Origin of the sequence: Specibacter sp. AOP5-B1-6, from assembly GCF_052376555.1 — a bacterium.
GTDB lineage: Bacteria > Actinomycetota > Actinomycetes > Actinomycetales > Micrococcaceae > Specibacter.
In genome coordinates, this window is record NZ_JBQSVT010000008.1 from 1 (window position 1) to 56,808 (window position 56,808).

Consider the following 56,808-nt stretch of genomic DNA (forward strand, 5'->3'; position numbering starts at 1 on the left):
TGCGTGCCGCCCTCGAGGTCAAGTCCAAGTTTCGGAGCCCAGGTGGCAGCCCCGGCCATGACGCCGCCACCTACTGCCAGGGTGCATGCAATGATGATCGCCGCAAGCCACAGAAGAGTTCTGCGGGCTGTGGACGTCGGACCGGTTCGTGCCATCAAGGGATCCTTCTATTGATCACGGGTGTTGTGAACATGGCAATGCTGCCGCGCCCGACACTTCTCAGGCACAGCAGCCGCCAACCCGGATAAGGCTAGTTGTCTTTGTTGTTTTCGTTCTTCAGGCGCTCCAGGGATTCCTCCACGGATTCCCCGTCGTCGCTCTTCTTTTCCAGACCCAGGGTCAGGGAAGAAGCATCATCGGGAACAATGGCGTCCTCGCCCTTGGGCTCGATGATCTTGGCGACCGTCTGGCGGTGCACCGTAGCGGTGGTGCCGGGGGAGATTTCAAGGAGAATCTTGTTCTCCTCTTCGTCGATGGAGAGAACCTTGCCAAAGAGGCCAAAGTTCGTCATCATCTCAACCCCGGGAGCCAACTTGGAACGCTGCTCCTGCGCGGCTGCCTTGGTTTTCTTTTGCTTGCGGACCATCATGATGATGAGCAGCGCAAACATCGCAAACAAAAGGAGGTTCATGGGGCTCAACAAACCAGCCTGGGGGGCGGTTTCGGCGGCCAAAGTACTGCTGAGGGACACAGCTAGGGTTCCATTCGGTTAAGTAAGTGGTGGCGGCCTAGCACGAAGTGAACGTGCCGGACGTCATATCAGTCTAGAGGGTAAAGCTGAATGCGGCATGGGAAACCGCCCGAAGAAGGCCACCAATGCATGCATTTAGGCAAAATTGCCGTGAAAAAGACCCGAACCGGCCGCTTTCACAAATCTTTGCCGCCCAGAGCTGAATCCGCCGCGGGGCCTGCAGCTGCCAGTCCGGACAGCTCCGCTATGCGTCCCGTTCTTCCTCATCGAAGGGCAGCATCGCTGCAGCCACCGCATTTCCGGGCATCTTCAGGCCCAGGTGCTCCCAAGCCGCCGGCAGCGCGATGCGACCCCGCGGGGTCCGGCCCAGCAGCCCTTCGCGCACCAGGAACGGTTCGGCCACTGTCTCAACGGTTTCAGGTTCCTCGCCGACGGCGATGGCGAGTGTCGAAAGGCCCACGGGGCCGCCATTGAACTTCTTGACCAGGGCTTCAAGGACGGATCTGTCCAGGCGGTCAAGTCCCTTGGCATCAACCTCGTACATGTCGAGTGCCGAAGAGGCTGTGCGGGCGTCGATGGTTTCCACGCCGTGCACCAGCGCCCAGTCGCGCACGCGGCGCAGCAGTCGGTTGGCAATGCGGGGGGTCCCCCTGGACCGGCCGGCTATTTCAGCAAATCCGGCGCTTGTCAGCTTCAGGTCCATCATGCCCGCGGAGCGGCGCAGGACAAGTTCCAGCTCGCCCACTGAATAAAATTCCAGGTGGCCGGTAAAGCCAAAGCGGTCGCGCAGCGGACCGGGCAGCAGTCCCGCACGGGTCGTGGCCCCTACAAGGGTGAAGGCCGGCAGTTCAAGCGGGATGGCTGTTGCTCCGGCGCCCTTGCCCACAATGATGTCGACCCGGAAATCCTCCATCGCCATGTACAGCATTTCCTCGGCGGGCCTGGACATGCGGTGGATTTCATCCAGAAACAGCACCTCGCCCTCCGAGAGGGAGGACAAAATGGCGGCCAGGTCGCCGGCGTGCTGAATGGCGGGGCCGGAGCTGATGCGCAGGGGGGCGTTCATTTCCGCCGCCACGATCATCGCCAGGGTGGTCTTGCCCAGCCCGGGAGGCCCCGACATGAGCACGTGGTCCGCGCTGCGGCCCCGGATTTTTGACGCTGCCAGAACCAGCGCCAGCTGCTTGCGGACGCGTTCCTGGCCGACAAAGTCGTCGAGGTTCTTGGGCCGCAGAGCGGCTTCGAGTTCGCGCTCCTCCGGTTCCGCCACTGGCGCCGCCAATTCGCTGGCGGCGCTGTGCCCGGCCGGCGCCGCCCCCTGGCCGATGTTTATTTGTCCGGGCAGTCCGGGGCTTGAGTCTTCCGTGCCAGCCATCGTCTACCGCACACCGTTCTTTTGCCTCGTGTTGTCCTGGCCGAGCCAGCGCAGCGTGGCCCGCAGCACGGCCGCCACGTTGGCGCCTTCCGCGAGCTCAGGTTCGGCCGCCATGGCGGCGTCGATGGCCTTCAGCGCATCCTTTTCGTTCCAGCCCAGGCTTGTCATGGCTGCCACCACCTGGTCCTTCCATTCAAGGGCGGCTGCCGCGGGGGCGGACGCCACGGCGGCACCTGTGGGCTTGAGCTTGCCCTTGAGTTCAAGGACGATCCGGCCGGCCACCTTGGGGCCCACGCCGGGGACCTTGGTGAAGACCTTGCCGTCGCCGGTGTCCACACCGATCCTGATGCTTTCGGGCTCCAGAACTGACAGTATGGCCAGCGCCAGCCGGGGTCCGATGCCGCTGACACTGAGCAGGATGTCGAACACTTCGCGCTCCTGCTCGTCGGCAAAGCCGTAGAGCGTCATGGAATCTTCCCGCACAATCATGGCAGTGGTGAGCCGGACCTCCTCCCCCAGCCGCAGCCCGCCCAGGGTTTTCGGGGTGGCATGCACCAGCATCCCCACCCCGTTGACGTCGATGACGGCCTGGGCCAGGGAAAGCGAGGCCACGGGGCCACGGACAAAACTAATCATGGGAACTGCTCCTGACAAAAACCGGACTGGCTGGGCACTGCACAACACCAAGTATATAGAACATACGTACTAACAGCTAGCTCCAGGTGGCACCCGGCTTCTCCTTGTTTTTCTTGACCCTCGCCTTGCTCTCGGCATCGCGCCACAGCTGCTGGGCCGCCGTCGAACTCTCCGCCCCTGCGGAAAAGGCACCGCCGCTGCGCCAGGCATGTGCGATGGCAAGGGCCAGCGCGTCAGCGGCATCGGCCGGGCGGGGCGGTTCGGCCAGCCGCAGGAGCCTGGTGACCATGGCCGTGACATGGGCCTTGTCGGCGCGCCCATTGCCCGTGACGGCCGCCTTGACCTCGGACGGGGTGTGCAAGGCGACCGGAATTCCGCGCCGGGCGGCGGCAACCATGACCACACCCGACACCTGGGCCACACCCATCACGGTGCTGAGGTTCGTTTGGGCAAACACGCGCTCAATGGCCAGCACATCGGGCTTAAACGCGTCCAGCCACTGGTCAATCGCTTCCGCGATGACCAGCAGCCGGGCGTCAAGGCTCAATTCATGCGAGCTGCCCACCACGCCGACCCCCACGAGCGTGGCCGTGCGGTTGGCGGCGACGTCAACGACGCCGAGCCCGCACCGGGTCAGGCCCGGGTCAACACCTAAAACACGCAGTTCCTAGTCCTCTTCAAGCGCGGCGAGGACCTCGGCGCTCATGTCGGCGTTGGAGTAAATGTTCTGGACGTCGTCAAGATCTTCCAGGGCGTCGTAGAGCTTCATGAACTTGCGGGCGTGCTCCACATCGAGTTCCACCTGCATGGACGGAACGAAGCCCGCCTCGTCGGACTCGTACTCGATGCCGGCCTCGGTCAGTGCCGCGCGGATGGCGGGCAGGTCCTGGGGGTCGGAAATGACCTCGAAGCTTTCACCGTGGTCCTTAACCTCTTCGGCGCCTGCGTCCAGGACAGCCATGAGCAGTTCGTCCTCGGTGAGCTCATTCTTGGGCAGGCCGACGATGCCCTTGCGGGTGAACATGTAGGCAACGGAGCCGGGATCGCCCATGTTGCCGCCGTTGCGGCCCACGGCGAGGCGGACCTCGGAGGCGGCACGGTTCTTGTTGTCGGTGAGGCACTCGATCAGGATTGCTGATCCCTGCGGGCCGTAGCCTTCATACATGATGGTCTGGTAGTCAACGGCGTCGCCGAGCAGGCCCGCGCCGCGCTTGATGGCGCGGTCGATGTTGTCCGCCGGAACAGACGTCTTTTTAGCCTTCGTGACGGCAAGTTCCAGGGCGGGGTTGCCTTGGAGGTCGGCGCCGCCGCCGCGGGCAGCTACTTCAATGGTCTTGATCAGCTTGGCGAACGACTTTGCGCGGCGACTGTCAAGAATCGCCTTCTTGTGCTTGGTTGTTGCCCATTTGGAGTGGCCTGACATGGTTACGCGTCTCCTTTAATCATGCGGATAAACAGTTCGTGGATGCGGCGCTCCCCTGTCACTTCCGGGTGGAAGGAGGTGGCCAGCAAATGCCGCGAACGAACGGCGACTGCACGAACTTTTAAATCAATCCTATCGTTTTGCACGGGCCGCGGCAGGTTGACCGTGGCCAGCACCTGCACGCCGGGGCCGACACGCTCAACCCACGGCGCCCGGATAAACACCGCATGCAGGGGCGTTTCAGCTTCACCCTGCCGGGCCAGGCCGCTGAATTGCAGCTCCGTTTCAAAGGAATCGACCTGCCGACCAAAGGCGTTGCGGCGCACCGTGATGTCCAGCCCGCCCAATGTCTGCTGCGGATTCCCGGCCTGGTCCCGGGCGGGGTCGGCAATCTCGTCGGCCAGCATGATCATGCCCGCACAGCTGCCATAAACAGGCATCCCCGCCGCAATGCGCTCCATCAGCGGCTCGCGCATGCCAAAGATCCGGCTGAGCTTGTCGATGGTGGTTGACTCTCCGCCCGGGATGACAAGACCGTCGACGGCGGCCAGCTCGGCCGGGCGCCGCACCGGGACCGCAACGGCTCCGCACTCGGTCAGGGCCCGGGCGTGTTCCCTGACGTCGCCCTGCAGGGCCAAAATGCCAATGGTGGGCCCGGATGCGGTGGCGGATGTGGAGTTGAAAGTCACGGTTACATCATAGGTGGGCGCAAACTCACACAGAAAACTTCCTTTACGCGCCGTGCCGGGTGGGAGGCGGCGGGTCCGCAAGCAAGTACCATTGTCGGCAGGACTGACGTACTAAAGATGAGGTAATGCAGTATGTGCGGAATCGCCGGATACTACGGTTATGGGGAAGATGAATCCCTGTTGCAGCAGATGAATGCGTGCATGGTGCACCGGGGCCCCGATGGTGAGGGCGTGTACGCGCACGGCAACGTGGGGCTGGCACACCGCCGCCTCTCCATCATTGATGTGGCCCACGGCCAGGAGCCCATGTACAGCGCCGACGGCCAGACGGTGCTGGTCTACAACGGCGAGGTGTACAACTACCTTGACCTGCGGGCCGAGCTGGAGGCCCTGGGCCGGACCTTCACCACCGCCTCGGACACCGAAGTTGTGCTCCAGTCCTACGAGCAGTGGGGCGATGCGGCCTTTGACAAGTTCAACGGCATGTTTGGCTTTGCCATCCATGACCGCAAGAACAACCGCCTGGTGCTGGCCCGCGACCACTTCGGCATCAAGCCGCTGTACTATGCCACGGCAGGCACCACCGCCGCCCCCACACTGCTCTTTGGTTCAGAAATCAAGCCCCTGCTGGCCACCAACAAGCTTGAGCGCGGCGTTGACGAGCGCATCCTCTACCGCTACCTGCAGTTCAGGATCCACGACGACGAACCGGCCACGTTCTTTGCCGGCGTGCAGAAGCTGATGCCGGGCGAAAAGCTGGTGCTGAACACCGTTGATTCAGAGGCCGGGCCGGCCGGGACCATCACGATCAGTTCCTACACCCGTTTCAAGGAAGAGCTCGCCGAGCTGGCCAAGGTTGAGACCCCGTACTCCCAGGCCGTCATTGACGAATACCGGGAGCGTTTCACCGAGGGCGTGCGCCTGCGCCTGCAGTCGGAAGTTCCCGTGGGCACCGCCTTGTCAGGCGGCCTTGACTCCTCCGCCGTCGTCGCAACGATCAACAAGCTGATGCAGGAAAATGCTGCCGCCACGGACTCCCTCGGCGCCAAGCAGCAGACTTTTTCGGCCGTCTTCCCCAACTCCATCAATGATGAGGAAGCCTACGCCGACGCCGTGCTCGACCGCTGCGAAGGCAATGTCACCAGCCACAAGATCCTGCCGCAGCCCGGCGAATTCGTGGAAGACCTGGAAGACTTTGTGCGCACCATGGAGGAGCCGGTCATCTCCTCGGGCCCCTACGCCCAATACCAGGTGATGCGCGAAGCCTCCAAGCACGTCTCGGTGCTGCTCGACGGCCAGGGTGCCGACGAGATGATGGCCGGCTACATCCCGTACTACTTTGCGTACCTGCGCCAGCTGAAGAAGAACGGTGAGAACGCCAAACTGGCCAAGGAGCTGCTCGCCAGCTCGGACATCTTGTTCCGGCTGGCCCGTTTCCGGATCCAGGGCAAGCTGACATTCAAGAAGGAAGTCGGCATTTCCGCCCTCCTGGACAAGAAGTTCACGGCCAAGTACAAGACCGAGAAGTTCGCCAACATCCCGGACAACCTGAAACTGCGCCTCATCGACGACTTGTTCCACAAGTCGCTGCCGGCCGTGCTGCGCTACGAAGACAAGAACACCATGCGCTTCTCCCTGGAGGGCCGTGTGCCGTTCCTGGACAAGGAAGTGGTGAAGTTCCTGTTCAGCCTTGACGATGAGTCAATCATCAAGGGCGGCTGGAACAAGCGCATCCTGCGCGACGCCACCCGCGATCTGCTGCCGGAAATGATCAGCAACCGCCGCAACAAGATCGGCTTCACCACCCCCGAAGCCGAATGGTTTGGGCACATGAAGGAAAAGATCTACGAGATCTTCCTGTCCAGCTCCTTCGGCTCCCGGCCCTACTGGAACCAGGACGCCGTCATCTACGCCTTTGAGGAACTCCTCAGCGGCAAGAGCTCCGGCTCAACCATGGTTTTTTGGCGCTTGATCAACACCGAGCTGTGGCTGCGCGAATTCTTCGACGAGCCGGAAATCAAGGCAGGCATCGAGGGCAAGAGCGACTACGTGCCCAACGCCGACAAGCAGCTCGACATCACGGTCCCGGGCAACGCCGGCACGTTCCGCCGCTACCCGCTGCGCACAGAGGTTTTCTACAAGGAAACCGACTTTGACCCCACTGCCATGACGTATGTGAAGCGCTACTTCGACGGGCTGCCCACGGCCGGCGGCGACCACGGCACGGCAACCGCCGACACGCCCTGGTACTTGTTTGTCTCCGAGAAGATCGTGGCCATGACGCAGGGCCGCTCCATCCCCGTCTGGGACATCAAGGTCAGCAACGCGGCACGCTTCTTCTCCAAGTTCGTCACCCGCAACCCCGGCGGCATTGGCCTGGCGAGCCCGTGGTCAATGCAGCTGGCCATCGACGAGGTGGGGCTGCCGCGCATCATGTACGCCTCCGCCCGCTCCGTCATCGGCAAGCTTCAGGGCAAGTCGGGCGTCTTCTACGACGTTGTCGGGCACAACATCAACGCGATCGACGGCGCCGCCGGCTACCAGGTGGGCACCTCAACCCACTCGGTGAAGTACGCGCCCATCGACCCCGACGGTGTGGCGGCCCGCCTGAGCGCGCTGGTCCGCAAGACTGTTCCGGCCGAGTTCGCCGCAACGTTCGCCGGCACCGCCATCATGGACGCCAACGACCTGGGAGTTGTGGCCCTGGGCCACGACACGGCACTGCCCCAGTCGGTTCTTGAGGACATCTTCCGTGACAACCCGCAGGGGCAGACCACGGAGACGACCCCGATGTCGCTGGTGTTCACGCAAAAGTAGCCCGGCTGCCGCCCCAGCCCACGGGGCAAACCAAGGACGACGGCGAAACTTTCGTTTCGCCGTCGTCCTTCAGTTAAAACATGAAAGAGTCAAAGCATGACCGACGACAATTCAAGCAATCCGTTTCTGGCACCCAGCGCACTCCCCCACCAGCTGCCTGACTTTGCGGCCATTCGGATTGGGGACTACCTGCCTGCCTTTGCGGAGGGGTTTGCCCAGCAGTTGGCGGAGATCGCGGCCATCACGGCAGATCCGGCGCCGGCGTCGTTTGCCAACACGGTGCTGGCGATGGAGCGCAGCGGTGCCACGCTGACCCGGGTGGCAAATGTGTTTTTCAATGTTGCCAGTGCCGACGGCACCCCAGCCATCCAGGAGATCGAGACTGAGGTCGGTCCGCGGCTGGCCGCGCACGAGGACACCGTGCTGCTCAATGCTGCTTTGTACGAGCGTTTTCTGACGGTGCCCGACGACGGCCTGGACGCGGAGTCGGCGCGGCTGCTGGCCGAGTACCGCAAGTCTTTCACCCGGGCGGGCGTGGGCCTGGCCGCGGCGGACCAGGGGCGGCTGCGTGAGCTGAACGGGCAGCTTTCCACCCTCGGGACGCAGTTTTCACAGCTGGTGATGCAGGCCGGCAATGACGCGGCACTGCACATTCTTGATGCTTCCGAGCTGGACGGACTCAGCGCCGACGACCTCGCCACCGCCGCGGCGGCGGCCCGTGCGGCCCGGCACGCGGACGGCTACCTGTTGACGCTGATCCTGCCCACGGCTCAGCCGGCGCTGGAGGTGCTGACCAACAGGGAGACCCGGCGCAGGCTGCACCTGGCCTCGGTTGAGCGCGGCGATGGCGGTTCAGCGGGCGCCGGGGCGGGTGCCGAGGCCGGTGCCGGGGCCGGTGCCGAGGTGCTGGGGCTGGCCGCCGCCATGGCGGCGCTGCGTGCCGAGAAGGCAGCGCTTCTTGGTTTTACGTCGGAGGCTGAACGCCAGATCGAGCCGCAGACCGCTCCGTCCCTGATGGCCGTGCATGCCATGCTCTCCCCCATCACCGCCGCAGCTGTCCGCAACGCAGGGGCGGAGGCGCAGAAACTTGCCGCCGCGGCCGGGCACGACATTGAGGCGTGGGACTGGGCGTTTTACTCCGAGCAGATCCGCCGGGACGAATACGGAGTTGACCTGGCCGCACTGCGCCCCTGGTTTGAACTGGAGTCCGTACTGCTGAACGGCGTGTTTTTCGCAGCCACACAGTTGTACGGCATCACCTTCGCCGAGCGCAGCGATTTGGCCGGCTACCACCCCGACGTGCGGACCTGGGAAGTGTTCAATGCCGACGGCTCCCCCCTGGGCCTCTTCCTTGGCGACTACTACACCCGGGACACCAAACGCGGCGGGGCCTGGATGAACTCCTTTGTCGAGCAGTCGGCGCTCACGGGGAACCGCGCCGTCGTGGTTAACAACCTCAACATCCCCAAACCGCCGGCCGGGGAACCCACGCTGCTGACGTTTGACGAGGTGGTGACCTGCTTCCACGAGTTTGGCCACGCCCTGCACGGACTGTTCTCCGACGTCGGGCATCCAACGTTTTCCGGCACCAATGTGCCCCGGGACTTTGTTGAGTACCCCTCGCAGGTGAATGAGATGTGGATCCTGTGGCCCGAGGTGCTGGCGAACTATGCCAGGCACCACCGCAGCGGCGAACCGCTGCCGGACGGCACTGCGGAGAGGTTGGCCGCCGCATCATTGTGGGGTCAGGGCTTCGCGACCACCGAATATCTGGGCGCCGCGCTGCTTGACCTCGCCTGGCACGAACTGGCTCCGGGCCCGGCGGTGGCGGACCCGCTGGCATTTGAGGCGGCGGCCCTGGCGGCTGCCGGCCTCGTGCTGCCGGCTGTGCCTCCGCGCTACCGCACGGGCTATTTCAACCACATCTTTGCCGGCGGCTATGCTGCAGGCTACTACTCGTACATTTGGAGTGAAGTGCTTGACGCCGACACCGTGGCTTGGTTCAAGGCCAACGGCGGGCTATCACGCGCCAACGGCGAGCACTTCCGCAACACCCTGCTCAGCCGCGGGTTCTCGGTCAATCCGCGGCAGGCCTTCCATGACTTTGCCGGCCGCGACGCCGACACGGCTCCCCTCCTCGCCCGGCGGGGGTTGGTCTAGGCACGTGGTGACGCTTTCAGATTGCCAAGGCACACAGCACGCATGGTTCAAGGCACTGGCCGAGGCAACGGGCGGCCGGTCCTTCTCCACGCACAAGATGAACTGGGTCTGGCTGCCCGAGACCCGGGAGATGCTGTGCATGTTCCCGACGGAGATCACCGCGGCGGGGCTGCAGCCTGCCCTGGGCGAGGCTGAACGGCTCGGGGCCAGCGCCGTCGGCATTTGGATGAATGCCGCCGTCCGGGAGGGCATCCTTCCGCAGTTCAGTTTCGAACGCGGCTGGCAGCCCTGGTGGATGACCCGGGCCCTCGATGTCGAGACCGTGTCGACGGCCAGCGACGCTCCGGACGGGCGGGTCTCGCTCACAACAGTTGTTGACAACCAGGTCTGGCTGGCAACGGCCCAGAGCGGGGACGAATGGGCCGGGCGCTCCTATGCCTACCTGTTGCCCGAGCAGGGCAAGAAACACCTGGCCGGCATTTTTGACATGGTTGTGGCCCCTGAGCAGCGCCGGTCCGGACTTGGCACCGCGCTGCTCAACAAGCTCGCGGAGGCTGCGTTCAATGCGGGCGCCGAACATCTGCTCCTAAACGCCACACCCGACGGCCAGCGGCTCTATCGCAAGTACGGCTTTGACCTCATCGGCAAGGGCCAAACCTGGTGGTACCACCCGGGGCAGTAGCCGCCCGTTCCCTCCACCCCAAACGCTCTCGCAGCCGGGTTTATCCGTAGCTTGCGCTGCTCAGCTGCCACGTTTCCTCCTGGGTGGCAGCAGCAAAGGGACCGCGGGGTCCGGCCGTCGGAACGCCGATGACATTGGACAGTGCGTGCAGGGCGCCTATGGCGTGAGGCATGCCAGCCAGCGTTTGCGCGATGTTCTGCAAACGCGCCATGCTTGCACCCTGCGGCGAACCTGCACGTGCCAGGCGCCACACATCGATGTAGTCGCCAGGCAGCAACCCGGCAAGGCCGCTGTGCCAGGCGTCAACATCGGGCCGTTCCGCCAGCAACTGGACGTCGGCACTGAGCCCGATTGAAAACTCCGGCCCGACGGCGTTCCTGAGATCGCGGATGCGGCCCGCAACATCGTCGCGCCGCATGGTGTCCTTGACTGCTGCCAGGTTGGCATTGGCTGCCAAGTGGGCCAGGGTTTCGGGGCTGACATCATATTGGGTCTGCACGGGTTTGTTGTAAAAGCAGATCGGCAGCGATGTTGCTTCTGCGACTGTCGTGAATAGTGCGCGAACTTCCGCATCAGAGAGTGGCAGGTAGGAGAATGGGGCCAGCAACAAGCCTGCGGCGCCCGCGCGTTCGGCATCTTCTGCCAGGTGGACCACTTCACGCGTGGAGGCGGCGCTCACCGCCGCGTACACCGGCATGACGGAGTCCCTCGCTCCCTCCGACGTACCCACCATGAGAGCCGATTCCACCGCGGTTTGCACCACTGCCTGCCGCTCACCACGATCGAATGTCACTCCTGCGCCGGACGTGGCCAGGACGGCAACGCCCGATACGCCCGCGAAAGCCGTGTTGCGCACAAGGTGGGCGAAGGAAATGAGGTCGGGTTCGCCGTCGTCCGTCATGGACGTGATGGGGTAGGCCACGAGACCGGTGAACGGCTGTGTCACGGTAACAATCCTTTCGGAAAGGTGCGAGTCCCGGCACCGGTGCAGGAGCGAATGCAAAAAACGTCCCACAACTGCAGGAGCGTCGGGGAAAGACGCCCCGCAACTGCAGGAGCGTCGGGATGGGGCGGTGCTGCCGGGAATTGCGTCCCTGCAGCACCGCCCCGCCGCCGGAGTGTTACCAGCCGCGCTCGGCCAGGCGGTGCGGTTCGGGGATGTCGGCGACGTTGATGCCAACCATGGCCTCGCCCAAGCCGCGGGAGACCTCGGCGATGACGGCCGGGTCGTCGAAGAAGGTGGTGGCCTTGACGACAGCTGCCGCGCGTTGTGCCGGGTTTCCGGACTTGAAGATGCCGGAACCGACAAACACGCCGTCGGCGCCGAGCTGCATCATCATGGCCGCGTCGGCCGGTGTGGCGATGCCGCCGGCGGTGAACAGCACCACGGGGAGCTTGCCCGTGTCGGCAATTTCCTTGACCAGTTCGTACGGTGCTGCCAGTTCCTTGGCGGCAACGTACAACTCGTCCTTGGGCAGGGCGGCCAGCTGGGCGATCTGGGCCCGGATCTTGCGCATGTGCCCGGTGGCGTTGGAGACGTCGCCCGTGCCGGCCTCACCCTTGGAACGGATCATGGCGGCACCCTCGTTGATGCGGCGCAGGGCCTCTCCGAGGTTGGTGGCACCACAGACGAAGGGGACCTTGAAGTTCCACTTGTCGATGTGGTGCTCGTAGTCGGCCGGGGTCAGGACCTCGGACTCGTCAACGTAGTCAACGCCCAGGGATTCCAGGACCTGGGCCTCGACGAAGTGGCCGATGCGGGCCTTCGCCATGACGGGGATCGACACGGCGGCGATGATGGCGTCGATCATGTCGGGGTCGCTGGCGCGGGAGACGCCGCCCTGGGCGCGAATGTCGGCCGGGACCCGTTCCAGGGCCATGACGGCGACTGCGCCGGCATCCTCGGCAATCTTGGCCTGTTCAACGTTGACGACGTCCATGATGACGCCGCCCTTGAGCATGTCGGCCATGCCGCGCTTGACTCGGCTGCTGCCGGTCACCGGTGTTACATCGGGTGTAGACACAAAAACCCCTCTGGGAAGGAACGATTATTAGGCCCGTGAACGTGATCCGCAGCACGGGTGGGCCCAGTCTATTCCGGCAGTGTGCACCGCTTGAAACGAGTGTTACTGTCCGTCGTGCTGCCCGGCCGGCTGGGCTGCCGCCAGCGCCTGGCGCCGGACCGTGCCCACCCGTTGGAACACTGTGACAAGGCTTGCCACGGCGAGCAGGACAAGGACGACGGCGAGCACGGCTTCGGGGATGCCAAGGCCCACCAGCCCGGTCGCCACCAGCACAACAACGAGCCTGTCGGAACGCTCGGCAATGCCGACGTTGGCCGTCATGCCCAGGCCCTCGGCCCTGGCCTTGGCATAGGAAACGATCGAGCCCAGGACCAGGCAGGTCAGGGCCATGGCGGCGATGAAGTGGTTGTTTCCGCCCGTGTAAAACCAGACGACGATGCCGGCAAACACCGCGCCGTCGCCAACCCTGTCCAGAGTGGAATCGAGGAAGGCACCCCACTTGCCTGAGCGGCCGAGCATGCGCGCCATGAGGCCGTCGACGATGTCGGAGAACACAAAGACGGTGATGACGACGGTGCCCCAGAACAGCTCACCCAAGGGGTAGCCGATGAGGGCGCCCGCTGCCACGCCCAAGGTGCCGATGATCGTGACGGCGTCGGGCGACACTTTCAGGCGGACCAGCAGTGCCGCGACCGGGGTGAAGATGGCGGCAAAGAGCGCGCGCGCATACTTGTTAAGCATCGCCGTCCCCGGTCCCGGTGGCAGCCGCGGCCGTGCGAGTGGTGGCCGGCGTGGAGGCCGTGTCCGTGGCCGGCGTGGAGTCCCACGCTGCCGCCACCTGGTCCCGGACTTCGCCGAGTGTTTGGGTGATGGCTTTCGTGCCGGCGATGATGGGCAGGAAATTTCCGTCCCCGCCCCATCGCGGCACAATGTGCTGGTGGAGGTGCGCTGCGATGCCGGCCCCGCCGGTGACGCCCTGGTTCATGCCGAGGTTGAATCCCGAGGGGTTTGAGACTGCCCGCAGCACCCGCATGCCCTGCTGGGCCAGGGCCGCAAATTCTGCGGTCTCGGCCACCGTCAGGTCGGTGTAGTCGGGGACGTGGCGATACGGGCACACGAGCAGGTGGCCCGGGTTGTACGGGAACAGGTTCAACACCACGTAGGCCAACTCGCCGCGGTGGACGATCAGCGATTCCTCGTCGCGGCGGCCGGGGGCCGCACAGAAGGGGCAGTCGTGCACCCCTGAGACCTGCTCGCCCTTTTTGACGTAGGCGAGCCGGTGCGGTGTCCAGAGCCGCTGAAAGGCATCAGGAACTCCTGGGAGTTCATAGTCGTCCTCAACGGCGTTGGCCACCGCACCTTGCTTGCTCACGCTTTACTTCCTTATTCCGCTGGTGAAGGGGCTTATGCTGTCCGGTTGCGGACGGCGTCAACGATCCGCTGCACTGCTTCATCGACTGCCACGGCATTGTCCTGGCTGCCGTCGCGGAAGCGGAAGGACACGGCGTTGGCGTCGACGTCGTCGCCGCCGGCGATGAGCACAAACGGGATCTTGTCCTTGCTGGCGGTCCTGATCTTCTTCGGGAACCTGTCGCTGGAGATGTCGACCTCGGCGCGGATGCCCTGCTTCTTGAGCTTGGCCACCACCTCGAACATGTAGTCGTTGAAGGTTTCCGCGACGGGGATCGCCACGACCTGCACGGGTGAAAGCCAGGCCGGGAAGGCGCCTGCGTAGTGCTCGGTCAGGACACCCATGAACCGCTCCACCGAACCGAAAAGTGCGCGGTGGATCATGACGGGGCGCTGGCGGGTGCCGTCGGCGGCCTGGTACTCGAGCTCAAAGCGCTCGGGCAGGTTGAAGTCCAGCTGGATGGTGGACATCTGCCAGGTGCGGCCCAGGGCGTCCTTGGCCTGCACGGAGATCTTCGGGCCGTAGAACGCCGCGCCGCCGGGGTCGGCAACCAGTTCCAGCCCTGACGCGGTGGCAACCTCTTCCAGGGTCCTGGTTGCTTCCTCCCAGGCATCGTCGTCGCCCACAAACTTTTCCGGGTCCTTCGTGGAGAGCTCCAGGTAAAAGTCCTCCAGGCCGTAGTCCTTCAACAGCGAGAGGACAAAGTTCAGCGTCTCGGTGAGCTCATCCTTCATCTGCTCCTTGGTGCAGTAGATGTGCGCATCGTCCTGTGTCATGCCGCGCACGCGGGTCAGCCCGTGGACCACACCGGACTTCTCGTAACGGTAGACCGAACCGAATTCGAAAAGGCGCAGCGGCAGTTCCCGGTAAGAGCGTCCGCGGGAGCGGAAGATCAAGTTGTGCATGGGGCAGTTCATCGGCTTGAGGTAGTAGTCCTGGCCGGGCTTGCGCACCGTGCCGTCCTCGTTCAGCTCCGCATCCACGTGCATGGGCGGGAACATGCCGTCCTTGTACCAGTCAAGGTGTCCGGAGACCTCGTACAGGTTGGACTTGGTGATGTGCGGGGTGTAGACGAAGTCGTAGCCGGCCTCGACGTGGCGCTGTCGTGAGTAGTCTTCCATCTCCTTGCGGATGATGCCGCCCTTGGGGTGGAACACGGGCAGGCCCGAGCCCAGCTCGTCGGGGAAGGAGAACAGGTCAAGTTCGACGCCGAGCTTGCGGTGGTCGCGCCGCTCGGCTTCTGCGATGCGCTCCTGATGCGCCTTGAGGGCTTCCTTGGTGGGCCAGGCCGTGCCGTAGATGCGCTGCAGCTGCTGGTTGTTCTGGTTGCCCAGCCAGTAGGCGGCGGAAGTGCGGGTCAGCGCGAAGGCGTTGGAGATCAGCTTCGTGTTTTGCAGGTGCGGGCCGCGGCACAAATCGCACCACACGTCCTCACCGCTCTTGCGGTCAATGTTGGCGTAGATGGTGATGTCACCGGCACCAACCTCAACGTTCACGCCCTCTGCGGAGTCGGCGGCGTCGTCGTTCTTCTTGCCCAACAGCTCCAGCTTGTAGGGCTCGTTGGCCATGGCTTCGCGGGCCTCGTCCTCGGAAACGACGCGGCGGGCAAACTTTTGGTTTTGGTTGACGATCTTGAGCATCATCTTCTCGAGCTTCTTCAGGTCCTCGGGGGTGAAGGGCTCGGCAACGTCAAAGTCAAAGTAGAAACCGTCGGTGATGTACGGGCCGATGCCAAGCTTGGCGTCGGGGCGCAGCTGCTGCACGGCCTGGGCCATGACGTGGGCGGTCGAGTGGCGCAGCACGTCGAGGCCGTCCTTGGAATCGATGGTGACGGCTTCCACGAAGGCGCCGGCTTCCAGGACGGCGGAGAGGTCCAACAAGGCCCCGTCCACGCGCATGACCACGACGTCGCGGCGTTCAAAGAACAGTTCCGCGCCGGTGGTGCCTGTGGCCACCGCAGTCGTCTCGCCGTCGACATTGATGGTGATTTGTGTATCCACTGGCACTGGTAACTCCTTGTTTGTCATGTGTGGCTCCATGTTTAAGCAACATACGGGGGTTGCTGTGAGCCTCTTTGATGGTATCGGTTTGCCGGTGCCCCAACCAACACGGGCAGTGCCGGGAGCATCGGGGTGTTTTGCAGGTCCCAGGCCTCCAGTGCCTGCACAGTGATTCCACGCGGTCCGGTGCGCCGGGTCACGCCCCTGATCAGCAGCATGCGGGTGCCAAAAAGCAAGGGGCCGGACTTTTCCTGCGCCTCGGTGAAGAACGTGGTGTCAACGCAGCCGGTGCCGTCGTCAATGCTGATGAACACCACCCGCTTCCCGCCGCGCATGGGCGGTGTCTGGGTGGCAACCCGCACCCCGGCGACCAGGATTTCCGTGTTGTTGCGCAGGCCCAGCAGCTCCTCGGCCCGGCTCACCCCCAGCCGGTCCAGCAGCGGGGCGTAGCTGCCCATCAAGTGGTCGCTGACATCCATGGACAGCAAATCAAGTTCGGTGCCCACCGTCTCGGCCAGGCCGGGCGCCGGGTGCACGGCGTCAAGGCCGCCCAGTTCCACATCCCCCATCGGCAGTGCCAGCTGGCCGGCTATGGGTTCGTTGCGCTTGTTGGACTTGTGCGCCGGCAGGCTGTTGACGTGGGCGATGAGGTCTGCGCGGTTGGCGGTATTGCCCGTGACCGCCTGGGCCTGGCGGTGCAGGGAATCCAGGGCCCCCAGCTGGGCCAGGCGCTTCAGTGTGGGCCGGCTCAGTTTGGCCCTGTCCCGCAGATCGGCCAGGGAGTTGTACGGCTGGGCGGCAAGGATGCGTTTCAATTCCGTCCCGCTCAAGCCGTACACCCCGGCCAGGCTCAGCCGGATGCCGGTCACCCTTCCGCCCGCCACATCCCCGCCAGTCACGTTTCCGCCGGTCACATTTCCGGCTGCCACATTTCCGGCCGTCCGCTCGGCCCGGTACTCCCCGCCGCTGGCGTTGATGTCCAGCGGCAGGATGGGGATGCCCAGGCGCCGGGCTTCGGCCACCAGCAGGCGCCGCGGGTACATGCCGGGGTCGTGCTCCCACAGTCCGGTCAAAAACTCGGCAGGGTGGTGCGCCTTCAGCCAGGCCGACTGGTAGGTAGGGACGGCAAAGGCTGCTCCGTGGGCTTTGCAGAAACCAAAGCTGCCAAAGGCCTTCAGCGTTTCCCACACCTCCTCGATGACGGCCGCACTGTATCCGTGCAGGGCAGAATTCTCCCTGAAGTACTTTTCCACCGCCGGCTCCACGTCCGGTTTGCCCAGCCTGCGCCGGAACTCGTCGGCCCTGGACAGTGTGCACCCGGTCATGATGCTGAAAGTGCGCAGCACCTGTTCGTGAAAAACCGTCACCCCGTGCGTTTCCTGCAACGCCGGGATGAGGTCCGGGTGGGCGTAGTGCGCCTGGGCAAAGCCCGCCCGGCTCTCCAAAAACGGTTTGACCATGTTCGACTGCATGGGGCCGGGCCGGAACAAGGAAATGTCAATGACAAGGTCGCTGAACTCCGTCGGGGCCATCTTTCCCACCAGTTCCCGCTGCCCCGGGGACTCGATCTGGAAGCAGCCCAACGTGTGGGTGCTGCGGATCAGCTCAAAGGTGGGTTCGTCGTCGAGCGGCACGGCGTCCAGGTCGATGCCGCCGCCGTCGTCGATGAACGCCGCCTCCGAGGAGTGGCCGCCTTCAGCTGCCACGGCTTCCCTCGACGGGTGCAGGCGGATGATTTCCCGCACCGCATACGCCATGGCACTTTGCATGCGCACGCCCAGGACGTCGAGCTTGAGCATGCCCATGGCGTCCATGTCGTGCTTGTCGAACTGGCTCATGGGCAGCCCCATGCCGCTGGGTTGCACAGGGGTGCGGTTCAGCAGGGACGTGTCCCCCAGGATCACCCCGCACGGGTGCATTGAAATATGCCGGGGCAGGCTGTCAAGGCGCTCGGTGAGGTCAACGAGGAGGTCCAGCTGCCCGCCTTCCCGCCCGTCTCCGTGACCGTCTCCGCCTGGGGCGTTGCGGGACTGCTGGACCTGGGCGGCAAAATCGCGCAGCTCGGGCTTTTCCTCCAGCGCTTCCCGGAAGGACCCGGCCGAGAATCGCCACAACTGCTTGGCTATCTGGTCAATCTCCCCCTTTTCCATGCCCAGCGCCAGGCCCGCATCCCTGACGGCGCCGCGGGCCCGGTAGCTGTTTTGCATGCTCATCAAGGTCACACGCTTGGGGCCGAAGCGTTCAAAGATGCGCCTGTACACGTTGTGGCGTTCGGCACTTTCCACATCCAGGTCGATGTCAGGCAGCGTTGACCTGTCGCTGGAGAGGAACCGCTCAAAGAGCAGCTCGTTGGCCATCGGGTCCACGGCGCTGATGCCCAGCAAATAATTAACCAACGACGACGCCCCGGAACCTCGCGCTGCCCGGCGCACCCCCATGCTGCGGATCATTTCAGCGACTTCGGCCACCGTGAGAAAGTACGAGGCAAAGCCCAGTTCGCCAATGGTGGCCAGTTCCGTCTCCAGCCTGTTGCGCACCTGCAGCAGCTTGTCGCCGCGAAGCCCCCCAAAGCGCTGGTTCAGTCCCGCTTCGGTGCGTTGGCGCAGTTCGATGCCCGCCGGCTGGGACAGCCCCAGCACGTCCAATTCGGGGGTTGTTGGTTTTTTCCAGCCCAGGTCTGCGGTGGGGTCAAGCCTGCATTTGTCGGCCAATTGGGCGGTGTTGGACCACAACTGCGCCAGCTCGGCGCTGCCGTAGCCGCCCTGGTACACAATTTCCTTGGCCACGGCACCCATCCCGGCTGCGCTTTTGAGCCAGGCCTGCCCCGTGGGCTGCAGGTCGTTGAGCCGGCCCAGGGGTGCAATGTTTCGTGCGGCGTCCAGGACGTCGGCGGTGGGTGCATCCTCCTCGCGGCTGTAGCGTGCAGCGTTGCTCAGGACGGCGGGGACATCGAATTCCTGTGCCAGCTTCAGCATCCGCACGGCGTGGGCGGTACTCATGGGGGCGCCGGGGGTGCTCAGGTGGCTGAGAATTTCAACCACCATCGACCCGGCCGGCATGGCATTGCGCCAGGTCAGGAATTTTGTGCGCGGGAGCAGGTACCTGCGCCCGCTCAACGCCCTGCCAACAGGGGAAAAGGGGCCCAGCATGACTGTCAGTGCGGGTTTTCCGCTGTCCGGGTCAAGCACGCCGGCGGCCAGTTGCCCCAGGGTGAGGCCAACCAGCTTCCTGGGCTGGTCATGGGCAGCCGAAATCAAGCGGCACAGGGCGGCGTAGCCTGCCCCCGGCGCCATAAAGGCCCCGCCATGGGCCAGGACCACCACCCTTCCGGCCGTCTCCAGGCCGTCCGGTCCGTCCTCCAAAACAGCAAGGTCAACGCCGATGATGGGGTCGATCCTGGCGGCCATGCAGGCCTTGACATGCTTGACAGCCCCGTACAGCCCGTCCCTGTCGGTGATGGCAAGTGCATCCCCATCCACTGCGGCAGCCTGCGCCAGGTCTTCGGGCCAGGAAACGCCATAGTGGGCGCTGTAGGCGGAGGAGCTGTGCAAGTGGACAAAGTTACGCACTGTCCTGTTCCTCCTTGAATGATTCCTCCACCGCGTCATAAATCTTTATGACGCGCCACCGTTCAGCCGGCCGGTACCGCACCACGTCAATGCTCAGGCCTTCGTCCGCTCCGCCGCCGGTTCTCCGTCCGTCTTCATGCCGAAGCTGCAGCCGCCACATTTGGGTGTCAACAACCCCCACCCCTTCCCCGGGACGCACGCGGCTGTCACGCTCCCACCAGGGCCGCCGTTCATACCAGCACAGGGGGTGGGGTGCAATGGAGTAGCACTCCCCGTGCCACCACAACCGCAGCGGCACCCCCTCGGGTGAGCTCTCCACGGTCACAGCGTCACTGAAGATGCCCATGCCTGCGCTCCATCCCCACCCGCACACAAACCACGTTTCAGGTGAATCATTCGTATTAGTACATATATTCTAATGGATTTAAGTGTACGCTCAACCTCACGCGGAAAGTAACCGCCAATTGGGAAGAAACGCTTGGGCGGGCATTTGCCCTGCGCAGAAAGCGTTATGTAGATAGCTGACAACGCAACAGGCGTCTAGCATGGGCTTATGGCCGTTGGCCTAGCCGCACTGCTGGCGCCACAACGATTTCAAAGGAGCGTTCCATGACTGACATGGTCACCCTCATCGCCAAAACCACTCCATTGGAACGGGAGCTCAAAACAGCGTCCCGGACTGTGCAGGAAACTGATCTTCCCCGCCTCGGCGAGCTTTACTTCACTGCTTATGACGCAGGAATGGCCGGTGACTCCCTTGAGGTTGCGCTGGCCGACATCCAGGCCTCCATGGCGGGAAAGTACGGTCTTTTCCTCCCGGAAGCCTCCCATGTGGCCCTTGATGACGACGGCAGGATTGTGGCAGCCGTGCTGGTGGTCGAGCGCGCCATTGGTGACGACACGCCCGATGCCCCGTTCATTATTGAATTGATCACAGACCGCGGGCACCGCCGCCAGGGCCTGGCCGAAGACCTGGTCCTCGCCACCCTGGACACCCTTTTCAACGATGGCCAAAAGGATGTGGCATTGCGGGTTGAAGCCAGCAACTCCGCAGCCCTGGCCCTCTACCTGTCCCTTGACTTCCACCGCTGGGCTCCCGAAGAAGAAGAAGAAGACTAGGGCCAAGGCACCTCAGCGCAGAATCGCAGGCACACACGGGCAGCGCCGGGGAGGTGACCGACGTGCGGGAGGCCGTGGCCGTCGTCGTCCATCCACCCCGGATGCAACCCTGGGCCGTGGACGACGGCGGCCACGTCACCAACCAGCGCTGGACGTTGCGGTGCAGGCAGTTACAGTGTCACGGCCTCGATCAGTTCGGGGCCGTTGTTGCGCACATTGCCAACGGCGGGGCTGACTGGATCCAGTTGCCACTGCGCGGCCAGGTCCCAGGCTTCCGCCAGCGCGGCCTCCAGCAACGGCCCGGTTTCCTTGGTGGCCGGCGCCAGCCACTCCGCCAGCCCGGCCGGGGACAGTGGCACGGGCAGCCTGTCGTGCAGGGTGGCCAATTCGCCGTCGGGCGGGGAAGCCATGGTCAGGATGGTGCAGGAGAGCAGCCACTGGTCCGCGGCACCATCCTCCTTGGCCGGGTCCTTCCACCATTCGTAGAGTCCGGCAAAGGTGATGAGCGAGCCGTCGGCTGAATGCACAAAGTATGGTTGTTTGGTCTTGCCGTCGGGCGACTTTTTCCATTCGTAATAGCCCTGGACCGGGACACCGCAACGCTTTGACTTGAAGGCAGCCCGGAATGTTGGCTTTTCGGCAACGGTTTCGCTGCGCGCGTTGAAGGCACGCACGCCGACGGCGGGGTCCTTCGCCCAGCCGGGCACCAGCCCCCATTTCGCCACGTGGACCTCCCTGTGCACGGCACCGTCGATGAGCCGTTCCAGGACAATGGGCACGTCGGTGGTGGGCGCGACGTTCCAGGAGGCCCGCAGCTCGAGGGAGGCGTCGGCCTCCGCTTCCAGCTCGGCAACCAAATCTCCCACAGCCCTTGCCATCACGTATCGTCCGCACATGCAATCCATGGTGGCACACGAATCCCGGAATACAACCTGTGCCCGGTAGCGTTGACGCCAGTAGCAGCACAAAAACTTATCCCGCAAGGAGCATTTACGTGGACTTCACCCCCGAGACCGGCACCATCACCATGTTTTCAACCACCTGGTGCGGCTATTGCAAGCGCCTGAAGAAGCAGTTGGATGCCTCCGGGATCGGCTACCGGGAGATCAACATCGAGGACGTTGCCGGCACTGCCGAACTCGTTGAAAGCCTCAACAACGGCAACCAGACGGTGCCCACCATTTTGTACCCCGACGGCACGGCGGCAACCAACCCGTCACTGAACGACGTCAAGGAAAAGCTCGGCGTCTGACCCCGGGCCGGGCCCCTGGCGGGACTGGCCCGGCCGCTTCGGTCCCCGCCAGTGAAGCCGTGTAGCCTGTCAGCACCCCCATTTGTTGTTCCCGAGAGGGACGAGGCTGCTAAGGAGCTTTCCATGGTTCAAAAGGTTCACCGGGTCAAGGGCGCAGTGGTGCTGCGCAAGGACGCCCCCGTCACATTGGAAACCATCCTGGTGCCGGATCCCGGCCCCGGGGAGGCCCTGGTTGACATCCTTTCCAGCGGCGTTTGCCACACCGACCTGCACTACAAGCAGGGCGGGATCAGCGACGACTTCCCGTTCCTGCTGGGCCACGAGGCCACCGGCGTCGTCAGCGCCGTCGGCGAGGGCGTCACCAACGTGGCGCCCGGCGACCGCGTAATTCTGAACTGGCGCGCCGTGTGCGGCACCTGCCGCGCGTGCGCCAAGGGCCAGGCCCAGTACTGTTTCAACACGGCCAACGCCACCTCAAAGATGACGCTGGAAGACGGCACCGTCCTCTCCCCCGCGTTGGGCATTGGCGCCTTCATTGAGAAGACCCTGGTCGCCGCCGGCCAGTGCACCAAGGTCGACGCCGATGTGGACCCTGCCGCTGTGGGCCTCCTGGGTTGCGGCGTCATGGCCGGCATTGGCGCGGCCATCAACACCGGCGGTGTCAAGCGCGGGGACACCGTGGCCGTGATCGGCTGTGGCGGCGTTGGTGCGGCAGCCATCGCAGGCGCCGTCCTGGCAGGCGCAACCACCGTCATCGCCGTGGACCGCGACCCGAAGAAGCTGGCCGCGGCCGTGGCCCTCGGGGCAACCCACACGGTTGACGCCACCGCCGAGGATGCGGTTGTTGCCATCCAGAACCACACCGGAGGGTTCGGTGCCGATGTGGTGATTGACGCCGTCGGACGTCCCGAAACGTACAAGCAGGCGTTCTACGCCCGCGACCTGGCCGGCACCGTGGTCCTGGTCGGCGTGCCCACACCGGAGATGGTGCTGGAGCTGCCGCTGCTTGACGTGTTTGGCCGCGGCGGCTCGCTGAAGTCCTCCTGGTACGGGGACTGCCTGCCATCGCGCGACTTCCCGATGCTCGTTGAGCTGTACAAGCAGGGCAAGCTGGACCTGGACGCCTTTGTCAGCGAACGCATCACGATCAACGACATCGAGGCCGCGTTCGCCAAGATGGGCGAGGGCTCAGTGCTGCGATCGGTGGTGGAGTTCGCATGAGCGCTCGCATTGAACGCCTGGTCACCTCGGGCACGTTCTCCCTTGACGGGGGCACCTGGGACGTTGACAACAATGTCTGGATCGTGGGCGACGACGAGCAGTGCATCGTCATCGACGCACCGCACGACTCCGCCGCGATCATTGCCGCTGTTGCCGGACGCAAGGTCGTGGCGCTGCTGCTCACGCACGCCCATGACGACCACATCAAGGCCGCCCGCGAGGTTGCCTGCGCGACGGGCGCGCTGATCCACCTTAATCCGGCGGACAGGATGCTCTGGGATGCCGTGTACCCGGAGACCGGACCCGATGTTGACGTGCACGACGGCGACACGTTCAGTGTTGGCGGCACCGTCCTGACCGCGCTGCACACCCCCGGGCACTCCCCCGGGTCCACGTGCTACTACGCGCCTGGCCTGGGCACCGTTTTCACCGGGGACACGCTGTTCAACGGCGGGCCCGGGGCCACGGGGCGCTCCTACAGCGACTTCCCCACCATTGTGAAGTCGATTTCCGAGCGGCTCATGACACTGCCGGCGGAGACCGTTGTCAACACCGGCCACGGCGACTCCACCACGGTTGCCGCCGAGGCGCCGGGGATTGCAACAGCCGGGGCCTGAGCCGAGGGGTCCGTGCGGGCCTGCCGGAAGCATCGGCGAACCGCGCTGCAGTGAAATAAAACTGCATGGAAAGTGAAATGGCGGCCGGGAACGTTCCCGGCCGCCATTTCTGCATCCCCAGCGTGGCGCAGCCGCCCATGTGCCACAACCAACCACCAGAATTCACTCCTTTGGGCTCTGCCGCCGTGGACCGCGGAGCACTGGCGGACGGTATCACAGGTCACTAAAGTTCAAGTAAAACTATCGCAACAATTGACTGGCTGCCGGTCAACTGCTTGCTAAAATCGCAAACTCCTCACTAACGTTGCAGCATGCCCACTAACCAAGATGCCGCGTCCGGACTGACGGAGCGTGCCCGCCAGGCCATTCGCAGTTCGGGCCTGGCCCAGCGTGAAGTGTCGCGCCTGATAGGTGTTGACGAGCCCAAACTTTCCAAATCCCTCAAGGGAATCCGCCGGCTGCTGCCGCACGAGGTAGTCCGTCTGGCCACCGTGACCGGGGTAACCGCGAACTGGCTGATCACGGGGTCCGACACCGGTGCCGGCCCCGCGGTCGTCCCTCCGGACCGGGTGCTCCCCGCGAAGCATCGAGGGGAAGACAACAACCAGGCACAGCGGCGCAGGACCATCGTCGAAAAGGCCTGGTGGCTGTTTGCCGAACGTGGCTACGCTACCGTCCGCATCTCAGACATCGCCGCGGAAGTCGGCGTCAGCACTGCAGCCGTGCACTACTATTTCCCCACCAAGCAGGCCGTCTTTGCCGAGACGCTGCACTACTCGGTGAAGCTCGCCTTTGACCGCCAGGCTGTCGAGCTGCAGCAAACCATGGACCCGGCAACACATCTCAAGCGACTGGTGGAACTGCAGCTGCCGGCCGGCCTGGAAGGACGGGCCGAATGGTCAATTTGGCTGCAGACCTGGTCCCGACTGGCTGTCAATGACGAAGAACTGGCCTCCCACACCGCAGGCTATGACCGATGGGCGTCCACCATCTTGGAGATCATCCAGGCAGGGCAGGCTGCCGGGGACTTCACCGCCGTCGACCCTGTGGTCGTCACGGACGAACTCACAGCCCTGATTGACGGCCTGGGCATCAAAGTCCTCACCGGCTTCCTGACAGCCGAACAAATGCAGGCCCGGGTCAATGGCTTCATCGACCGCACCATCATCAGCCGCGCAGCAGCTGCACCAGCCACAACTCAAGGAGTCCATCCATGAACCGCAAAGTTATCGTCACCTGCGCCCTGACCGGGGCCGGAGACACGGCCGGCCGAAGCGAGCACGTCCCCGTCACCCCGGATGAGATTGCCGCGGACGCCATTGCGGCTGCCCGCGCCGGCGCCTCGGTGGTCCACATCCACGTCCGCGACCCTAAAACCAAGCAGGGTTCGCGTGAGGTGGGGCTGTACCGCGAGGTCGTCCGCCAAGTCCGGGAGTCCGACGTCGACCCCGTCATCAACCTCACGGCAGGCATGGGCGGGGACCTGTTCATCGACCCGGCCAACCCGACCGAGCACCTGCCCGGCACCGACCTGGTCAGCGGCCTGGAACGCCTGGCCCACGTTGAGGAGCTGCGCCCGGAAATCTGCACCATCGACTGCGGTTCACTGAACTTCGGCGAAGGCAGCCAGCTGTACGTCAGCACCCCCGACATGCTTCGCGAGGGCGCCGCCCGCATCAAGGAACTCGGTGTGAAGCCGGAAATGGAGATCTTTGACACCGGCAATCTGTGGTTCGCCAATGTCATGGTCGAGGAAGGCCTCATCGCGCCGCCACCGCTGTACCAGCTGTGCATGGGCATCCCCTATGGCGCCCCCGTCGACCCCGGCCTGCTCCAGGCGATGGTCAATTTACTGCCCGACGGCGCCCAGTGGACGTCCTTCGCAATCGGCCGCAACCAGCTGCCGTTGGTGGCCCAATCGGTGCTGCTTGGCGGCCACGTCCGGGTCGGCCTGGAAGACAATCTCTACCTTTCCAAGGGTGTCAAGGCGACTAACGCCCAGCTGACCGAGCGCGCCATTGACATTGTCCACAACCTTGGCGCCTCCGTGGCGACCCCCGACGAGGCCCGCGAAATCCTCAAGCTCGAAAGAAAGGGCTGAGCATGACCACTTACCCGAACATGCACGACGTCGACACGGTCGCCTGCGTGGGCATCGGCACCATTGGCGGGGGCTGGGCCGCGTACTTCCTCTCCCGCGGCTTCCGCGTGCAGGCCTGGGACCCGGCCCCCGACGCCGCGGCAAAGCTTGGCCGTCTCATTGCAGCGGCCTGGCCGGCGCTGACGGAACTGGGCCTGGCACCCAACGCCGACAAGGACAACTGGAGCGTCCACGCCGAACTGGCGGACGCCGTGGCCGGCGTCGGCTTCATCCAAGAGAGCGCCCCCGAGGTCCTGGACCTGAAGCTGGACCTGCTGGCGCGCATCGACGCGGCGGCTGCACCCGGGGTTGTGGTGGGTTCCTCCACCTCCGGCTACGGCATGTCAGAGCTGAACACGCGTGCTGCCAGCCCCGCCCGGCTCGTGGTGGGCCACCCGTTCAACCCGCCATACCTGATCCCGCTGGTGGAAGTTGCCGGCGGCGAAGGCACCGACCCGGCAGCCGTGGCGTGGGCGTCGCAATGGTACGACTTCATCGGCAAGTCGGTGATCACCATGGACCGCGAAGTTCCCGGCTTCATCGCCAACCGGCTGCAGGAGGCGCTCTGGCGCGAGGCCCTGCACATGGTCGACAACGGCGAGGCGACGGTCGAGCAAATCGACCTGGCCATCACCGACGGCCCCGGCCTGCGCTGGCCGCTCCAGGGCCCCATGCTGACCTTCCACCTGGCGGGCGGGCAGGGCGGGATGGCCCACATGCTTGACCACTTCGGCCCCTCGCTGAAATCCCCGTGGACCCGATTGGAAGCCCCGGAGCTCACCGAGAAACTGCGCCAGGATGTCATTGACGGTTGCGATGAAGAAGCCGCCGGCCGCAGCATTGACGAGCTCATCTCCGCGCGTGACGCCGGCATCATCGCCATCCGACGCGCCCTGGCACAACTGCAGGGCGGCAACTGATGGTCCTGGCCCCGTACACCTGCACGGTCCTGCCGGAATGGATTGATTACAACGGGCACATGTCCGAAGCGTTTTACGTGCTGGCATTCGGCTTCGCCACGACCTCCGCCATGGACCAGCTCGGGATGGACGCCGGCTACCGCGAATCCACCGGACAATCCCTGTACACCGTGGAAGCGCACGTACGCTACCTCCGCGAGGTGGGGGACGGCGTCGAGCTCTCAATCACCACCGTAATCGCCTCTTCCGCTGCCAAAAAACTCCACCTGGCCCACGAAATGCACTCCGGCGGCCAGCTCGTTGCCACCGAGGAAATCATGGGCCTGCATGTGCACCGGGACGGCGGCACCGTGCCGTTCCCTGCCGCCGTGCTCGGCGCCATCGGCAGCTTTTCTGCCGACATTCCGGATTGGAGCGGCCGATCCATTTCCGTTTGACACTCCCCTCAACGAAACGAGATTGTCTTGATTTCCCCTGAACCATACAAGCACCGGCCTTATCCGGCCGGACCGGCACTGTCACGCCGCACAATTCTGGGCGGCGTGGTGCTCGGGCTTGGCGGCCTGCTGAGTGCCTGCGGCTCCGGTGAATCCTCGACCATTCCCACGCCCAGCGGCCCCCCGGTCAAGGGCGGGAGCCTCCGCGTCGGGCTGGCCGGCGGCGGCGCGTCCGACACGTTGGACGCCCACTCCCCCGTCAACAACCCCGACATTGCCCGGGTGATGAACCTCTACGAGGCGCTGCTGTACCGCGACGCGGATTTCGCGCTGCGGCCGTTGCTTGCCCTGAGCGCAACCGCTGACGACGCCGCCCTGGTTTGGACGGTGAAGCTGCGTCCCGGTGTCCGTTTTCACGACGGCCGTACAATGACAGCCAAGGACGTCGTTGCCAGTTTCGCCCGCGTCATGGACCCCACGGACCCCAAGAGCGGAGCCGCCGCCCTGGCCATTCTCGACGACGTCGTGGCCATGAACGACCTTGAGGTGGAATTCCGGCTCAACACCCCAACCGCAACCTTCGACGACTCACTGGGCCAATACGCCCTGGGCATCGTCCCGGCGGACTACGACCCGGCGCACCCCGTCGGCACCGGCCCGTTCAAGGCCAAGAGCTTCGACGCCGGCCGGCAAAGCGTCTTCACACGCAACGACTACTATTGGCGTGAGAACGAGCCGCACCTGGATGAGCTCGTCATCCTGAACTTCAGCGACGACGACGCCCTCATCAACGCGCTGCTCTCCACCCAGGTTGACGCCATCGGGCAGATTCCGCTGGCATTGCTGGAAGTCATCGGTGCCGACCCGCGCATCGACATCCTCAATTCGACCACCGGGGCCTGGCTGCCGTTCACCATGCGCGTGGACCAGGAGCCTTTTAACGACGTCCGCGTCCGCCAGGCGTTCAGGCTGGCCGTCGACCGTCCGCAGATGATCGAACAGGTGCTCAGCGGCAACGGCACCGTTGGCAACGACCTCTTCGCTCCGTTTGACCCCGGCTATGCCAAGGGCCTGCCGCAACGTACACAGGACATTCCGCAGGCCAAGAAGCTGCTGGCGGAGGCAGGCTACCCCGATGGAATCGACATCGAACTGGTGACGGCACCCATCCAGTCCGGTGCCGTGGAAGCTGCCCAGGTCTTTGCCCAGCAAGCTGCCGCGGCCGGCATTCGGGTCAAGATCCGCCGTGTGGACACCACCACATTCTTCGGAGACGACTACCTGTCCTGGACCTTTTCCCAGGACTTCTGGTACACCCGCAACTTCCTGCCACAGGTCAGCAGTTCCATGACGAGTACTTCCCCATTCAACGAAACACACATGGATGATCCCGAATTTCTGGCCTTGGCCGAGCAAGCCGCAACGGAGCTCGACGAAGCCACGCGCAACTCCCTGATCACCCAGGCCCAGGAAATCCTTTACGACCGCGGCGGCTACATCATCTGGGGCTTCCCAAACCAGGCGGACGCGTACCAGCGTTACGTGGCGGGCCTGACCCCCAACAAGACCGGGATGTCGCTCTCGGGCTATGAATTCCGCCGAGTCTGGATTGGGGTCTCCAAGTGATAGCAAAAATGATTGTCCGCAGGCTGCTGGTCAGTGTCGTCATCCTCTTCGCAGTCTCCCTGCTCGTCTTTGTGGCCACGCTGCTGCTGCCAGGGGACCCTGCCCAGGCGATCCTGGGACAGCAGGCCACCCCCGCCCGTTTGGAAGCCCTGCGCGAGCAGATGCACCTCAATGATCCGCTCTGGCAGCGCTACTTCACCTGGATTGGCGGTCTCCTCACCGGTGATCTCGGCTATTCGGCAGCCACCGGCGGTCCGGTCTCCGACCTGCTGGGCGAACGCATCCAGGCCTCCCTGGTGCTCATGGCCCTGGCCTCGGTGGTCGCCATTCCGGTGGGCATCATCGTCGGCACGTTTTCCGCGCTGAGGCGCGGCCGCGCGCTGGACCACACCGCCACCACCATCAGCCTGGTGTTGGCAGCCCTGCCGGAGTTCGTTGTCGGCATTGCCTTGATCGCATTGTTCTCCACGTCCGTGTTCAAGATCTTCCCCTCGGTGACCATGGCCCCGCCCGGCGAAGCAGTTTGGGACTATCCCATCCAGCTGGTCCTGCCGGTCCTGACACTGACATTGGTGGTCACCCCGTACATCGTGCGCATGATGCGTGCCACCATGCTGGAGGTCCTGGACTCGGGCTTCGTTGAAATGGCCCGCCTGAAGGGTGTGCCCGAGCGCGATGTCATCATCAAACACGCCATTCCCCACGCCTTGGCCCCCGTGGCCCAGGTGGTGGCGATCCAGTTGGCCTGGATGGCCGGTGGCGTGGTCGTCATTGAGTTCCTGTTCCGGTACCCCGGCATGGGCAGTGCACTGGTCGATGCCGTCACCAACCGCGATGTTCAGGTGGTTCAGGCATTGTCCATCATCATTGCCGCCGCCTACATTGTGGTGAACCTGCTGGCAGACATGGTGGGAATCCTCACCAATCCGAAACTACGCACGGAGGCAGCACGATGAGCATTGTCGAAGCCCCCTTGGAAACCCCCGAAGAACTCAAATCCCCGCCCCACCTGTTCGTCCGCATGATGCGCCAGCGCCAGGCCAAGGTGGGGATGGTCCTCACCGTCGTGGTCCTGGCCGTCGCACTGCTCGGACCGGTGCTCCTGCCCTGGATCACGGGGCTGACCAGCACCGAGTTCACCGGCCGGCCCTTCACCCCGGTTGGCCTCTTCGGCACCGACAACCTGGGCCGCGATGTGTGGTCCCGCTTCCTGGACGGCGGGATGCGCCTGATCGTCTACTCCGCCCTCGCAACATTGCTGGGCATGGCCATCGGCGTGATCGTTGGCATGACAGCCGCCTACTCCGGCAGCCGGACAGACGGGCTGATCATGCGCGGCAACGACGTGCTGCTGGCACTGCCGCAGCTCGTCTTTGCCCTGCTGGCCATTACCGTGCTCGGCCCCCAAGGCTGGGTGCTGGTGGTCGTCATCGGCGTCACCCACGCCCCCCGCATTGCCCGGGTGACCCGCTCGGCCACCGCCGCGGTCATCACCGAGGACTACATCCGCGCCAGCGAAATGTATGCCGTGCCCAAGTGGAAGATCCTGCTCACGGAAGTGCTGCCAAACATCACCGGGCCCCTGATGGTCGAACTTGGCCTGCGCATGACGTACTCCATCGGCTTCGTCGCGTCGCTGTCCTTCCTGGGACTGGGCATGCAGCCTCCGACGGCGGACTGGGGCCTGATGATCAATGAGAACCGGATTGCCCTGGTCGTCCAGCCGTGGGGGGTCATCCTCCCGGTCCTGGCCATTGCCGTACTGACCGTCGGCACCAACCTCCTGACCGACTCGCTGGCGCGGGCGTCGGCCAACCTGAACGTGGGGAACCAAGCATGAGCACCACCGTGATTGAGAAGGAAAAGCTCGACACCGTCCTGCGAGCTTCCGAGCTGCGGGTTTCCACCCTGACAGGGACCGAGATCCTGCACGGCATCAGCTTCGCCCTCGAGCCGGGAAAAATCCTGGCCCTTGTCGGCGAATCCGGTTCCGGCAAGACCACGGCCGGGCTGGCCTGCATGGGCCATTTCCGCCAGGGGCTCCAGCTGACCGGCGGTTCGGTGGAATTGGAAGGGGCAGGCGCCGGGAACATCCTGGAGCTGCCCGAAAAGCAGTTGCGCACCCTGCGTGGCCGGCGAATCTCCTATGTGCCCCAGGACCCGGCGCTGTCGCTGAACCCGGCCATGCGCATTGGCGAGCAAATCCTGGAAACGTTGCGGGTGCACGACTTCGGCAGCTCCGGCGCCGAATGCCGGGAACGTGTTGCCGAAGTCCTGACCGAGGTCGGACTCGCCAATGACACCGCCTATCAGCGCCGCTACCCGCACCAGCTCTCCGGCGGCCAACAGCAGCGCGTTGGCATCGCCATGGCGTTCGCCTGCCGTCCGTCAGTCATTGTGTTGGACGAACCGACCACCGGCCTTGACGTCACCACCCAGGCAGTTGTCCTGGACACCATCGGCCAGCTGGCCCAACGCCACCAGACGGCGGGGCTGTACATCACCCATGACCTGGCCGTGGTGGCCACGGTGGCCCACGATGTGGCCGTCATGCTCGAGGGTGACATCGTCGAGCACGGACCGGCACGACAGGTGCTGTTCTCCCCCGCCCACCGTTACACGCGCAAACTGCTCCGGGCAGTTCCTGACCTGGCCGGGCGGCGCCGCGTCGGAGACGTTGAGGCCATCACAGGGGAACAAGCCATTGTGGTGCCCGGGCCGCTGGGCACCCCTGACACCACCGCCGCGACGCCCCGCAAGGACGACGCCAAACTGCTGCCCGAGACTGCGGCGGCACAGGCCGAAGCGGCTGTGCCGTTGCTGCAGGTGCGGGACATCGCCTTGGCCTATGGTGACAACAAGGTCCTTGACGGCATCAATTTCAACCTGATGGAAGGCGAGTCCATGATGCTGTTGGGCGAGTCGGGCTCAGGCAAGACCACGTTGTCCCGCTGTGTGGCCGGGCTGAACGACAGGTACTCAGGCAGCGTCGATCTCTTTGGCACCGAACTGGCCAAGGGGACAAACCAACGTTCGGCCAAGGACCGGGGCCGCATCCAGTATGTATTTCAGAGCCCATTTTCCTCGCTGAACCCGCGGCGCACCATTGCCGATTCAGTGGCCGTTCCGCTGCAGATGTCAGGTGTCGGCGACCGCAAGAAACGCCGTGCCATGGTGCTCGAGGCGTTGGACCAGGTGCGTCTTGGCCGGAGCTACATGGACCGCCGCCCCGGGGACCTCAGCGGCGGTGAGCGGCAGCGCGCCGCCATCGCCCGGGCCCTGGTCAACGCCCCGTCGCTGCTGGTGTGTGACGAAATCACCAGCGCCCTTGATGTTTCCGTGCAGGCCTCCATCCTGGACCTGTTGCGCACCTTGCAGTTGGAAACGGGGATGTCGATGCTGTTCGTCACGCACAACATCGCCCTGGCCCGGCACATCTCCCAGCGACTGGCAGTACTGCAAAAGGGCAAGATCGTTGACCTGGGCACCACCGAGGAGGTCCTGGACAATCCGCAGCACAGCTACACCCAGGAACTGCTCGCCAACGTCCCCACCTTCTAAGGATGAACTTGAGCACAACACCTGTCACCGCTGCCTTCAACGACGGCCTGCTCGACGCCGGATTCAGGCACCTCCACGAGGTGTTTGAGACCCATCTGGGCCGGGCACAGGGTGGCATGGCCTTCTGCGTCTACCGCGAGGGGGCCCCGCTGGCCCGCTTCTACGGCGGCCGGACAGTGCGCGAGGGCGGCACCCCTGCGGAAGGTGCGGCCCCGCCGTCGGACTGGTCTGCCGACACCATGGCCGTACTGTTTTCAGGCACCAAGGGAGTGGTGGCCACGGTGGGCGCCGTCCTGGCCGACCGCGGACTGCTGGACCCGGCCGCGACTGTCGCCTCGTATTGGCCGGAGTTTGCCGCGGCCGGGAAGGAAAGTGTCACGGTGGCCCAGCTCCTGAGCCACACGGTGGGGCTGGTGTATGTCGATCCTGAACCGGGCGAGGAGCTCCGATACGACAACCGGGCCCAGGCCGCCGTCCTGGCAGCACAAGCGCCGCTGTGGAACCCTGGGAGCAAGGTTGCCTACCATGCGCTGACCTATGGTTTCCTGGCCGGCGAACTGTTCTTCCGGGTGACCGGCAAGGGCATCGGGACGCTGGTGCGGGAGTTCGTGGCAGAGCCGCTGGGCCTGGAGATCCACCTTGGCCTGCCGCCGGAACTCGACGGCCGGCTGGCCACCATCTTCCGTTCGGAAAGCTACGCCATCAGCACGTTTCTGCAGGACCCGGAGAGGCGCAAGATCGTGGACCGCATGTACGGCCAGAGCCTCACCGGGGCCGGGGACCCGTTCAACTCGGTGCGGATGCGCCGGGCAGAAATGGCGTCCGGCGGCGGCATCGCCACGGCCGACGCCATGGCCTCCCTATATTCGCAGCTTGCCGCGCCCAAGCCTGTCTTGGCCTCTGCTGCCGCCCTGGCAGCGGCAACCACGACCTGGGCTGAGGGGGTGGACGCCGTCAACGACCGTCCGCTGCGCTTTGGCCTCGGCTACGAACTGGCCGACCCGTTGGGCAGCTACGGCCCGGTGGCCCCGGCCTTCGGCCACTCCGGAGCCGGCGGCGGGCTCCACGGCGCCTGGCCAGGAAAGAACGTTGGCTTTTCCTTCCTGACCAATGAGATGCTCCCAGAGAACCAGGACCGTCGCGCCAAGGACCTGCTGGCCGCACTCGCCAGAACCGTATAGCACCACTGCAGGCAACTGGCGCCCGAATTGGTTGGCGGGCGCCAATTGCCTGCTGCGGGACCGGGTGCAGGGGCCGGGCTTTATCGGTGTGCCAACTGTGTGTGCTGTGTGTAGGCCGCCAACACTGCCGCTTCCACGTCGTCCACCGTCAGCCCCGGGACCAGGTCTTCGACGGCCCCAGCCGTCGCAGGATCCCAATCGAGCCCGAGGGCGGCATACGTGTCAACCAGCACCTTTCGGATGGGCGCCGAGTTCTCAACGACAATGACGGAACTGAACAGCCACGCGCCCGCCACGACCCGCTGCGCGGTGCCCACCAGCTTGATGCTTGAGGCCGCCGCGCCTGGTCCGTCGGGGCCGGTGCCCCCGGTCAGGCCGCCTGTTCCACTGCCTGCCGCGCCGCCCGTGCCGTAGACGCTGAATTCCCCGGGACAGTATTCGCCGGGGATTTCCCCCACGCCTGCGTCAACGCCGAGTGACTGCAGTGCCTGGGCAAACAAGTCACCAAAGAAGCCAAAACGCGCCTTGGCGCCGGCAATGGCGTCGTCCTCGCGCTGGATGTGGTCAACAATCAAGGTGCCCTGGTGATAGGCAGCGGCCCTGCCGCCGGCACGCCGCACGGCCGGCACAAAGTTATTTTCCCGCGCCGCCTGCTCAGCCTTGGCAAAGCCGGCCAGCCTGGTGTCCCGCTGGCCAAAGGCCACCGTGGGTTCCGGTCGGTAAAAGCGCAGCATGTCTGCCTGTTTGCCCGCCTTCACGTCACCGAGCAGGTCGAGGGCATGGTTGAGGTCTGCTTCAGCGCCGAGATTGACTCGTTGTTTGCAGACTTCCAGCCGCGGGGCGAGGAAAGGGCTCACTGGCTGTTCGGGATGGGACGAACTGTCAGGATCTGTTCGGCACGGCCAAAGGGGCCCTTGACGTCGTTGAGCACCGACGAGGTCAAGCCAACACCGTCGCCGCCGATGGTCACGTGCGTGTCCAATCCGAGCCATTCGCCCACGGGTTCACGATAAATATGGAGGGAGAGGTCAACGTTGGGGAACATGTGGCCCCCGGGCACGGGTGCCATGCGGGCCGAGATGCCGTTGGCACTGTCGGCCAGGCCCAGCAGGCGCACCAGCGGCGATGAGTGTTCGCCGCCGTCGAGCATGGTGTGGGGGCTGTGCAGCCAGGCCTGCCCGCGGCCGGGCCGGTGCTCGGGCAGCGCCCGGCCTTCCAGGGTCTTGATGAAGCCGCCGGGCCACATCGTCATGCCATCCCACGGGACCGCGTCCTCAAGGCTGCCCATGGGTTCGTCTTCGTACCCCTGAACGGCCGTCGTGTCATTGGTCTGCAGGCGCCAGGCCGTGGCCCGCACTGCCGGCCGGCCCGCCGCCGTCAGCTCGGCCTGCAACAGTTCAATGGTTTTGCCTGGCCGCAGCAGTGTGGTTTCAATGCTGAATTCACCGGCCGGGATCAAGCCAAGAATATCGAAATTGATCCGGACCAGGCGCATGTCGGCACGAGGCTGGAATTGCTCCAGGGCGTGGACCATGATGCCGGTGACGGGGGCCATGTGCTGTTCGTGTGTGTTCCAGGCACCCTGGGCGTGAATGGTTGATTCGTAGCGGTTCCCGCCAAGGTTGCGGTAGTACGACATGGTTGCGACAGCTGTGCGTGTGGTGGTCTCCGGCATGGCTATGACTCTACCGGCACGAGCGTCCGGCAGCCCAAATGGCTGCTACGCCTCGGGCACCGCGGAACCGACAGCTTCCTGGCCCATGACGGGGCAGTCTTCCAGGGCGCTCCGGTCAAGCCTGCGGCTGCGGGAAACGCGGTACAGGTGGACGCCCAGAACGACGAGTGCAGCCATCAGCACCAGTGCGAGCAAGGCCAGGGGCGAGCCGGCGGCTGCGGCAAGGGCAACCTCAAACGCGGCAAGACCGACGGTTGCGTAAATGCAGGCCCAGGCGATGGAGCCGACGACGGTGGCGGGAATGTAGCGGCGCAGGGGCATCCGGCCCAGCCCGGCTGACATGTTGACGGCAGTCTGGACGCCGATGGTCAAAAAGCTCACGCTCACGGCCGGGGCGCCCCACCGGGCAATGATCTTTTCCGCGCGCAAAACTGCCGGGGAATCGAGGTGTTTCTGCAGCCGGGTCTTGCGTCCGCCGGCGGCCAAGCCGCGGCCGGCCCAGTAGGTGGCATTCGAGCGCAGCATGACGATGACAAACAACGTCAGAAACGCCCAGGCAAAGGGCAGAGAGGTGATGCTTTCCATCATGAGCGCCAACTACCCCCTGGGTAAGAAAATAATATAGCCACAGAACTCTGCGCTATTAGTCTTTGCCCATACTATCGAAGACAGGCAAGGTTGCCCTAATCTGCCAAGGGTGATCCTGCTCCCCCGGGCACTGTTGCGGCCCGGTCGCCCGGCGTAGCATCGAAGCCAAGCCCATATTCGGCACGGCCCTGGAGGCTCACATGACTGACACGGCGGCAGGTTCGACAGCAGGAGAAGCAGGCGCGACAGGCTTGACCGGCGCAACAACGACGACATGCGCCATTGCCGGCGGCGGACCCGCGGGCATGATGCTGGGCTTGCTGCTGGCCCGGAAGGGGGTTGACGTCACGATCCTGGAGAAGCACACAGACTTCTTCCGGGATTTTCGCGGCGACACCATCCATCCGTCCACACTGGACCTGATCGACCAACTGGGCCTGCGCGGGAAGTTCCTGCAGATTCAGCAAAGCAGCATCACCACCCTTGACATTGTGGTGGGCGGGACACGGCTGACCCCAGTCAACTTCGGCACCCTGCGCGGGCCAAACAAGCGGATCGCACTCATGCCGCAGTGGGACTTCCTGGACCTGCTTGCCGAGGAAGGACGCACCCTGGCAAACTTCCATCTTTTGCTGGGCACGGAAGTGACGGGCCTGCTCCGCAGCGGAACTGCGGTGTCCGGCGTACTGGCGCAGGGGCCCGAAGGACTGCTGCAGGTCACCGCGGACCTGACCGTTGCGGCCGACGGCCGGGGCTCCACCGTGCGGGCGGCCGGCGGCCTGCACCCGGAGGCGCTCGGTGTTGCCATTGACGTGCTGTGGTTCCGCCTCCCCACTCCCCCGATGCCTCCCCCTGACACGTTGGGATACCTGCGCAACGGCACCATGATCATCACCATCCCGCGCACCGGCTACTACCAAATGGGCATGCTCATCCCCAAGGGCAGCTTCGCCGGGATCCGGACCGAGGGGCTGGCGGCCTTTCGGGAGCGCATCCGCACCAGCGCCCCCTTCCTCACGGCGGCGGTGGAATCGCTGCAGGACTGGGAGGAGGTCAAGCTCCTTTCCGTCCAGCTGGACCGCCTGAAACAATGGTCCGTGCCCGGGCTGCTGTGCATTGGCGATGCGGCCCATGCGATGAGCCCCGTCTTTGGCGTGGGCGTCAACTATGCCGTCCAGGACGCCGTGGCCGCCGCCCGGCTGCTCGCGCCGCCATTGCTCGCGGGAGCTCCCACGGGCGATGCGATGCAGCGCGTGCAGCGCCGGCGCGAATGGCCCGTGCGCCTCATGCAGCCGCTGCAGCAGCGGGTCCACCGGCTGCTGGCCGATCCCGCGGTGACCGACGTCGACTCGATGCCGGCATGGCAGGCACGGCTTGCCACGCTCGCCGCGAAGGCCGCACGCCCCTGGACAGCACGCCTGGTGGGACGCGGATTCCGGCCGGAGAAGCTCCGGCGGGCACGGCACGCAAAAAACTAAAGATGTGAGTTAGTGCACATTAACTGATTGACGTATTAGCATCGTCACATGACCACCGAAGTTCATGATTCCCTCACGTCAGGCACCACCTCCACCCCGCTGTTGGACGACACCATTGGCGCCAACTTCGCCAACACCGCCGCCCGCTTCCCGGACCGCGACGCCCTCATCGACAAGCCGTCCGGCCGCAGGTGGAGCTACGCCCAGCTGAACGACGACGTCGATGCCCTCGCCCGCGGCCTGCTCGCCGGCGGGGTGGGCAGGGGCGACAGGGTGGGCATCTGGGCACCCAATGTGCCCGAGTGGGTGCTGCTGCAGTACGCCACCGCCAAGATCGGCGCCATCCTGGTCAACGTCAACCCGTCTTACCGGGTGCATGAGCTCAGATACGCCGTCCAGCAGTCCGGCATGGCCATGATCGTGGCCCCTCCGAGTTTCAAGGGCTCCGATTACCGGGCCATGGTGGAGCAGGTCCAGCCGGAGTGTCCCGACCTCACGGCGGCGGTCTACATCGGCACGCCGTCCTGGGACGCGCTCGTGGCGGGCGGAGAAGCCCTGCCGGCCGACGCCGTCGAACATGCCATGGCGGCACTGGACGCCTCTGATCCCATCAACATCCAGTACACCTCGGGCACCACCGGCTACCCCAAGGGCGCCACGCTCAGTCACCGCAACATCCTGAACAACGGCTACTTTGTGACAGAGACCATCGGGATCACGGAGCAGGACAGCGTGTGCATACCGGTGCCATTTTACCACTGCTTCGGCATGGTCATGGGCAATCTCGGTACGACGGCGCACGGTGCGGCCATCGTAATTCCGGCGGCGTCCTTCGACCCGGCCGCCACGCTGCGGGCGGTGCAGGAGGAGCGCTGCACGGCCCTGTACGGGGTGCCCACCATGTTCATTGCCGAGCAAAACCTGCCCGATTTCGCATCCTACGACCTGTCCTCGCTGCGGACCGGCATCATGGCCGGCTCGCCCTGCCCCGTTGAAGTCATGAAACGCTGCATGACGGAGATGAACATGTCGCAGGTGTCGATCGCGTACGGCATGACGGAGACCTCGCCGGTGTCGATGCAGACGCTGACGGACGACGACGTCGCGCACCGGACCGAGACCGTGGGCCGGGTGCACCCGCACCTTGAGGTGAAGATCGTGGATCCCGGCACCGGCGAGACGGTGCCGCGGGGCACGCCCGGGGAGTTTTGCACGCGCGGATATTCGGTCATGCTCGGGTACTGGAACGACCCTGAGAAGACGGCGGCGGCGATTGACCCCGACCGCTGGATGCACTCCGGGGACCTTGCCGTGATGTACGACGACGGCTACGTCAACGTTGTGGGGCGCATCAAGGACATGGTGATCCGCGGCGGCGAAAACCTGTACCCGCGCGAAATTGAGGAGTTCCTGTACCACCACCCCGACATTGCCGACGTGCAGGTCATCGGTGTGCCGGATGAGCGCTACGGTGAGGAATTGTGCGCCTGGTTGCTGATGAAGCCCGGCGCGGCCCCGCTCGATGCGGCCGGCATTGCAGCGTACTGCGAGGGGCACCTGTCCCGGCACAAGATCCCGCGCTATGTGCTGGTGGTGGATGAGTTCCCGATGACCGTCACGGGCAAGGTGCGCAAGATGGACATGCGCCAGCGCACCATGGAGATCCTGGGGCTGGGGTAGCTCAGCGATGAACTTGTCGGGGCCGCCCACCCCGGGGCGTGGCAAGCTGGCGACTGTAGGGGAAATTTCATACTACGTCGCCAGCTTGCCACGTCGTCACCGCCGACTGCCTGCTTAGCCAGCTGCTAAGAGGTGGGCACGATTCGCCAATCAACTTCCCTGAACATCACAGCGCCGGGAAATCTGGCATTGACGGCCCGGGCCTCGGGGTTCTCCGCAAGTGGCAACCCGTCGGGATCACGAAGGAGCTCCACAGTAACCCGGCTGGGTGAATCTCTCTTTCCTACGGATTGAATGCGGCTTCCCTTGCGCATCCGACCAGCAGGGCTCTCTATCGCGAACTCGTTGACAATCGCCATCTGAATTTTGTCCAGTTCAATGGTTGACCTCTCAACCACTTCGAAGCTGAACAGCGAGCGGACCGGTCCCAATGCCGCAATCAAGTCATGCAAACCGTTGACGGCAGGGTCATCAGGCTTGGCGACACTAACGCTGAAGTGTGAAGATTCATGGGTGAAGTGGCCGCCGGCAAAAACATCTTCATGGGCGGCCAGGTAGTCACTGACCTTCCGAACAGCCTCAGCCAAGTCCATGGCCACTTGACCCGTGTAAACAGGAGCGGCAAAGCTCATGATTGTGCCGGTGTTGGGCGCTTGCCCGAGGTCGGCCTGCTGCGGGTCTGCGCCCTCATCAGTGGAAGCACTGTCATCTGTGGAAGCACTGTCGGAAGACATGTCACACCTCATCCATTGCTTGCGTTACGCCCCCATCATCCATCGTGCCGCTCAGTCACGGCAACCCCTGACCGGGGCAACACAATGACGCCGGAGTTATGAATGCCAGGCGATGGTGAGACCAATGGAAGCAGCCAGCCGGCGGACGGAGACCTGGACCGATGCGTCGGCGGCAGTGAACGCCGCCGTCTGCCTTCGCACCACGTCGTCAAGCTCGTCCCATGAAATCCAGCAAAAGACCGTCGTCGATGCCACGAAGCAGCTGATCTGCATCCATGTGGTGGTTTCCGGATTCTTCCAGGACTGAGAACAACTGCCCGGCAGGAAGTCCAAGACAGCGTCTTCAACTTCCCGGGCGAGCAGCCTCGCAATTATGGATGGTCCTGCGGCGTCTCGATGAGGCATGTTCAGCCAGCCGCGCACGGAGCTCCGGCCATGCCTTGCCGAAACCTGGGTGCAGCGGGCGTTGGTCAACCTCCTCCGCTGGCACCCATTCCAGCGCCAGGCTTTCGGGGTCGCTGATGACTGCCTCAAACGGTTCGACGGCGGTCACCGCCACCGTGGTGTAGCGCCAGTACCCGACGTCAAAGACGGAAGTGAACAGCAGTTCCACGTTTTCGCGCGGCACCCCTGCCTCCTCCCACGATTCCCGCAGGGCACCCTCCACGGCACCCTCGCCTGCGTGGAGGGCTCCGCCGGGGAGACCCCACGTTCCGCCATGGTGGGACCAGATGGCCCGGTGCTGCAGCAGGACTCCCCGTCCGGCGTCGAACACCAAGAGCCCGGCCGAGCCGAACCTGCCCCAGAACTTGCCCTGCTCCCCCTCAACCCAGGCGTCGCCGGCATCACGCATGCCGCCCAGATGTCCGGGGCGCACAATGGCCTCGGCGTTCCGGATGAAGCGGGCCGTTTCGTCTGGTGGCCCGGGGACGTTCCCGCCGCTCTGCTCAGTCATGAAGTCCACGGTATCAAGGTCTCCACACCATCATGGGCTGGTCGCAGTGGCGGCATTTCGCGGTCGGTGCCCGGCAACGCACAGCCAGGACCCGGGCAGGACCCGGGCCGTCCGGAGAGGTTCAGCTATGGGCGGGTTTTGATCCAGTAGCGGCGCTTGCCGTTGCGGCTGTCCTCGTAGTGGCCGCCGTTGCCTTCAATGGTGGCCCGGGATCCTGCGTTGTCTTCATCGCAGGTAAGCAGCACCTCGTCAATGCCCAATGCACGGGCCATGGGCAGGGAGTCTTTCAGGGCTTGTGCGGCGTGGCCACGACGCCGGGCCGAGGGCCGGACGCTGTAGCCGATGTGCCCGCCTTCGTTGAAGAGGAAGTCGTTGAGTTCATGACGGATGGCCAGGGAACCAAGCACCCTGTCGCCGTCGACAATCCACACGTAGGTGCAAGGCACGTACACGGGCTTGCGAGGGGTCTCCGGAAGGGCATCGGCGGTGAGCCAAGCTACAAAACGGGTGAAGGTGGCCGGATCGGCGAGCTCGTCAAGGTTCCACTCCTGGCCTCCGCTGCCGTCTCGCCACGCTCCATCGAATTCAAGCGCGCCCGCGAGCCAGGACGCATGGTATTTCGTGTGTGGGGAAACTAGTTCAGCCATCCTGAAATGCTAACCACATTCCCGCACGATCGATGGCCGACACACGGCGCCCCGCAAAAACGCGCGCGGTCACGGCCACAGGGGGCCGCGTCCGCGCGCGTTTTGAACCCCGGAGTGCAGAGTCCAGTCCTGTTGAAAGGAGTTAGAAGTCCCAGTCGTCGTCTTCGGTGTTGACTGCCTTGCCGATGACGTAGGAGGAACCCGAGCCGGAGAAGAAGTCGTGGTTCTCGTCCGAGTTCGGCGACAGGGCCGAGAGGATGGCCGGATTCACGTCGGTGACGGCCGCCGGGAACATGGCCTCGTAGCCCAAGTTCATGAGCGCCTTGTTGGCGTTGTAGTGCAGGAACTTCTTGACGTCCTCGGCCAGGCCGACGGGGTCGTAGAGGTCGTGCGTGTACTGGACCTCGTTCTCGTACAGCTCATACATGAGCTCGAAGGTGTAGGCCTTCAACTCTTCGCGGCGCTCCTCGGAAACCTTCTCCAGGCCCTTCTGGTACTTGTAGCCAATGTAGTAACCGTGGACGGCCTCGTCGCGGATGATGAGGCGGATGAGGTCGGCAGTGTTCGTGAGCTTCGCCCGTGACGACCAGTACATGGGCAGATAGAAGCCCGAGTAGAACAGGAAGGATTCCAGCAAGGTGGAGGCAATCTTGCGCTTGAGCGGATCATCGCCGTAGTAGTACGACTCGATGATCTGGGCCTTCTTCTGCAGGTTCACGTTCTCAACGGACCAGCGGAAGGCCTCGTCGATTTCCTTCGTGGACGCCAGCGTGGAGAAGATCGAGGAGTAGCTCTTGGCGTGCACGGACTCCATGAACGCAATGTTCGTGTAGACGGCTTCCTCGTGTTGGGTGATGGCGTCCGGGATCAGCGAGACGGCGCCAACCGTGCCCTGCAGGGTGTCAAGCAGCGTCAGGCCGGTGAACACGCGCATGGTGAGCAGCTGCTCTTCCGGTGTCAGCGTGGCCCAGGACTGGACGTCATTGGACAGCGGCACCTTCTCCGGCAGCCAAAAGTTGTTGCACAGGCGGTTCCAGACTTCAACGTCCTTGTCGTCCTCAATGCGGTTCCAGTTGATGGCCTTCACATGGCTCGCCAACTTCAGCTTCTCCGGTGTCATCGCTACTTCTCTCCTTGGGTAAATCCTGCTGGCCTTGCGGGCCGAATCAATCTTAAGCCAAAGGCACGACGGCGGGACTCACCGCCGTCGTGCTCTTCAGTTATGGTCAAACAAGCCCAGGAACTACAGGCTAACTTGATACAATTCCTACTACAAAGCGCAGCTGACGCAACCCTCAACCTCGGTCCCTTCCAGCGCGAGCTGGCGGAGACGGATGTAGTAGATGGTCTTGATGCCCTTGCGCCAGGCGTAAATCTGCGCCTTGTTGATGTCACGCGTGGTGGCGGTGTCCTTGAAGAACAACGTCAGGGACAGGCCCTGGTCCACGTGCTGGGTGGCAGCGGCGTAGGTGTCGATGATCTTTTCAAAGCCGATCTCGTACGCGTCCTTGTAGTACTCGACGTTGTCGTTCGTCAGGTACGGGGCCGGGTAGTACACGCGGCCCAGCTTGCCTTCCTTGCGGATCTCAATCATGGACGCGATCGGGTGGATCGAGGATGTTGAGTTGTTGATGTAGCTGATGGAACCTGTGGGCGGAACAGCCTGCAGGTTCTGGTTGTAGATGCCGTGCTCCACGACAGAGGCCTTCAGCGCACGCCAGTCCTCCTGGGTGGGGATGTGCACGCCGTCGAACATCTGCACAACCTTTTCGGTCTGGGGAACCCATTCACCATCGGTGTACTTGTCGAAGAACTCGCCGCTGGCGTACTTGGAATTCTCGAAGCCGGCGAAGGTGCTGCCCGTTTCGATGGCCAACAGGTTCGACGCACGGATTGCGTGGTAGACCACCGTGTAGAAGTAGATGTTGGTGAAGTCCAGGCCCTCTTCGGAGCCGTAGTGGACGCGCTCACGGGCAAGGTAGCCGTGCAGGTTCATCTGACCCAAACCAATGGCATGCGACTGGTCGTTGCCCTTGGCGATGGACGGCACGCTGGTGATGTTTGACATGTCGGACACTGCCGAGAGGGTGCGGATGGCCGTCTCGATGGTGTTTCCGAGGTCGGGGGAATCCATGGCCTTGGCAATGTTCAGCGAACCAAGGTTGCAGGAGATGTCCTTGCCGACGTCGGCGTAGGAGAGGTCATCGTTGTACGTGGTGGGCTGTGAAACCTGCAGGATCTCCGAGCACAGGTTGCTCATGATGATCTTGCCCTCGATGGGGTTCTCGCGGTTCACCGTGTCTTCAAACATGATGTATGGGTAGCCGGACTCGAACTGGATCTCGGCGAGCGTCTGGAAGAACTCGCGGGCCTTGATCTTGGTCTTCTTGATTCGGGCGTCGTCCACCATTTCGTAGTACTTCTCGGTGACCGAGATGTCGGAGAACGGCATGCCGTAGACCTTTTCGACGTCGTACGGGGAGAACAGGTACATGTCCTCGTCGCGCTTGGCCAGGTCAAAGGTGATGTCGGGGATGACAACGCCCAGTGACAGGGTCTTGATGCGGACCTTCTCATCGGCGTTCTCGCGCTTGGTGTCAAGGAAGCGGTTGATGTCGGGGTGGTGGGCGTGCAGGTAGACGGCGCCTGCACCCTGGCGGGCACCGAGCTGGTTGGCGTAGGAGAAGCTGTCTTCGAGGAGCTTCATCACGGGGATGACGCCGGAGGACTGGTTCTCGATCTGCTTGATGGGCGCGCCCACTTCACGGATGTTGGTCAGCGCGAATGCCACGCCGCCGCCGCGCTTGGACAGCTGCAGTGCGGAGTTGATGGAGCGGCCAATGGACTCCATGTTGTCCTCGATGCGCAGCAGGAAGCAGGAGACGAGCTCGCCGCGCTGCGCCTTGCCGGCGTTGAGGAAGGTGGGAGTTGCCGGCTGGAAGCGGCCCTCGATGACCTCATCAACGATCTTGGTGGCAAGTTCCTCGTTGCCGCGGGCCAGGTGCAGGGCAACCATGCACACGCGGTCCTCGTAGCGCTCCAGGAAACGGTTGCCATCAAAGGTCTTCAGCGTGTAGGACGTGTAGAACTTGAACGCGCCAAGGAACGTCTCGAAGCGGAACTTCTTCTTGTACGCGTGGTTATAGAGGTCGCGGATGAAGTTCATCGTGTACTGGTCAAGCGTCTCGCGCTCGTAGTACTCGTTCTTCACCAGGTAGTCCAGCTTCTCTTCCAGGTCATGGAAGAACACGGTGTTGTTGTTGACGTGCTGGAGGAAGTACTGGCGGGCAGCTGCGCGGTCCGCATCAAACTGGATTTCGCCGTCGGCGTTGTACAGGTTCAACATGGCGTTGAGCTCGTGGTAGCCGAGGCCTTCCCATGCCGCAGGCATGTCCTTGGACGCCTTCACTGCTGAGTCTTGTTCTGAGACAATCGTGTCCAAAATTCTTCCAATCCTTCGTGAACGCGGTCCACATCAACAGATGTGCCCATCAGTTCAAAACGGTATAAATGCTGTACTTTGCACTTCTCGGCGACGATGTCGCCGGCGAGGCAATATGTTTCGCCGAAATTTGTGTTCCCGGCGCCGATGACGCCGCGGATCAGGTTCCGATTTTCCGCTACGTTGAGGAATTTGATGACCTGTTTTGGCACTGCGCCCTGCCGGTTTTCCCCGCCGTAGGTGGGGAGAACCAAAACGAAGGGTTCCTGGGCCAGAAGGGTTTCTTCATAGGTGTATACCGGCAGCCGTGCCGCGTCCACGCCCAACTTCACAATGAAGCGGTGAGTGTTGTCGGAGGCTGATGAAAAATAAATCAACCGGCTGCTGGTGTACCGAGAGGCTATCTGACCAACAGCGGGTTCTGCTGCAACGGCTGACATGACAATCGCTTTCCAACTTCTTACTTGCGGTTGTGGGGCCGGCCGTCTGACTGGCCAGCCCCACTCGTGTGCGCTGTGCGCACGTGAAATTATGGTGATTCCGCAGGCCGCAGCCTGCAGGCCACTACGCTACGCTCGACGCGGCGCCGTCAACGGCCGCAGCCAATTCGGCGATCTTGTCCGGGCGGAAACCTGACCAGTGGTCGGCGTCGGTGATCACAACAGGTGCCTGCTGGTATCCCAGGCTGAGCACGTGCTCGAGGGCCTCCGGATCGGTGGAGATGTCCACGCTCTTGTAGGTGATGCCCTTTTTGTCCAAGGCGCGGTAGGTGGCGTTGCACTGGACACATGCGGGTTTGGTGTAAACCGTGACGGTCATGATCGAGATCCCCTTTGTTTATTGCTAATTCTGACTGCCGGAAACGGCTAACTCGCTGTCTGTGGGACCAACGGTTCACGTCACGGTCTCGCAAGCTGTTCGAGCTGTTCCAGCGGCTCCTTCGGAACCACTTGAATTCTGTAATAGATACTACATGTAGTGCAGACTATCGATGCCGACCCCTACATGGTGTATTACAAGTATGTCATTTTATACACCGTTCGTCCACAGGCCCGGGGATTTAAAAGCGCAGGAAATCAAGGATTAACCCGCAGCTGTCCACAGGGTGTGGAGGAGTTAGTCACAATATTTTGCGCGGCGTGTCGATAGTGTCCGGCGTGTCGGCCTTCCCGGGCACAGGCGGCGCAACTGCCGACCAATCACTCCTGCGGGGCGCCGGTTTTGCTGGCCAGTGCCGGCGAAAGGACCGGCGAGAGGACCAGGACCAACACTCCTGCCAACGGCACCACCAGCAGGCCCGTTCGCAGGGATGACGTATCCGCGACGGCGCCCACTATGGGCGGGGACACCAGGAAGCTCACGCGCATCAGCCAGCCCACGAGCGCCAGCCCCGTCCCCGCACGCAGCCCGGGCAAATTGTCCGCCGCATGCATGGCGGCTGGAACCAGGGTGGCAATGCCAAAGCCGGCGGCGGCAAAGCCCGCGATGGTGCCGGCAATGCTCGGGAACATCAGCGCCTGGCCCATGCCCAGGGCGACAATCAGCCCGCCCGCCTGCGCGACCCTGCGCTGGCCAAACCTGTCTACCAGGGAGTCACCCGCCAGGCGTCCGATGAACTGCGCCCCGACAAGCGCCACAAACCCCAGGCCGGCCACCGACGCGGACGCCGCAAACCCGCCCGCAAGGTACACAGCCGCCCAGGTGTTGCCGGCATCTTCAACGAGGGATCCGGCGGACGCGATCAACACCAACGCCAAAAGCACCCCATACTTCCCGTAGCGGCGAGTCTTCGGTGCCGGTCCGCCCTCGTTCTTGGCAGGGGAAGCCGGCGCCACAACCTCCAGCGGTTCCGGCCCGGACAGCAGGAAGCGCAGGCAGCCCAGCGACACCGCGGCGAACAAGATCCCGGAAACGAGCAGGTGGAGCTGGACGGGAACACCCAGCCCCGCGGCCGCGGCCCCCATAAGACCGCCGGCGACGGCCCCCATGCTCCACACCGCGTGGAAGGAGTTCAGGATGGAACGGCCAAAAAGTTTTTGGACCCGCAGCCCGTGGGAGTTTTGGGCCACGTCGGTGATGGCGTCCATGGCACCGGCGGCGCTGAGCCCCACCGCAAACAAGAGGCCCGACGGCGCCAGGCCGGCAGCCACCAGCCCGAGCGCTGTCAGGACCGTGCCGGCCACCGCAACACGGCCCGAGCTGAAACGGCGAATCAAGGCACCGGCGGCCAGCCCGGCCAGCAGGGCACCCAGCGGGAAGGCCGCCACGGCAATGCCGAACTCTGCATTGCTCAGACCCAGGGATGCCTTGATCGCCGGAAACCGGGGCAGCAGGTTGGCAAAGAGCGCCCCGTTGGTCAGGAACAGTGCGGCCACGGCCAGCCGCGCATGGCGCACGGTCCGGGGCACATCGCCGCGTTGGGTCATTTTCAGGCTCAAGGTTTCCCCACAATTCGATTGACGGCTTCTTCAACAGTGCGCCGGGGCATGGGTGCCAGGGACAGCGCCCGGTGCATGGTCAGCCCCTCAATGAGGGCGTCGAGCATGATGGTGGTGGCCGGGTCGAAAAAGCGTCCGACCGCCGCCCGGCTGCGCGCCATCCACGCGTCGGTGACCTGGCGCAGCTCGGGCCGTCTGACGGCGAGCGCGTACAGCTCGTAGGAGAGCACCATGTTGCGGGGATCGTTCAGGAGTTCCCCGGTGATCAGACGGACGACGGCGGCCCGTGCCTGCGCCGCATTGCCCGCCTCGGCCATGGCTGCCTCAAAACCGTCGGCCGTGTGGTTGGCCAGTTTAGTGAACGCTTCCTGGAGAATTTCATCCAGGGATTCAAAATGGTAGGTCAGGGAACCCAGCGGCACCCCGGCGGCCGCGGCAATCTTGCGGTACGTTGTCCCGGCCACGCCGTGTTCCGCGATGACGTCCAGGGCCGCGTCGCTGATGCTCCCCCGCCGGTCGGGATCGTAGCGGCGGTGCGGCGTGGATTCCTTGCCGGATTGCCCCTGCGCGGCCGTGCCGCTTGTTGGCGGCACCTTACAGCTGCTTGGTGATGCGCGCGGGGTTGCCGACGGCGACGACGTTGGCCGGCAGATCCCGTGTGACCACGGCCCCTGCCCCAACCACGGTATTGTCGCCGATGCTGACGCCCGGAAGGACGATGACCCCGCCGCCGAGCCAGACGTTGTCGCCAATCGTGATGGGCCGGGCCGCTTCGAGCTTGTCCCTGCGCAGGCTTGGATCCAGCGGGTGCGTGGGTGTCAGCAGCTGGACTCCCGGACCGATCATGACGTCGGCGCCGATCGTGATGGGTGCGACGTCGAGGGCGGTGAAGTTGTAGTTGATGAACGTCCTGGGGCCGATGGTGATGTAACGGCCGTAGTCCACGAACAATGGAGGTCGGATCTCAACGTCCTCCCCCAGTGAGCCGATGAGGTCGGCCAGGATTTCCTCGCCGGCGTCGCGGTCCTCCGCCCACAGCTGGCCGTAGCGGTGGGCCAGTGTGATGGCGCGCTGGGAGGCTGTTGCAAGTTCGGCATCCTCTGCCAGGTAGAGGTCTCCGGCTTCCATGCGTTCCCGCATGGTGCGCGGGTCGTGGCCGAAATGCGGGTGCCGCATAGCTGTGTCCGTTCCGTAGTTCATTCCGTCCATTCCGTCAGGCATTCCGTCCAGGCAATTCGTTATGTACAAATGTACACAACGGGCGGTGGATCCGCGTGCGCCGAGGCGGCATTACGCAAGCCGCGAGGGCCGTCTATGCTTGCAGGGAACCCGCCCGGCAGTAAGGAAAGAGAGCGCCTTGATCAACCCAGTGCACTTGCGGACCCTCCTCGAGGTCGTCCGCCGCGGGTCCCTTGCCGCGGCAGCCACCCAACTGGGGTACACGGCGTCGGCAGTGTCACAGCAAATGTCCGCACTGGAGCGTGACAGCGGGGTGAAGCTTTTCCACCGTTCAGCCCGGAGCGTGCTGCCCACGGATGCGGCCCTTGTCATGTCCCGGCATGCGGCAAAGGTGCTCACGGACATTGATGCGCTGCTGGCTGCGAGCGCCAGGACAGAGGAGGGCACCAGCCAGGAATTGCGGCTGGGCATTTTTCCGTCGCTGGCCACCCACGTTTTGCCGCGACTCCTGCGCAGCCCCGAATGGCCCGGCCTGGGCATCAACCTGCATGTGTCGGTGGGTGAGCCACAACAGACCATTGGCGGGCTGCGGACAGGCGGCGAACTCGATGTTGCGTTGGTATATCAGGTGGGGCAGTCCGGCCTGGCCTGGCCGCACACCATCAACCGGCAGTGGATTGGGGATGACGACTTCAGGGTCGTCCTGCCCAAGGCGTGGGGCATCCGGCCCGGCTCAGTGGTGGAAGCCGCCCAGCTGTCCGATATGCCGTGGATCATGCACCACCCCGGGACAAGTGACGCCGCCGTGATTGAGCGGCTCTTTGCCAGTTGCAATCTGTACCCGCGGGTTGCCGTCTACAGCGACGATTTCAATGCCAGCCTGCAGCTGGCCAGCGTGGGCTTGGGCGCCGCCCTGGTGCCCGAGCTGGCGCTGCAGGGCCGGCCCGAGAACGTGGTGGTTTTGGATGTGCCCGAAATCCGGTTGGCCAGGAACATTTTTGCCCTGCTCATCAACGACAACCGGACAGCGCGGGTTGAGGTGTTCGTTGACAAACTGGCCGGCATCCTCCAGGAAGTGACGGGCGCCAGCCATGTGGATCTGACGCCGTAGCCGCACCAGCGTCTCCGGGCTCCAGACGCCCACGCCCCCCAGTGCGTCAGCGCGTCAGTCCTTCCTGAATTTTCTTGCCGGCGCCACGAAACGCTTGATGATCTGCTTCTTGACGGAGCCAAACGGCGGGTAGATCAGCGACAGCGTGTCTGGGGACAACGGCTTGTCCAGCACGGCCTTGTGGTGGGAGAAGGTGTCGATGGAGTGCTGGCCGTGGTATCTGCCCATGCCGCTCTCCCCCACCCCGCCAAACGGCAACTCGGGAACTGACAGGTGCGCCACCGGGACGCCAAAGTTCAGCGCTCCCGACGATGTTTGTTCCGTAAAGTCCTTCCGCACCCCTGCGTCGTCGCTGAAGACATACAACGACAGCGGCTTGTCCCGCCCGTTGATGTAGGCGATGGCCTCCGCGGCCGAACCAACAGTGACAAGCGGCAGCACCGGGCCAAAGATCTCATCCACCATCAGTTGCGCCTCGGCATCAACATGGAGCACGGTGGGTTCGATGTAGCGGGTGGCGGCATCTGTGTGCCCGCCGCTGACAAGGGCGGACCCGGCGTCGTCGTCGAGGTCGCTGGCCAGCAGTCCGGCAATGCGGGCGAAGGCGCCGTCGTTGATCATCCGCCCGTAGGCCAGACTGTGTGACGGGTCCGGACCATAGAGGTCGTTGATCGCTTCGGGGAGTTCCTTGGCCAGCCTGGCCAGCGCCGCGTCGGTGCCCAGAACGTAGTCGGGGGCCACACAGGTTTGTCCGGCGTTCATGAACTTGCCCCACGCAATTCTGCGGGCCGCGGCGACCATGTCAACGGTTTCGTCAATGTAGACGGGCGACTTTCCGCCCAGTTCCAGTGTCACCGGTGTCAGGTTCTTGGCGGCGGCGGCCATGACAATTCGGCCCACTCGGCCGTTCCCGGTGTAAAAGATGTGGTCTAAGCGCTCCTCGAGCAGCTCGGTGGTTTCCGGCACCCCGCCCTCGACAATGCTGACAGCCCCGTCAAGGTATTCGGGGACCCACCGGGCCAGGGCGGCCGAACAGGCAGGTGCCATCTCGCTGGGCTTGCCAACCACCGTGTTTCCGGCTGCGAGCGCACCGATGATCGGGGCCAGGAGCAGTTGGATGGGATAGTTCCACGGCGCAATGACCAGGACGACGCCGAGAGGGTCAAGCACGGTGGTGGCCCGCGCCGGCTGCAGCGCAAGGGGCACGGTGGCCCTGCGTGGCCGCAGCCACCCCTCAAGGTGCTTGACGGTGTGCGCAATGTCAGCCGTCAGGAAGCCAAGCTCGGTAAGCCACGCCTCCGCGGGGTGCTTGCCCAGATCCGCCGCGAGGGCAGCCGTGAAGTCGTCGCCGTGGTCCAGCAGCATCTGGTTCATGGCCTTGAGTTGCCCCAGCCTCCACGCCAGGGGCTTGGTCGTTCCACTGGTGAAGACTGTCCGTGCCGCAGCCACGGTTTCTTGTACGCTCATGGCTTCAATCTACCCGCGCCGCCCAATTGTCCGCACACCGAGGGCATGACGGCGCTCATTCGTGGATAGAACACATATTCGAATGTCGTTTTTTCCTCGTCCGACCGACGCAGAGTTCCTTGATCCGCGCGCCAGCGCCTGAGCCGCGAATCAGCTGTTGGGCAACAGCTGATTCGCGGCTCAGGCGCTGATTCGTGGGGCGGGGCCAACGCCCCAGCGGCTCAGGCGCTGATTCAGCACCAACCCCGCGGCAGGCTGCGCCTAGACGAGCTGGGCGCGGACTTCCTTCGTGGCCTTGACCAGGTTGCGCAGCGACTCTTCGGTCTCGGCGTAGCCGCGGGTCTTCAGGCCGCAGTCGGGGTTGACCCAGAGCTGGCGGGCCGGGACGTGCTTGACGGCCGTTCCGAGCAGTTCGGAGACCTCGGCCTGGCCGGGGACGCGGGGGCTGTGGATGTCGTACACGCCGGGGCCGACGCCGCGGCCGAAGCCGTGGCTCTCCAGATCGTTGACGACCTCCATGCGGGAGCGGGCCGCCTCGATGGAGGTGACGTCGGCATCCAGTCCGTCGATGGCGTCGATGATGACGCCAAACTCGGAGTAGCACAGGTGGGTGTGGATCTGTGTGCCGTCGGCTGCCCCGGCGGTGGAGAGGCGGAAGGAGTTCACCGACCAGTCAAGGTAGGCGGCCTGGTCGGCGCGGCGCAGCGGGAGCAGTTCGCGCAGCGCGGGCTCGTCGACCTGGATGATCTTGATGCCGGCGGCTTCCAGGTCGGCGATCTCATCACGCAGGGCCAGGCCCACCTGGTTGGCGGTGTCCCCCAGCGGCTGGTCGTCGCGCACAAAGCTCCACGCGAGGATCGTGACGGGGCCGGTCAGCATGCCCTTCATGGGCTTGGCCGTCAACGACTGGGCGTACTCGGCCCACTCAACCGTGATGGCCTTTTCACGCGTGACATCGCCCCACAAGATGGACGGGCGCGTACAGCGGCTGCCGTACGACTGCACCCAGCCGTGGACCGTCACGTCAAAGCCTTCCAGGTTCTCGGCGAAGTACTGGACCATGTCGTTGCGCTCGGGCTCCCCATGGACCAGGACGTCAAAGTCGAGTTCTTCCTGCAGGTCAACGACGCGCTTGATCTCTTCCTTCATGAGCGTCGAGTATTCCGCACCGGTGATGGCACCCTTGTTGGCGCGGGCGCGGGCCGAGCGGATCTCACTGGTCTGCGGGAACGAGCCGATCGTTGTCGTCGGCAGCGGCGGCAGGTCCAGCGACTCTTCCTGGGCGGCCACGCGAACCTGGTACTCGGAGCGGTTGAAGTCGGCCGGGCCCAGGGCGGCCAGGCGGGCGCGCACCTCGGGGCGCTTGACCCCTGCGGCAGCGGCGCGGGAGGCGATGACGGCGGAAGCCTTGGCAATCGCTGGCGCGGACGACGCCGGGTCCACCAGGTGCGCGGCGAGGGTCACCACTTCGGTGGCCTTCTGGTCGGCGAATGCCAGCCAGCTGCGCAGCTCGGCCGGAAGCTGGGTCTCTTCATCGACGTCGTGCGGGACGTGCTGGGTGGACGTGGAGGTGGAGACGGCCACTGTGAGTCCGGCCGCCTTCAGTGCCTCGAGGCGGGCTGCGGACTCGGCCAGGTCGTTGCGCCAGATGTTGTGGCCGTCCACGACGCCGGCAACCACTGTCTTGCCGGCCAACAGCGCCAGTTCTTCGGCGGCGGGAACGGCGCCCTTGAACGCGTCGATGTGGAGCGCCTCAATGGGTGCGGCAGCCAGGGTGGGGAGCAGTTCGGCCAGGGCCCCGAACGGTGTTGACACCAGGATCGAGGGGCGGCCGGCAGCGGCCGCGAGCACCTCGAAGCTGCGGGCCACGGCGGCCTGGATCTCGGCCACGGGGACGTCCTGGTCGGCGACCAGGGCCGGCTCGTCGAGCTGGACCCAGCTGGCTCCGGCTGCGCCGAGGCGGCTGAGCAGTTCGGCGTAGACCGGCAGCACATCCTCGAGGCGGGAGAGCGGGTTGAAGCCGGCCGGGGCGTCGTCGGAGGCCTTGCTCAACAGCAGGAAGGTGACCGGGCCGACCAGGTATGGGCGGGTTTCAAAGCCGTTGGCCAGGGCGTATTCAAACTGTTCCACCACACGCGTGGAGGTCAGGTTGAAGTTCGTTTCCGGGCCGATTTCCGGGACGAGGTAGTGGTAGTTGGTGTCAAACCATTTGGTCATTTCCAGCGGCTGCTGCTCAACAGTGCCGCGGGCCAGCGTGAAGTAGGCGTTGAGGTCCAGCTCGCCGTCGTCGTTGCGCAGCTCCCCAAATCGTGCCGGCACGGCACCAATGTGGGTGGCCGCGTCAAGGACCTGGTCATAGTAGGAGAAGGTGCCCGGGATGGCAGCTGCCTCGCCCAAGCCCAACTCGGACAGGCGGCGGGCGGTGCCCAACTGGATGTCCTTGGCTGCGGCGTCCAGCTCGGTGGCGTTGATCCGGCCGGCCCAGAAGCCCTCGACGGCCTTCTTCAATTCGCGGCGGCGGCCGATGCGCGGGTAGCCCAGCAGGGATGCGGAGGGGAAAACGGGTGTGTTCGACATGAGGGGTTCCTTTAAAGTTGTGTGAAGCAAAGTGTGTGAAATTCGCAGGGCCGTGCTTGCCGTGGAGAATTAGGCAGTGACCAGTCGTGGTGGCTTGCCGGCTGAGCTCCGGGACGCAACAGCGGGCCGTCCGGGGCGAAGCAGCTGGAGCTTGTCCAGCACCTCAAGGGCGGCGGCATGTTCGTTGAACGTGTACAGGTGGATGCCGGGGGCACCTGCGTCCAGGGCCGCCCGGGCCAGGCCGACGGTCGCTGCGACGCCGATCCGCCGGCTGTCGGCGGCGTCGTCGGCGCGGCCCAGGGCATCCAGCAGCGAGTCCGACGGCGCAACCCCGGTCAGCTCCCCCAGGCGCCGCACGCGGCGCAGGCTCGTGAACGGCATGACGCCGGGAATGATGGGGATGGACACCCCCGCACGGCGTGCCCTGGTGACGAGGTCCTTGTACTGGTCTGCATGGAAGAACACCTGGGTGATGGCAAAGTCCGCTCCGGACCGCTGCTTGGCCAGAAGCACCTCGACGTCATGTTCCACCGACGGGGATTCCGGGTGCTGCGCCGGATAGGCGGCCACACCGATGGCGACCTTGCCGGCACAGAGCAGGGCCGAACGGCGCTGCTCAACGCGGCGGATCAATTCGATCAAGTCCTGTGCGTGGGGCAGGGATCCTGTCCTGGGTTGGGCGGCGGCGTCCTGGGGCAGATCCCCGCGCAGGGCCAGGATGCCACGGACACCGTGGTCAAGAAGCTCTGAAATGATGCCGGCCAGCTCATCGGCGGTGTTGCCAACGCAGGTCAGGTGCGCCAGGGGCAGCAGTGAGGTTTCGGTCAGCAGCCGGTTGAGAAGCTCCACTGCCGTGTCCCGGTTGCTGCCGTTGGCCCCGTAGGTGACGGAAACATAATCGGGATTGGTGGATTCCAGCTCCCGAATGGTGGCCCACAGCGTTGCCTCGGCAACAGCATTTTTAGGCGGAAAAAGCTCGTAGGAAAGGGCTGTCGGCGCGGTGTGTGTCGCAGGCGCCGTCGCCTGTAGAAGGCTCGGAGGAGACATTTGCTTGGTCCTTGAGGATGGGCCGGCCGCAGCTGCCCTGGATCCGGGACACGTCTGTCCAGGACACGCGGGCAAAGGGCCGATCTGATGTTCGTAAGAGGTGGGGCGGACACGCCACTGCACACTGCACAAAGGGCAGTTGTCAGGTTCACATGGATCCGCCAGCAAATGTCAGACCCACATGGGGGCACCCACACCCTCGAATCATCCAAGGGTCGCTGACACACGTTGAGGAACTAACGTAGACATAATCTTAGGCACGACATTCCCGCGGCAACAAGTCGACATCGAATTACGTCGCCACTTTACGGAATATTTCGGCCATTGCGTTCGAGCGTGGGCCACATTTCACCCTTGACACCGAACTTTACGCGCGTCCGGTGCGTCCGGCGCCAACCCGGCGGGCCGGCCGCCGGGCGCCGGCTACCAGGGTTTGGCGTACTGTTCGGGCTCGTCCTCGGCGTAGTCCTCGCTGAACTTCTGGCTCTGGCTGCGCTCCTTTTGCGCGTTCCGGCCGGATTTCTCCAGTTCCTCCTGCTTGCCGTCGGCAGGTTCGTCGGCCGGCTCCGTTCCCTCGGCGTCCGGTGCTGGTTCCTGGTCGCCGTCCTGCTTGCCCGACTGTTTTTCCGCCAGGCGCTCCTGGGCCTGCTTGAGCGCGTCGCCTTCGCCGTCCTTGTTGTTTTCACTGTTGGGTGCAAAACAGTCCCGCGGTGCCTGCGCCACCACCTCGCTGCCCTGGCTGAAAAGTTCCTTGGCCGAGGCCGGGTCGCCGGCTTTTTCCTGCGCGTCGCCAAGTTTTTCCAGACTCAACACGAGGTTGACGCGCACCTTGCAGGATTCGTTGGCGGGAACCAGGTCAAGGGCCCGCGAAAATTCCTGCCTGGCCTGCTCGAAATCCCCGCGCAGGACATGTCCGTCACCCAAGGCGAAGTGTGCCTTGTAGCGTTCCACCACATTGAGTGTGCCCATCGCCTGGGCTGCCCTGACTGTCCCGTCGGCGTCTCCGCCGTCGTAGGCCGTGCCCGCCAGTCCGGCGGAGAGAGGCAGGCTCAACAGCTTCACGGCAACCACAACGGAAATCAGCACGACCGGGGACGAGCCCCACAGCAGCCTGCGCCGCCGCCGCAGGAGGGACTGGGCGGATTGCAGCTGGGCGGATTGCGGCTGGGCAGAGCCGGGCTGGGGTATCTGGTTGCTGCTCATTTGCCACCCTTTCCGGGACGGTGCAGCTGGCGCCAGGAACGGGTCAGTGCGGCCAGCTCCCACAATGCGACGCCAAAGCCGGCCAGGGCAAGCAGCCAGTAGACTTCCCAGCGCCCGGCGCCAGCCCCCTCTTCCGGGGCTCCGGGCTGGGAGGCGGCCTTGGGTGTTGATTTTCCGAGGGCCGGGTTGATGCCCCCGGCACCCGGCCGGTGGACGTAGGGGACGTCGAGCTGGCCGGCGATCTCCTGCAGCGATTTCTCATCGATGCGCGACACTGCCGGCGCGTAGCCTGCGCCCTTGTCGACGATGTAGTCGCCGGGTTTGCCGCTGCCAAAGTCGTAGTCACGCATTTTTCCGCCGGCAGCGCTGCCGTACCCCAGCACGGCCCCGCCGTCAACCAGTCCGGTTGCGTCCTTGAACGGGGCGGGGGCTGTGGCCGCCGTTTGTTCGCCGTCGCCAAGGTAATACACCAGCTGGGGCCTTTCCGGGTGGGCATCCCGGGCCGCCGACAGCCGCTGTGCCAGCAGCTCGTCGGCCACGCTGATGCTGCTGCCCTGGGAGTTGTAGGTGTGCCGGGGTGCCATGATGTCCGTCAAGGTGAGCAGCGCCGTGGCGTCAGTTGTCAGTGGCAGCACAACCTTGGCGCTGCTGTCGAAGGTGATCAAGGAGAACCGGGCCCCGGCAAGCTCACCGGCCAGGGCCATGATGTCGGCCTTCATTCCCTCCATGCGCGGGGAGCTGCCGTTGTAGTCCTCGGCGGAGGAACTCGGTGTCATGTCCACCACAAAGAACACGTTCAGCTCGGTGTTGGCCACGGGTGCGGGGGCGCCCGCCAGGCCGGGGCGCGCCCCGGCAAGGACCACCAGCACCACCAGGACGGCGTAGCGCCAGCCGGCCGCACTGCGGTTCTTGAGCAGCAGGAACAGTGCTGCCACGATGAGCAGCGCTGCCAGCGGCCAGAAAAGCCACGGGGTGAGGACAGGAAGGAAGGTCATCGCCGCAGCCTCCATGCCGCAGTGCCCAGCACCAGCAGCGA

General features: G+C 64.4%; 53 protein-coding genes (1 of these 53 only partly in view). 20 read left to right on the forward strand and 33 right to left on the reverse strand.

The window, feature by feature from the left end; translation table 11 throughout:
• Positions 1-250 precede the first annotated feature (250 nt).
• The 6 genes from yajC to pdxT form a co-directional block, all read right to left on the reverse strand.
• Complete coding sequence (gene yajC, locus ACT3TS_RS05515; protein ID WP_444530603.1) at positions 251-631, reverse strand: preprotein translocase subunit YajC; 381 nt, start codon at positions 629-631, stop codon at positions 251-253.
• Between the two features lie 304 nt (positions 632-935).
• Positions 936-2,066, reverse strand: a complete 1,131-nt coding sequence (gene ruvB, locus ACT3TS_RS05520; RefSeq protein ID WP_444530496.1) for a Holliday junction branch migration DNA helicase RuvB — start codon at positions 2,064-2,066, stop codon at positions 936-938.
• A gap of 3 nt (positions 2,067-2,069) precedes the next feature.
• Positions 2,070-2,702, reverse strand: a complete 633-nt coding sequence (gene ruvA, locus ACT3TS_RS05525; protein WP_444530497.1) for a Holliday junction branch migration protein RuvA — start codon at positions 2,700-2,702, stop codon at positions 2,070-2,072.
• A 76-nt stretch (positions 2,703-2,778) separates the two neighbouring features.
• A complete protein-coding gene (gene ruvC / locus ACT3TS_RS05530) occupies positions 2,779-3,366 on the reverse strand; it encodes a crossover junction endodeoxyribonuclease RuvC (RefSeq protein ID WP_444530604.1) in 588 nt (195 codons plus the stop codon).
• Positions 3,367-3,369: 3 nt separating this feature from the next.
• A complete protein-coding gene (locus ACT3TS_RS05535; RefSeq protein WP_444530498.1) occupies positions 3,370-4,125 on the reverse strand; it encodes a YebC/PmpR family DNA-binding transcriptional regulator in 756 nt (251 codons plus the stop codon).
• 2 nt (positions 4,126-4,127) lie between these two features.
• Positions 4,128-4,814: a pyridoxal 5'-phosphate synthase glutaminase subunit PdxT gene (pdxT, locus tag ACT3TS_RS05540; protein ID WP_444530499.1), complete on the reverse strand. Its 687-nt coding sequence runs from the start codon at positions 4,812-4,814 to the stop codon at positions 4,128-4,130.
• A 132-nt stretch (positions 4,815-4,946) separates the two neighbouring features.
• Here pdxT and asnB point away from each other — a divergent pair, with 132 nt between their 5' ends.
• From asnB to ACT3TS_RS05555, 3 genes are all read left to right on the forward strand, one after another.
• Positions 4,947-7,631 (forward strand): asparagine synthase (glutamine-hydrolyzing), encoded by a 2,685-nt coding sequence (gene asnB, locus ACT3TS_RS05545; RefSeq protein ID WP_444530500.1) that lies wholly within the window; start codon positions 4,947-4,949, stop codon positions 7,629-7,631.
• A gap of 96 nt (positions 7,632-7,727) precedes the next feature.
• A complete protein-coding gene (locus ACT3TS_RS05550; protein ID WP_444530501.1) occupies positions 7,728-9,791 on the forward strand; it encodes a M3 family metallopeptidase in 2,064 nt (687 codons plus the stop codon).
• Between the two features lie 7 nt (positions 9,792-9,798).
• Positions 9,799-10,473 carry a GNAT family N-acetyltransferase gene (locus ACT3TS_RS05555; RefSeq protein WP_444530502.1) on the forward strand — a complete coding sequence of 225 codons (675 nt, stop codon included), beginning with the start codon at positions 9,799-9,801 and terminating at the stop codon, positions 10,471-10,473.
• 40 nt (positions 10,474-10,513) lie between these two features.
• Here ACT3TS_RS05555 and ACT3TS_RS05560 read toward each other — a convergent pair whose 3' ends face one another.
• From ACT3TS_RS05560 to ACT3TS_RS05590, 7 genes are all read right to left on the reverse strand, one after another.
• The gene (locus ACT3TS_RS05560) at positions 10,514-11,419 is read right to left on the reverse strand and encodes a dihydrodipicolinate synthase family protein (RefSeq protein WP_444530503.1); all 906 of its coding nucleotides are present in this window, start codon (positions 11,417-11,419) and stop codon (positions 10,514-10,516) included.
• 175 nt (positions 11,420-11,594) lie between these two features.
• Positions 11,595-12,497, reverse strand: a complete 903-nt coding sequence (gene pdxS, locus ACT3TS_RS05565) for a pyridoxal 5'-phosphate synthase lyase subunit PdxS (protein WP_444530504.1) — start codon at positions 12,495-12,497, stop codon at positions 11,595-11,597.
• Between the two features lie 102 nt (positions 12,498-12,599).
• Positions 12,600-13,238 (reverse strand): phosphatidylinositol phosphate synthase, encoded by a 639-nt coding sequence (gene pgsA, locus ACT3TS_RS05570; protein WP_444530505.1) that lies wholly within the window; start codon positions 13,236-13,238, stop codon positions 12,600-12,602.
• Positions 13,231-13,869, reverse strand: coding sequence for an HIT family protein (locus ACT3TS_RS05575; protein WP_444530506.1), 639 nt, complete (start codon positions 13,867-13,869; stop codon positions 13,231-13,233). The genes pgsA and ACT3TS_RS05575 overlap by 8 nt, the downstream gene beginning before the upstream one ends.
• 32 nt (positions 13,870-13,901) lie before the next feature.
• Positions 13,902-15,935 carry a threonine--tRNA ligase gene (gene thrS / locus ACT3TS_RS05580; protein WP_444530507.1) on the reverse strand — a complete coding sequence of 678 codons (2,034 nt, stop codon included), beginning with the start codon at positions 15,933-15,935 and terminating at the stop codon, positions 13,902-13,904.
• A gap of 14 nt (positions 15,936-15,949) precedes the next feature.
• Positions 15,950-19,477 carry a DNA polymerase III subunit alpha gene (locus ACT3TS_RS05585; RefSeq protein WP_444530508.1) on the reverse strand — a complete coding sequence of 1,176 codons (3,528 nt, stop codon included), beginning with the start codon at positions 19,475-19,477 and terminating at the stop codon, positions 15,950-15,952.
• Positions 19,470-19,823 (reverse strand): hypothetical protein, encoded by a 354-nt coding sequence (locus ACT3TS_RS05590; protein WP_444530509.1) that lies wholly within the window; start codon positions 19,821-19,823, stop codon positions 19,470-19,472. The genes ACT3TS_RS05585 and ACT3TS_RS05590 overlap by 8 nt, the downstream gene beginning before the upstream one ends.
• A 263-nt stretch (positions 19,824-20,086) precedes the next feature.
• Between ACT3TS_RS05590 and ACT3TS_RS05595 the strand changes: the two genes are divergently transcribed.
• The gene (locus tag ACT3TS_RS05595; protein WP_444530510.1) at positions 20,087-20,596 is read left to right on the forward strand and encodes a GNAT family N-acetyltransferase; all 510 of its coding nucleotides are present in this window, start codon (positions 20,087-20,089) and stop codon (positions 20,594-20,596) included.
• A gap of 170 nt (positions 20,597-20,766) precedes the next feature.
• On the opposite strand, the gene ACT3TS_RS05600 is transcribed toward ACT3TS_RS05595, so the two are convergent.
• Complete coding sequence (locus tag ACT3TS_RS05600; protein WP_444530511.1) at positions 20,767-21,492, reverse strand: SOS response-associated peptidase; 726 nt, start codon at positions 21,490-21,492, stop codon at positions 20,767-20,769.
• A gap of 98 nt (positions 21,493-21,590) precedes the next feature.
• Here ACT3TS_RS05600 and ACT3TS_RS05605 point away from each other — a divergent pair, with 98 nt between their 5' ends.
• The 12 genes from ACT3TS_RS05605 (at position 21,591) to ACT3TS_RS05660 (ending at position 33,551) form a co-directional block, all read left to right on the forward strand.
• On the forward strand, positions 21,591-21,848 hold the full coding sequence (locus ACT3TS_RS05605) for a mycoredoxin (protein ID WP_444530512.1): 258 nt from the start codon (positions 21,591-21,593) through the stop codon (positions 21,846-21,848).
• A gap of 123 nt (positions 21,849-21,971) precedes the next feature.
• Entirely contained in the window at positions 21,972-23,069 is a 1,098-nt protein-coding gene (locus ACT3TS_RS05610) for an S-(hydroxymethyl)mycothiol dehydrogenase (protein WP_444530513.1), read from the forward strand.
• Entirely contained in the window at positions 23,066-23,686 is a 621-nt protein-coding gene (locus ACT3TS_RS05615) for an MBL fold metallo-hydrolase (RefSeq protein WP_444530514.1), read from the forward strand. The genes ACT3TS_RS05610 and ACT3TS_RS05615 overlap by 4 nt, the downstream gene beginning before the upstream one ends.
• A 311-nt stretch (positions 23,687-23,997) precedes the next feature.
• Entirely contained in the window at positions 23,998-24,903 is a 906-nt protein-coding gene (locus tag ACT3TS_RS05620) for a TetR family transcriptional regulator C-terminal domain-containing protein (protein WP_444530515.1), read from the forward strand.
• On the forward strand, positions 24,900-25,787 hold the full coding sequence (locus ACT3TS_RS05625) for a 3-keto-5-aminohexanoate cleavage protein (protein ID WP_444530516.1): 888 nt from the start codon (positions 24,900-24,902) through the stop codon (positions 25,785-25,787). The genes ACT3TS_RS05620 and ACT3TS_RS05625 overlap by 4 nt, the downstream gene beginning before the upstream one ends.
• Before the next feature lie 2 nt (positions 25,788-25,789).
• Entirely contained in the window at positions 25,790-26,746 is a 957-nt protein-coding gene (locus ACT3TS_RS05630) for a 3-hydroxyacyl-CoA dehydrogenase NAD-binding domain-containing protein (protein WP_444530517.1), read from the forward strand.
• Positions 26,747-26,805: 59 nt separating this feature from the next.
• A complete protein-coding gene (locus tag ACT3TS_RS05635) occupies positions 26,806-27,183 on the forward strand; it encodes a thioesterase family protein (protein ID WP_444530518.1) in 378 nt (125 codons plus the stop codon).
• A 27-nt stretch (positions 27,184-27,210) separates the two neighbouring features.
• The gene (locus tag ACT3TS_RS05640) at positions 27,211-28,809 is read left to right on the forward strand and encodes an ABC transporter substrate-binding protein (RefSeq protein WP_444530519.1); all 1,599 of its coding nucleotides are present in this window, start codon (positions 27,211-27,213) and stop codon (positions 28,807-28,809) included.
• Positions 28,810-28,817: 8 nt separating this feature from the next.
• On the forward strand, positions 28,818-29,765 hold the full coding sequence (locus tag ACT3TS_RS05645; RefSeq protein ID WP_444530605.1) for an ABC transporter permease: 948 nt from the start codon (positions 28,818-28,820) through the stop codon (positions 29,763-29,765).
• Positions 29,762-30,649: an ABC transporter permease gene (locus tag ACT3TS_RS05650; protein ID WP_444530520.1), complete on the forward strand. Its 888-nt coding sequence runs from the start codon at positions 29,762-29,764 to the stop codon at positions 30,647-30,649. Before ACT3TS_RS05645 ends, ACT3TS_RS05650 begins: the two co-directional genes overlap by 4 nt.
• Positions 30,646-32,370, forward strand: coding sequence for an ABC transporter ATP-binding protein (locus tag ACT3TS_RS05655; RefSeq protein WP_444530521.1), 1,725 nt, complete (start codon positions 30,646-30,648; stop codon positions 32,368-32,370). Before ACT3TS_RS05650 ends, ACT3TS_RS05655 begins: the two co-directional genes overlap by 4 nt.
• Before the next feature lie 8 nt (positions 32,371-32,378).
• Positions 32,379-33,551, forward strand: a complete 1,173-nt coding sequence (locus tag ACT3TS_RS05660) for a serine hydrolase domain-containing protein (protein WP_444530522.1) — start codon at positions 32,379-32,381, stop codon at positions 33,549-33,551.
• Between the two features lie 80 nt (positions 33,552-33,631).
• Here the strand turns inward: ACT3TS_RS05660 and ACT3TS_RS05665 are convergent, their stop codons facing one another.
• The 3 genes from ACT3TS_RS05665 to ACT3TS_RS05675 are packed head-to-tail and all read right to left on the reverse strand — an operon-like array spanning position 33,632 to position 35,814.
• The gene (locus ACT3TS_RS05665) at positions 33,632-34,408 is read right to left on the reverse strand and encodes a lipoate--protein ligase family protein (RefSeq protein ID WP_444530523.1); all 777 of its coding nucleotides are present in this window, start codon (positions 34,406-34,408) and stop codon (positions 33,632-33,634) included.
• Positions 34,405-35,226, reverse strand: coding sequence for a thioesterase family protein (locus tag ACT3TS_RS05670; protein WP_444530524.1), 822 nt, complete (start codon positions 35,224-35,226; stop codon positions 34,405-34,407). Before ACT3TS_RS05670 ends, ACT3TS_RS05665 begins: the two co-directional genes overlap by 4 nt.
• A 45-nt stretch (positions 35,227-35,271) precedes the next feature.
• Positions 35,272-35,814 (reverse strand): DedA family protein, encoded by a 543-nt coding sequence (locus tag ACT3TS_RS05675; protein ID WP_444530525.1) that lies wholly within the window; start codon positions 35,812-35,814, stop codon positions 35,272-35,274.
• A gap of 200 nt (positions 35,815-36,014) precedes the next feature.
• On the opposite strand from ACT3TS_RS05675, the gene ACT3TS_RS05680 reads away from it, so the two are divergent.
• The gene (locus ACT3TS_RS05680) at positions 36,015-37,292 is read left to right on the forward strand and encodes an FAD-dependent oxidoreductase (protein WP_444530526.1); all 1,278 of its coding nucleotides are present in this window, start codon (positions 36,015-36,017) and stop codon (positions 37,290-37,292) included.
• 48 nt (positions 37,293-37,340) lie between these two features.
• Positions 37,341-38,972, forward strand: coding sequence for an AMP-binding protein (locus ACT3TS_RS05685; RefSeq protein ID WP_444530527.1), 1,632 nt, complete (start codon positions 37,341-37,343; stop codon positions 38,970-38,972).
• 125 nt (positions 38,973-39,097) lie between these two features.
• Here ACT3TS_RS05685 and ACT3TS_RS05690 read toward each other — a convergent pair whose 3' ends face one another.
• A complete protein-coding gene (locus tag ACT3TS_RS05690) occupies positions 39,098-39,604 on the reverse strand; it encodes a hypothetical protein (protein WP_444530528.1) in 507 nt (168 codons plus the stop codon).
• Between the two features lie 226 nt (positions 39,605-39,830).
• Here ACT3TS_RS05690 and ACT3TS_RS05695 point away from each other — a divergent pair, with 226 nt between their 5' ends.
• Positions 39,831-40,013, forward strand: coding sequence for a hypothetical protein (locus tag ACT3TS_RS05695; protein WP_444530529.1), 183 nt, complete (start codon positions 39,831-39,833; stop codon positions 40,011-40,013).
• A gap of 36 nt (positions 40,014-40,049) precedes the next feature.
• Here ACT3TS_RS05695 and ACT3TS_RS05700 read toward each other — a convergent pair whose 3' ends face one another.
• From ACT3TS_RS05700 to ACT3TS_RS05740, 9 genes are all read right to left on the reverse strand, one after another.
• Positions 40,050-40,559 carry an NUDIX domain-containing protein gene (locus ACT3TS_RS05700; protein ID WP_444530606.1) on the reverse strand — a complete coding sequence of 170 codons (510 nt, stop codon included), beginning with the start codon at positions 40,557-40,559 and terminating at the stop codon, positions 40,050-40,052.
• A 227-nt stretch (positions 40,560-40,786) separates the two neighbouring features.
• Positions 40,787-41,308, reverse strand: a complete 522-nt coding sequence (locus ACT3TS_RS05705; protein ID WP_444530530.1) for a GNAT family N-acetyltransferase — start codon at positions 41,306-41,308, stop codon at positions 40,787-40,789.
• A gap of 142 nt (positions 41,309-41,450) precedes the next feature.
• On the reverse strand, positions 41,451-42,428 hold the full coding sequence (nrdF, locus tag ACT3TS_RS05710) for a class 1b ribonucleoside-diphosphate reductase subunit beta (RefSeq protein WP_444530531.1): 978 nt from the start codon (positions 42,426-42,428) through the stop codon (positions 41,451-41,453).
• 150 nt (positions 42,429-42,578) lie between these two features.
• The gene (nrdE, locus tag ACT3TS_RS05715; protein WP_444530607.1) at positions 42,579-44,699 is read right to left on the reverse strand and encodes a class 1b ribonucleoside-diphosphate reductase subunit alpha; all 2,121 of its coding nucleotides are present in this window, start codon (positions 44,697-44,699) and stop codon (positions 42,579-42,581) included.
• A gap of 14 nt (positions 44,700-44,713) precedes the next feature.
• Positions 44,714-45,190 (reverse strand): class Ib ribonucleoside-diphosphate reductase assembly flavoprotein NrdI, encoded by a 477-nt coding sequence (gene nrdI / locus ACT3TS_RS05720; RefSeq protein ID WP_444530532.1) that lies wholly within the window; start codon positions 45,188-45,190, stop codon positions 44,714-44,716.
• A gap of 124 nt (positions 45,191-45,314) precedes the next feature.
• On the reverse strand, positions 45,315-45,569 hold the full coding sequence (gene nrdH, locus ACT3TS_RS05725) for a glutaredoxin-like protein NrdH (RefSeq protein ID WP_444530533.1): 255 nt from the start codon (positions 45,567-45,569) through the stop codon (positions 45,315-45,317).
• 380 nt (positions 45,570-45,949) lie between these two features.
• Positions 45,950-47,176, reverse strand: coding sequence for an MFS transporter (locus ACT3TS_RS05730; RefSeq protein WP_444530608.1), 1,227 nt, complete (start codon positions 47,174-47,176; stop codon positions 45,950-45,952).
• Between the two features lie 8 nt (positions 47,177-47,184).
• Positions 47,185-47,781 carry a TetR/AcrR family transcriptional regulator gene (locus tag ACT3TS_RS05735; RefSeq protein WP_444530534.1) on the reverse strand — a complete coding sequence of 199 codons (597 nt, stop codon included), beginning with the start codon at positions 47,779-47,781 and terminating at the stop codon, positions 47,185-47,187.
• Between the two features lies 1 nt (position 47,782).
• Positions 47,783-48,388 carry a sugar O-acetyltransferase gene (locus ACT3TS_RS05740; protein WP_444530535.1) on the reverse strand — a complete coding sequence of 202 codons (606 nt, stop codon included), beginning with the start codon at positions 48,386-48,388 and terminating at the stop codon, positions 47,783-47,785.
• 157 nt (positions 48,389-48,545) lie between these two features.
• Between ACT3TS_RS05740 and ACT3TS_RS05745 the strand changes: the two genes are divergently transcribed.
• Positions 48,546-49,478 carry a LysR family transcriptional regulator gene (locus tag ACT3TS_RS05745; protein ID WP_444530536.1) on the forward strand — a complete coding sequence of 311 codons (933 nt, stop codon included), beginning with the start codon at positions 48,546-48,548 and terminating at the stop codon, positions 49,476-49,478.
• Between the two features lie 54 nt (positions 49,479-49,532).
• On the opposite strand, the gene ACT3TS_RS05750 is transcribed toward ACT3TS_RS05745, so the two are convergent.
• The 6 genes from ACT3TS_RS05750 to ACT3TS_RS05775 all read right to left on the reverse strand — a co-directional run.
• Positions 49,533-50,945 carry an aldehyde dehydrogenase family protein gene (locus tag ACT3TS_RS05750; protein WP_444530537.1) on the reverse strand — a complete coding sequence of 471 codons (1,413 nt, stop codon included), beginning with the start codon at positions 50,943-50,945 and terminating at the stop codon, positions 49,533-49,535.
• Between the two features lie 261 nt (positions 50,946-51,206).
• The gene (gene metE, locus ACT3TS_RS05755; RefSeq protein ID WP_444530538.1) at positions 51,207-53,522 is read right to left on the reverse strand and encodes a 5-methyltetrahydropteroyltriglutamate--homocysteine S-methyltransferase; all 2,316 of its coding nucleotides are present in this window, start codon (positions 53,520-53,522) and stop codon (positions 51,207-51,209) included.
• A 69-nt stretch (positions 53,523-53,591) separates the two neighbouring features.
• Positions 53,592-54,569, reverse strand: a complete 978-nt coding sequence (locus ACT3TS_RS05760; protein WP_444530539.1) for a methylenetetrahydrofolate reductase — start codon at positions 54,567-54,569, stop codon at positions 53,592-53,594.
• Positions 54,570-54,992: 423 nt separating this feature from the next.
• A complete protein-coding gene (locus tag ACT3TS_RS05765) occupies positions 54,993-55,772 on the reverse strand; it encodes a tetratricopeptide repeat protein (RefSeq protein ID WP_444530540.1) in 780 nt (259 codons plus the stop codon).
• Positions 55,769-56,767, reverse strand: coding sequence for a vWA domain-containing protein (locus tag ACT3TS_RS05770; RefSeq protein ID WP_444530541.1), 999 nt, complete (start codon positions 56,765-56,767; stop codon positions 55,769-55,771). The genes ACT3TS_RS05765 and ACT3TS_RS05770 overlap by 4 nt, the downstream gene beginning before the upstream one ends.
• A protein-coding gene (locus ACT3TS_RS05775; protein ID WP_444530542.1) for a vWA domain-containing protein crosses the window boundary here: on the reverse strand, positions 56,764-56,808 show its final stretch. 966 nt of this gene lie beyond the right edge of the window; the window shows 45 of its 1,011 coding nt (coding positions 967-1,011); its start codon lies off the right edge, out of view; the stop codon is at positions 56,764-56,766. The genes ACT3TS_RS05770 and ACT3TS_RS05775 overlap by 4 nt, the downstream gene beginning before the upstream one ends.

Excerpts from the sequence above, each read along its gene's own strand:
- yajC (WP_444530603.1), bottom strand. The coding sequence starts at position 631 with ATGAACCTCCTTTTGTTTGCGATGTTTGCGCTGCTCATCATCATGATG.
- ruvB (WP_444530496.1), bottom strand. The coding sequence starts at position 2,066 with ATGGCTGGCACGGAAGACTCAAGCCCCGGACTGCCCGGACAAATAAAC.
- ruvA (WP_444530497.1), bottom strand. The coding sequence starts at position 2,702 with ATGATTAGTTTTGTCCGTGGCCCCGTGGCCTCGCTTTCCCTGGCCCAG.
- ACT3TS_RS05535 (WP_444530498.1), bottom strand. The coding sequence starts at position 4,125 with ATGTCAGGCCACTCCAAATGGGCAACAACCAAGCACAAGAAGGCGATT.
- asnB (WP_444530500.1), top strand. The coding sequence starts at position 4,947 with ATGTGCGGAATCGCCGGATACTACGGTTATGGGGAAGATGAATCCCTG.
- ACT3TS_RS05550 (WP_444530501.1), top strand. The coding sequence starts at position 7,728 with ATGACCGACGACAATTCAAGCAATCCGTTTCTGGCACCCAGCGCACTC.
- pgsA (WP_444530505.1), bottom strand. The coding sequence starts at position 13,238 with ATGCTTAACAAGTATGCGCGCGCGCTCTTTGCCGCCATCTTCACCCCG.
- thrS (WP_444530507.1), bottom strand. The coding sequence starts at position 15,935 with ATGACAAACAAGGAGTTACCAGTGCCAGTGGATACACAAATCACCATC.
- ACT3TS_RS05590 (WP_444530509.1), bottom strand. The coding sequence starts at position 19,823 with ATGGGCATCTTCAGTGACGCTGTGACCGTGGAGAGCTCACCCGAGGGG.
- ACT3TS_RS05595 (WP_444530510.1), top strand. The coding sequence starts at position 20,087 with ATGACTGACATGGTCACCCTCATCGCCAAAACCACTCCATTGGAACGG.
- ACT3TS_RS05600 (WP_444530511.1), bottom strand. The coding sequence starts at position 21,492 with ATGTGCGGACGATACGTGATGGCAAGGGCTGTGGGAGATTTGGTTGCC.
- ACT3TS_RS05610 (WP_444530513.1), top strand. The coding sequence starts at position 21,972 with ATGGTTCAAAAGGTTCACCGGGTCAAGGGCGCAGTGGTGCTGCGCAAG.
- ACT3TS_RS05615 (WP_444530514.1), top strand. The coding sequence starts at position 23,066 with ATGAGCGCTCGCATTGAACGCCTGGTCACCTCGGGCACGTTCTCCCTT.
- ACT3TS_RS05620 (WP_444530515.1), top strand. The coding sequence starts at position 23,998 with ATGCCCACTAACCAAGATGCCGCGTCCGGACTGACGGAGCGTGCCCGC.
- ACT3TS_RS05625 (WP_444530516.1), top strand. The coding sequence starts at position 24,900 with ATGAACCGCAAAGTTATCGTCACCTGCGCCCTGACCGGGGCCGGAGAC.
- ACT3TS_RS05630 (WP_444530517.1), top strand. The coding sequence starts at position 25,790 with ATGACCACTTACCCGAACATGCACGACGTCGACACGGTCGCCTGCGTG.
- ACT3TS_RS05635 (WP_444530518.1), top strand. The coding sequence starts at position 26,806 with ATGTCCGAAGCGTTTTACGTGCTGGCATTCGGCTTCGCCACGACCTCC.
- ACT3TS_RS05645 (WP_444530605.1), top strand. The coding sequence starts at position 28,818 with ATGATTGTCCGCAGGCTGCTGGTCAGTGTCGTCATCCTCTTCGCAGTC.
- ACT3TS_RS05650 (WP_444530520.1), top strand. The coding sequence starts at position 29,762 with ATGAGCATTGTCGAAGCCCCCTTGGAAACCCCCGAAGAACTCAAATCC.
- ACT3TS_RS05655 (WP_444530521.1), top strand. The coding sequence starts at position 30,646 with ATGAGCACCACCGTGATTGAGAAGGAAAAGCTCGACACCGTCCTGCGA.
- ACT3TS_RS05670 (WP_444530524.1), bottom strand. The coding sequence starts at position 35,226 with ATGCCGGAGACCACCACACGCACAGCTGTCGCAACCATGTCGTACTAC.
- ACT3TS_RS05675 (WP_444530525.1), bottom strand. The coding sequence starts at position 35,814 with ATGATGGAAAGCATCACCTCTCTGCCCTTTGCCTGGGCGTTTCTGACG.
- ACT3TS_RS05680 (WP_444530526.1), top strand. The coding sequence starts at position 36,015 with ATGACTGACACGGCGGCAGGTTCGACAGCAGGAGAAGCAGGCGCGACA.
- ACT3TS_RS05685 (WP_444530527.1), top strand. The coding sequence starts at position 37,341 with ATGACCACCGAAGTTCATGATTCCCTCACGTCAGGCACCACCTCCACC.
- ACT3TS_RS05690 (WP_444530528.1), bottom strand. The coding sequence starts at position 39,604 with ATGAGCTTTGCCGCTCCTGTTTACACGGGTCAAGTGGCCATGGACTTG.
- ACT3TS_RS05695 (WP_444530529.1), top strand. The coding sequence starts at position 39,831 with ATGGAAGCAGCCAGCCGGCGGACGGAGACCTGGACCGATGCGTCGGCG.
- ACT3TS_RS05700 (WP_444530606.1), bottom strand. The coding sequence starts at position 40,559 with ATGCGTGATGCCGGCGACGCCTGGGTTGAGGGGGAGCAGGGCAAGTTC.
- ACT3TS_RS05705 (WP_444530530.1), bottom strand. The coding sequence starts at position 41,308 with ATGGCTGAACTAGTTTCCCCACACACGAAATACCATGCGTCCTGGCTC.
- nrdF (WP_444530531.1), bottom strand. The coding sequence starts at position 42,428 with ATGACACCGGAGAAGCTGAAGTTGGCGAGCCATGTGAAGGCCATCAAC.
- nrdE (WP_444530607.1), bottom strand. The coding sequence starts at position 44,699 with ATGCCTGCGGCATGGGAAGGCCTCGGCTACCACGAGCTCAACGCCATG.
- nrdI (WP_444530532.1), bottom strand. The coding sequence starts at position 45,190 with ATGTCAGCCGTTGCAGCAGAACCCGCTGTTGGTCAGATAGCCTCTCGG.
- nrdH (WP_444530533.1), bottom strand. The coding sequence starts at position 45,569 with ATGACCGTCACGGTTTACACCAAACCCGCATGTGTCCAGTGCAACGCC.
- ACT3TS_RS05730 (WP_444530608.1), bottom strand. The coding sequence starts at position 47,176 with ATGACCCAACGCGGCGATGTGCCCCGGACCGTGCGCCATGCGCGGCTG.
- ACT3TS_RS05740 (WP_444530535.1), bottom strand. The coding sequence starts at position 48,388 with ATGAACTACGGAACGGACACAGCTATGCGGCACCCGCATTTCGGCCAC.
- ACT3TS_RS05750 (WP_444530537.1), bottom strand. The coding sequence starts at position 50,945 with ATGAGCGTACAAGAAACCGTGGCTGCGGCACGGACAGTCTTCACCAGT.
- metE (WP_444530538.1), bottom strand. The coding sequence starts at position 53,522 with ATGTCGAACACACCCGTTTTCCCCTCCGCATCCCTGCTGGGCTACCCG.
- ACT3TS_RS05760 (WP_444530539.1), bottom strand. The coding sequence starts at position 54,569 with ATGTCTCCTCCGAGCCTTCTACAGGCGACGGCGCCTGCGACACACACC.
- ACT3TS_RS05765 (WP_444530540.1), bottom strand. The coding sequence starts at position 55,772 with ATGAGCAGCAACCAGATACCCCAGCCCGGCTCTGCCCAGCCGCAATCC.
- ACT3TS_RS05770 (WP_444530541.1), bottom strand. The coding sequence starts at position 56,767 with ATGACCTTCCTTCCTGTCCTCACCCCGTGGCTTTTCTGGCCGCTGGCA.